This is a genomic window from Massilia oculi (assembly GCF_017582745.1).
Taxonomy (GTDB): Bacteria; Pseudomonadota; Gammaproteobacteria; order Burkholderiales; family Burkholderiaceae_D; genus Telluria; species Telluria oculi_A.
The window spans coordinates 1-52,602 of record NZ_JAFVIM010000032.1; the positions used below are offsets into that span (position 1 = coordinate 1).

The window sequence follows — 52,602 nt, forward strand, 5'->3', positions numbered from 1 at the left end:
CGCCATCCTCAATCGCTTCACGCGCTTGGGCACGCCCACGACCGTAGCGGTGACCATGCCGTAAATCCGTCTGGGGTTTGGGGTACTACGCGCTCAATTGATTTATGCAACAAAGCCATCCTGCACTGGCAGTCTCCTGCGCTCTATCCCTTCCGCCCTCCTTGCTCGTGCACATTTCGCGGCATGCTCGCATACGCCGTGATATTTCCATTCCGCATTCCAACGGCAGGTGAAAAATTATTTCTGTCATTAAATTTTATTGAGTATCTAAATTGCAGATCGCATTCGGTTTCACTCAAAAGAAACTTTAAATTGCTCAGCAATATACCGCGTCACTGAGGCAAAAATCCTTGTAAGAAATAGTTGCCACCTATACTCAGTGATTAGCAATTGTTAAATATTTCCATATTGCACTGTCACAATTCGTTACAAGTAGATTTGCGTAAACATCGTATCCTTCAAAACTTTCCAACCGGAATAAATTCCATTAGGAATTTTTTACAGGATAAATACCATGCAATTCTGCAACACTGCGTCCACCAAACACACTGTCTTCCGCCTGAACGCCGCGCTGCTGATGTCGCTGGCAGCCATCGGCGGCGCCTCGGCCGCCACCCTGTCGGTGGGTCCGGGCAAGACCTACGCGGCGCCCTGCGCTGCCTTCGCCAAGGCCAAGGCCGGCGATATCGTTGAAATCGACGGCAGCAAGACCTATAGCGGCGACGTGTGCGCCATCACCGCCAGCGACCTGACCATCCGCGGCGTCAACGGCCGTCCAAAGATCGATGCTGCCGGCAAGAATGCCCAGGGCAAGGCAATCTGGGTCGTCAAGGGCAACAACATCAAGATCGAGAACGTCGAGATGTACGGCGCCAAGGTGCCGGACAAGAACGGCGCCGCACTGCGCCTGGAAGGCACCAACTTCACCCTGCGCTCGTCCTTCCTGCACGATAACGAGAACGGCATCCTGTCCGGCGCCAACGCCAACAGCAATGTCGTGGTCGAGTACAGCGAATTCGGCTACAACGGCGCCGGCGACGGTTATTCGCACAATCTGTACATCGGCAACGTCGCCAGCCTGGTGTTCCGCTTCAATTACTCGCACGACGCCAACGTCGGCCACAACCTGAAGTCGCGCGCCAAGCTCAACACGATCACCTACAACCGCTTCTCGAGCACGCCAGCCGGCCAGACCGGTTCGACCAAGAGCGGCAAGCCGAGCTACGAGATCGACCTGCCGAACGGCGGCACCAGCTACGTCATCGGCAACGTGATCCACCAGCCGGCCAGCCACAACAACCCTGGCATGCTGTCCTATGCGATGGAAGGCGCGACCAACCCGGGCCAGGACCTGTACGTGGTCAACAATACCTTCCTGAACGACGACAGCTCGCGCGGCACCTTCGTGCAGATCGCCAGCAAGGTGACCACTCCGGCTCTGCTGCAGAACAATATCTTCGGCGGCACCGGCACCGTGACCAACAACACGGCCGCCATCGACAAGAACAACTTCCGTTCGGTCGCTCCGGGCTTCGTCAACCGTGCGGCCTATGACCTGCACCCGACCGCCAACGCCCTGGTGATCAATGCCGGCGCCGCGCCGGGCAAGTCGAAGAGCGGCTTCGACCTGACCCCGACCGCCCAGTACAAGCACACGGCAACGAGCGAGACCCGTCCGGCCAGCGGCGCGCTGGACATCGGCGCCTACGAATCCGGCACCGCGACCCCGACCACGCCTGCGCCGAGCACGCCAGCCCCGGCGCCGTCGGTTCCGGCCCCGACCCCGACCGTCACCTGGACCCAGTGCGCGGCCGAAGGCGGCACCTGCTCGTTCACCGGTACCCGTGAAGTGCGCTATGGCGTGCCCGGCTACTACAACACCAAGACCGTGACCGCCAAGACCGCCTGCACCAACGCGGTGTTCGGCGATCCGAAGAAGAGCACCGCCAAGTTCTGCAGCTACTCGAGCCTGGCCAAGTAAGACCGGAATCGACCGCCGCATGAAAATGGGCCGCGCAAGCGGCCCATTTTTTTATGCATCCAGCGAAATGCTTACCAGATGATCACGCGATCCTTCGGCGCCAGGTACATCTTGTCGCCCGCCTTGACCCCGAACGCCTCGTAGAAGCCCGGCTGGTTCTTCAGGGTGCCGTTGGCGCGGTACTGCGCCGGCGAGTGCGGGTCGGTCTTGATCTGGGCGATCTGCGCCGGCTCGCGCATCTTGGTGCGCCACACCTGGCCCCAGCCCATGTAGAAGCGCTGGTCGCCGGTGAGGCCGTCGATGACGGGCGCCGGTTTGCCCTTCAGCGAGATCTTGTAGGCTTTATAGGCGATCGCCAGGCCCGAGTTGTCGCCGATGTTCTCGCCCAGGGTCAGTTCGCCGTTGACATGGTAACCCTCCAGCGGGCTGAAGGCGGCGTATTGCGCGATCAGCGCCTTGGTCTTCTCGCCGAAACGCTTGCCGTCTTCCTCGGTCCACCAGTTGCGCATATTGCCGTCGCCGTCGTACTGCGAACCCTGGTCGTCGAAGCCGTGGCTGATCTCGTGGCCGATCACGGCGCCGATGCCGCCGTAGTTGACCGCGTCGTCGGCATTGGCGTCGAAGAACGGCGGCTGCAGGATCGCGGCCGGGAACACGATCTCGTTCAGTTCCGGGTTGTAGTAGGCGTTGACGGTCTGCGGCGTCATGCCCCACTCGTCGCGGTCGATCGGCTTGCCGAGTTTGTTCAGCTCGCGGTTGTACTCCACTTCGCGCGAACGCATCACGTTGCCGACCAGGTCATCGCGCTTGACGGTGAGCGCGGTGTATTCCTTCCACTTGTTCGGATAACCGATCTTCGGCGTGAACTTGGCCAGCTTGGCCTGCGCTTCCTTCTTGGTCGCCGGGCTCATCCAGTCCAGGGTGTCGATCGACTCCTTGTAGGCGGCCAGCAGGTTGTTGACCAGGACTTCCATATGCGCCTTGCGCTCGGCCGGGAAGTGCTTCGCCACGTACAGCTTGCCGACCGCGTCGCCCAGGCTCGACTCCAGGGTCGAGACGCCGCGCTTCCAGCGTGGTTCCAGTTGCGGAATGCCGGCCAGGGTGGTGCCGTGGAAGGCGAAGCGCTGGTCGACGAAGGCTTTCGAGAGGTAATTGGCGTAGCCGTTCACGGTCTGGAACTGCAGATAGGCTTTCCAGGTCTCCAGCGGCACGCGGTTCAGCACCTCGGCGAAGCCCTTCAGGTAGGTCGGCTGGCTGACGATCAGGTAGTCGGCCTTGCCCTGCAGGCCAGACGCCTTTAGCCACTGCTGCCAGTCGTAGCCCGGCGCCAGCGTGGCCAGCTTGTCCAGTTCAACCTTGTTGTAGGTCTTGATCGGGTCGCGGTTCTCGACCTTGGTCCACTGCACCTTGGCCAGCTCGGTTTCCAGCTCGACGATGGCTTTCGCATCGGCCTTCGCGTTCTTGCCGCCGGCCAGCGCCAGCATCTTCTCGACGTGCTGCTGGTACTTGGCGCGGGTGTCGGCCAGCTTGGCGTCGTCCAGCTTCAGGTAGTAGTCGCGGTCGGGCATGCCCAGGCCGGCCTGGTACAGGTCGGCCACGTATTTGGTGGAGTCCTTGGCATCCTGGTGGATGAAGAACACGAAGGGCACGTTGACGCCGATGCGGCCCAGGTGGGCGAACATGGCCGGCAGTTCGCCCTTGGCCTTGATCGCGGCGATCTTGCCCAGTTCACCGGCCAGCGGCTTGGCGCCCAGCTGTTCCAGGCGCGCCTCGTCCATGTAGCTGGCGTAGAAGTCGCCGATCTTGCGCGCCTCGGTGCCGTTGGCCGCGCTGCGTTCCATCGCGGCTTTTTCGATGACCGCGCGCAGCTGCGGCAGGGTATCGTCGCGCAGCTGGTGGAAGGCGCCCCAGGTCGACTTGTCGGCCGGGATCTCGACGCTCTTGAGCCACTTGCCGTTCAGGTGTTCGAAGAAATCGTCCTGCGGGCGTACGGCGGCATCGATGTACTGGGTGGCGATGCCGGACGAAGCTGCGCTGGCCTTGGCGGCGGTGGCAGGGGCGGCGGCGCCGGATTCGGCGTGCGCGAACGAAGCTACCAGCACGAGTGCGGCAGCGCTGAACAGATGTCGTTTCATGTTCTCTCTCTCTTTTGTTGTGAGTGCAATGCAAAACGGGCCGGCGCTCGTGACGCCGGCCCGTCATGTGGACCAGATTACCAGATGATGACGCGTTCTTCAGGCGGCAGGTACATCTTGTCGCCCGGCTTCACGTCGAAGGCCTTGTAGAATTCGGCCATATTTTGCACGGTGCCGTTGGCGCGGAACTGGCCCGGCGAGTGCGGATCGGTCTTGACCTGGTTGATCTGCTGCGCTTCGCGCATCTTCGAGCGCCACACCTGGCCCCAGCCCATGAAGAAGCGCTGGTCGCCCGTGAGGCCGTCGATCACCGGCGCCGGCTTGCCGTGCAGCGAGATCTGGTAGGCCTTGTAGCCGATCGCCAGGCCGGCGTTGTCGCCGATGTTCTCGCCCAGGGTCAGCTCGCCGTTGACGTTATAGCCCGGCAGCGGGCTGTAGCCGTTGAACTGGTTGACCAGCTTGTCGGTGCGGGCCTTGAACGCGGCCTTGTCCTCGGCGGTCCACCAGTTGCGCAGGTTGCCGTCGCCGTCCGACTGGCTGCCCTTGTCGTCGAAGCCATGGCCGATCTCGTGGCCGATCACGGCGCCGATCGCGCCGTAGTTGACGGCGTCGTCGGCGCGCATGTCGAAGAACGGCGGCTGCAGGATCGCGGCCGGGAACACGATCTCGTTCATCGTGCTGCGGTAGTACGCGTTCACGGTCTGCGGCGTCATGCCCCATTCGGTGTGGTCGATCGGTTTGCCCAGCTTGCCGATATTGCGCTCGTACTCGAAGGTCGAGGCGCGCATCGCGTTGCCGACCAGGTCGTCGCGCTTGATGTTCAGGCGCGAGTAATCGCGCCACTTGTCCGGATAGCCGATCTTCGGCGTGAACTTGGCCAGCTTGGCGCGCGCTTCCTTCTTGGTCGCGGGGCTCATCCACTCCAGGTTGTCGATCGACTGGCCGTAGGCGATGATCAGGTTCTTCACCAGCTCTTCCATGCGCGCCTTGCGTTCGGCCGGGAAGTGCTCTTTCACGTACAGCTTGCCGAGCGCCTCGCCCAGCGCGCCTTCGACGGTGGCCACACCCTTCTTCCACTCCGGACGCTGCTCGGTCACGCCGGTCAGCGCGGTGCCGTAGAAGGCGAAGTCCGCGTCCACGAAGTCCTTCGACAGGTAGGGCGCGTATTCGCGCAGCAGCTGCCATTCGAAGTAGGACTTGACGGTCGCCAGGTCGGTCTTCGCCAGCAGTTCATTGAAGCCGGTGAAGTAGCTCGGCTGGTTGACGATGATGTAATCCAGCTTGTTGCCCACGCCGGCGGCGCCCAGGGCCGCCTTCCAGTCGTAGCCTGGCGCCAGCTTGGTCAGTTCGGCCACGCTCATCTTGTTGTAGCGCTTGACCGGGTCGCGGTTCTCGACCTTGGTCCACTGCACCTTGGCCAGCTCGGTCTCGAAGTCGACGATGGCCTTGGCCTGGGCCGCCGCGTTCTTCTCGCCGGCAAGCGCCAACGTCTTCTCGACGTGCTGCTGGTACTTGGCGCGGATCTCCGCCAGCTTGGCGTCGTCAAGCTTCAGGTAGTAGTCGCGGTCGGGCATGCCCAGGCCGCTCTGGCTGATGTAGGTGGCGTACTTGGTCGACTCGCGCATGTCCTGGCCGACGTAGATGCCGTAGGGGCTCGAGACGCCGATCTTGGCCAGGTGGGCGGCCAGGGCCGGGATGCCCTTCTTGTCCTTCAGCGCGCGAATGCGCGACAGCTCGCCGGTCAGCGGCTTGTAGCCCAGGGTTTCACGACGCTCGGCGTCCATGAAGCTGGCGTACAGGTCGCCGATTTTTTTGGTTTCGCTACCGGCCTTGGCATTGGTGTCCTTCTGGGCGGCCTCGATGATCGCCAGCAGCTGCGGCGTGGTGTCTTCGCGCAGCTTCATGAAGGTGCCCCAGCTCGAACGGTCGCTCGGGATCTCGGTCTCCTTGAGCCACTTGCCGTTCAGGTGGGTGAAGAAGTCGTCCTGCGGACGCACGCTGGTATCGATGTATTGGGTGTCGATGCCCGAGATGACGCCGGCTGGCGCGGCAGCGGTGGCGGCGGTCGCCGGGGCGGCATCGGCAGCCATGGCCGGCGCGGCGAAAGCAGTCATCAGGGACAGGGTCAGGGTGCTCAGGAGGTGTCGCTTCACGGGATAAATCCTTACTTGCAGTGCGATTGCAGGGGTGAATCGGTTCCGGCCGGATGGTCGGCAAAAAATCATTCTAGCGGTTAGGCAATAAACCTCGCTGGCGAAGCACGGATTTTTACTTTTCGATACACGGCACACATGTGTTTTCGCGTATGTATGTGTTGGGAGATGACAACAGGATGACAAGTGCATCCCGTGTCCGGTGAGGGGGAATGTACAATCTACGCGGAGGCAGCCGACTAGATCGCACCATGTGCGAAAACGGACCGGAAAGAAAAAAGCCCGCGGTGGAGGCCGCGGGCAAAGACCACTTCAAGAGTGGAGAGAGAGAAAAACTGGTTCCAACTATAGGCTGCCTCATCCGCACGCTCTTCTACTCTTACAATTGCTTACCATCGTAAGACCGGGTGCAACAACTTCCCTGCCCGGCTCCCCTGTCGTATTTCCAAGTTAATAGCTTTTGCGCCGCCGCCCGCAGCCGCGCACGAACCGGTTTATACTGGCCTTGCGCTACCTCAGGTATAAGCTCGCGCCTGCCGGTTCCGTGCGCAACGCGTGCCTCAACGGATCAACACCATGGGTTCCACCTTCAAGAATTCCTGCCTCGTCGGCCTGGGCGTGATCGCCGGGGTCGGCCTGACCATGCAATTCTCCGCCCTCGCCTTCAAGCCGCCGGTCGACGCCAGCATGCCGATCGCCGAGCTGCGCCAGCTGGCCGACGTCTACGGCGTCATCAAGTCCACCTATGTCGAGCCGGTCGAAGATAAAGCCCTGCTGTCCGAGGCGATCGCCGGCATGGTCGCCTCGCTCGACCCGCACTCGGCCTACCTCGATCCGCGCGCCTACCGCGAGCTGCGCGAGGGCACAGAGGGCCGTTTCGTCGGCGTCGGCATCGAGATCGCCGTGAGCGAGGACGGCTATATCGAGATCGTCTCCCCGATGGAAGATTCGCCGGCCTACCACGCCGGCATCAAGGAGGGCGACCTGATCACCCGCATCGACGGCCACCCGGTGCAAGGCACGCCGATCGACGACGCCATCAAGCGCATGCGCGGCGAGCCGGGCACGCGCGTCACGCTCACGGTCGCGCGCAAGGACGCGCCCGAGCCACTGAACTTCACCATCGAGCGGCGCGAGATCGTGCAGAAAAGCGTCAAGGCGAAGATGGTGGAGCCGGGCTACGCCTGGCTGCGCATCGCGCAATTCCAGGAACCGACCGTGGACGACATGGCCGCCAGGCTGCAGGCGCTGTACCGCGAAGACCCGGACCTGAAAGGGCTGGTGCTCGACCTGCGCAACGATCCGGGCGGCCTGCTGCAGGGCGCGATCGGCGTCGCCGCCGCCTTCCTGCCGAAGAACGCCGAGATCGTGTCGACCAACGGCCAACTGGCCGATTCGCGCCAGCGCTTCTATGCGCGGCCCGAGTTCTACATGCTGCGCAGCGGCGCCGATCCGCTGGCCACCCTGCCCCCAAGCTTCAAGGACTTGCCGATGGTAGTGCTGGTCAATACCGGCTCGGCCTCGGCCTCCGAGATCGTGGCCGGCGCCCTGCAGGACTACAAGCGCGCCGCCATCCTGGGCAGCCAGACCTTCGGCAAGGGCTCGGTGCAGACCATCCGCCCGATCGGACGCGACGCCGCGGTCAAGCTGACCACGGCGCGCTACTACACCCCGGCCGGGCGCTCGATCCAGGCGCGCGGGATCGTCCCGGACTTACCCGTAGACGAAACCCTGGAAGGCGACGGCCTGAACGCCCTGCGCATGCGCGAAGCCGACCTGCAGCACCACCTGTCGAACGGCGCGGGGCCAGAAGTGGCCACGCGCGAGGACGACATCGAGGAACAGATGCGCCTGCTCGCCGAGGCGCGCACCCGCAAGCCGCTCGACTACGGCAGCGCGGACGACTTCCAGCTGGCCCAGGCCCTGCGCCATCTCAAGGGCCAGGAAGTGGTGCTGTCCAGGCGCGCCGAACCCTCCACCACGCTGGCCCAGCACGGGCACAAGGGCGACTGAACAGTCCCTGCGGCAGCCGATTCCCAGGTATGCGCCAAGCGTGTAGAATCGGCGCATCTTGCGCACAACCGTGCTTATTTCCCCTGAAAGTTTGCTGAATATGAAACCTGTCGTCATCAGCGGCACCGGCCTGTTTACCCCGCCGCACTCCATCTCGAACGACGAGCTGGTGGCAGCCTTCAACGCCTATGTCGAACTGCACAACCAGGAACATGCCGCGCAAATCGCGGCGGGCGAAGTGACGGCGCTGGAACCGTCGAGCAGCGCCTTCATCGAAAAAGCGTCGGGCATCAAGTCGCGCTACGTGATGGAAAAGAGCGGCATCCTGGACCCGAGCCACATGACGGCGCGCATCCCGGAACGGGCCGACGACGAGATCTCGGTGCAGGCCGAGATGTGCGTGGCCGCCGCGCGCGAAGCGTTGACGCGCGCCGGCAAGCAGCCGCAGGACATCGACATGGTGCTGGTCGCCTGCAGCAATATGCAGCGCGCCTATCCGGCGATGGCGGTCGAGGTACAAGAGGCGCTGGGCATCGACGGCTTCGGCTTCGACATGAACGTGGCCTGCTCCTCGGCCACCTTCGGCATCGCCACCGCAGTCGACGCGGTGCGCAACGGCCGCGCACGCGCGGTGCTGGTGCTGAACCCTGAAATCACCAGCGGCCACCTGAACTTCCGCGACCGCGACAGCCACTTCATCTTCGGCGACGCCTGCACCGCGATCGTGATCGAGGCCGCGGAAACGGCAACCGGCGCGCACCAGTGGGAAATCCTCGATAGCCGCCTCAAGACCAGCTTCTCGAATAATATCCGCAACAACTTCGGCTTCATGAACCGCTTCGACGAAGCGGGCATCGGCCAGCCGGACAAGCTGTTCCGCCAGCAGGGCCGCAAGGTGTTCAAGGAAGTCTGCCCGATGGCGGCGGCAACCATCGCCGACACGCTCGCGGCGGCCGGCCTGGAAACCAAGGACGTCGCGCGCTACTGGCTGCACCAGGCCAACCTGAACATGAACCTGCTGATCGTGCGCACCCTGCTGGGCCGCGACGCCGAACCGGGCGAAGCGCCGGTGATCCTGGACAGCTATGCCAACACCTCGTCGGCAGGCTCGATCATCGCCTTCCACCGCTACCAGGACGACCTGCCGGCGGGCGCCAATGGCGTCATCTGCTCGTTCGGCGCGGGCTATTCGATCGGTTGCGTGGTGGTGCGCAAGAAGTAATCCACCTCGAATCCACATCGGCGCGGCTCACAGCCGCGCCGCCAGCTCCGCTCCCTCGCGGATCGCGCGCTTGGCATCGAGCTCCGCCGCCAGCGCCGCGCCGCCGATCTTGTGGAAGCGTGGTCCCCCCGTGGCGCCTTCGGCCGGCATCAGTTCGGCCAGGCTTTCCTGCCCGGCGCAGATCACCACATTGTCCACCTCGAGCAGGCGCGCCTCGCCCCCGACGGTGATGTGCAGGCCGGCGTCGTCGATGCGGTCATACTGCACGCCGGCCAGCATGGTCACGCCATTGCGCCCGAGCGTGGCGCGGTGCACCCAGCCCGAGGTTTTGCCCAGGCCGGCACCGGGCCGCGTGGTCTTGCGCTGCAGGAGCCAGACCTGGCGCGGCGGATGCGGCGGCACGGGCGGCGCCAGTCCGCCGGGCGTCGACACCAATGGGTCGACACCCCACTCCTTCATCCAGTGCGCGGCCGGCACCGGCAACGGAACTTGCGGATCGTGCACCAGGAATTCGCCGGTATCGAAACCGATGCCGCCGGCGCCGATGATCGCCACCCGCGCACCGATCGGGCGGCCATCGCGCAGCACGTCGATATAGCTCGCGACCATCGGATGGTCGATGCCGGGAATCGCCGGCGTGCGCATGCGGATGCCGGTCGCCACGATCACGTCGTCGAAACCCTGCGCCAGCAATTCCTCGCGCTTCACCCGACAATCCAGGCGCAGGTCGACGCCCAGCAATTCGAGGCGGCGGCCGAAATAACGGATCGTCTCCGCGAATTCCTCCTTTCCCGGAATGCGCATCGCGATATTGAACTGGCCGCCGATGCGGTCCTGGGCGTCGAACAGGGTCACCTGGTGCCCGCGCTCGGCCGCCACGGTCGCCGCCGACAGGCCGGCCGGCCCGGCGCCGACCACGGCGATGCGGCGCGCCGTGACGGTCTTGCGGAACACCAGTTCGGTCTCGTAGCAGGCGCGCGGATTGACCAGGCAGGTCGCACGCCGGTTGGAGAAAGTATGGTCCAGGCAAGCCTGGTTGCAGGCGATGCAGGTATTGATCTCGTCGCTGCGGCCGGCGGCGGCCTTGGTGACGAAATCGGCGTCGGCCAGGAAGGGCCGCGCCATCGATACCAGGTCGGCGTCGCCGCGCGCCAGGATGTTTTCTGCCTCACCCGGCATATTGATGCGGTTCGAGGCCACGACGGGAATGCCGACTTCCTTGCGCAGCCGTCCCGCGACCTCGGCGAAGGCGGCGCGCGGCACCGAGGTGACGATGGTCGGGATGCGCGCCTCGTGCCAGCCATAGCCGGTGTTCAGGATCGTCGCGCCGGCACTTTCCAGCGCCTTGGCGGACAGCACGATCTCGTCCCAGGTATTGCCGCCTTCGACCAGGTCGAGCACCGAATGGCGGTACATCAGGATGAAATCCGGCCCGACCGCGGCGCGGATGCGGCGCACCACCTCCACGGCGAGGCCCATGCGGTTCTCGATCGGCCCGCCCCAACGGTCGGTGCGGCGGTTGGCGCGCGCACACAGGAACTGGTTCAGCAAATAACCCTCGCTGCCCATGATCTCGACGCCGTCGTAGCCGGCCGTGCGCGCCAGCGTTGCGCAGCGCACGTAGGCGCGGATGGTCGATTCGATGCCGGCCTCGGTCAGGGCCTTCGGCTTGAAGCGCGAGATCGGCGACTTCACGCTCGAGGCCGACACCACGAAGGGCTGGTAGCCGTAGCGGCCGGCGTGCAGGATCTGCATCAGGATCTTGCCGCCCTCCTCGTGCACCGCGCGCGTGACGCGCCGGTGGTTGGGCACGTCGAAGAGGGAGTTCAGGGTCCCGCCGAAGGGCAGCAGCCAGCCCTGGCGATTGGGCGAGATGCCGCCGGTGACGATCAGGCCCACGCCGCCGCGCGCGCGTTCGCGGTAGAAGGCGGCCAGCTTGCCGTAGTTGTAGAAGCGGTCTTCGAGCCCGGTGTGCATCGAGCCCATGATCACGCGGTTCTTCAGGGTGGTGAAACCCAGGTCGAGCGGCGCCAGCAGATTAGGAAAGGTAGTCATCGCGGCATTACACCGCGATTTTCTGGAGTCGTGCGTCTAAACGACCCGATGGCGCGTCACGCCAGGTGGCTTTCGCGGTCGCGCAGTTCGGCGAAGCTTTCGATGCTGCCGATGCTGACCACCACCGGATTCAGGCTGGCGCCGGGCGACATCGGGCGCCAGGCGAACTGCCATTCCTTTTCGCGCGCCTGGCCCAGGCTCTTGGTGAAGGCCGCGCCCAGCGGCGAACGGTTGCCGTACTCGATGGCGCCGTCGATGCCGGCCCAGTTGGGCAGCAGGCGCTGCACGGCGCGGTGCAGGCGCTCGCCGAATTCCTCGGTATTGTGGATCACCAGGCAGGCGTCGCTCGGCGTGATGATGTCGAACAGGCGCTTGTCCCAGACGGTGGAAAACGACACGTGCAGGAAGCCGCCATTGGGCTCGAGGCGGAACTGGCCGGTCTTGAGCGCGTTTTCGAGTTCGGTGCGCAGGGCGTAGCGGTGCAGGGTCGGAGGGCGTTGGTAGTCGTGCATGGGATTCTTTCTTGCCGCATCAAGGCTGTGAAGGAGGTGGCGGCGGCGATTGCAGCATCATGATGGCCTGGTGCTGCATGCGCATGAACTTCGATGCGATGAAGATCTCGCGCAAAAAATAGACGAAGCTGCTGATCAGGGCGATCATCGCGAACACGAAGCAGGCGGCGATGTACTGGTCGAGCGGAATGCCGGTGGTATCGCCCGCGAACAGCATCGCGATGACCACGCACACCAGCAGGCCGCAGGCGGTGCTGGAGGCGATCGCGAAGTTGATCAGGTGCGAGCGCTGGTAGAGCAGTTCGAGTTCGCTGGAAAACTCGGCATTGGGGCTGACCTTGAGCCGATCCTCGAGCACGCGCGTGCGGTCGATGATGCGCGCCAGCCGGTTGGTCAGCACGGTCAGCTTGGTGGCGACGCCGGTGAGCAGGAAAACCGGCGCGATCGCCAGCTGGATGACGTGGCCGATGTCGCTGATCTGGATATTCATAAGAACACGTTTCGAATTGTTGTGATGTGCCTGGTACCTCTGAAGCGTGGGGTGGACGGATCCCCCGTCCACGCGTTCAGCCCCGCCCGCATAGTGTAACAGCCACCAGCATCGCGAAGCAGCCTCATTCAAACCGGCGCAGCCGCTTGAACTGCTCGGTCGCCGCCACCAGCGCGCGCGCGATCCCCACCTCCAGCGCGCCATGGCCGGCATCGGCGATCATCTCCAGCTTCGATCCCGGCCACGCCGTATGCAGGCGCCAGGCCGACAGCGGCGGGCAGATCACGTCGTAGCGGCCCTGCACGATCACCGCCGGCAGGTGGGCGATGCGCGCCAGGTCGCGCAGCAGCTGGTCTTCTTCCAGGAAGGCGCCGTTGAGCATGTAATGCGATTCGAGCCGGCCCACGCCCAGGTCGAGCGTATCGTTCGCCACTTCCTCGGGCTGCGGCAGCAAAAAGACGCGCCGGCCCTCGAAGCGGCTCCAGGCGCGCGCGGCCGGCCAGTAGACGTCCGGATCGTGGCACAGCAGGCGGCGCGCATAGGCCCCGAGCAGGTCGTGCCGCTCATCCTGCGGAATCGGGGCGACGAATTCCTCGTACAGCTCGGGATAGAACCAGCGCACCTCGTTGATGAACCAGTCCACCTCGGCGCGGGTGCACAGGAAGATCCCGCGCAGCACGAAGCCCAGGCAGCGTTCGGGATGGGCCTGGCCATAGGCCAGCGCCAGGGTCGAGCCCCAGGATCCGCCGAACACCAGCCACTGCTGGATGCCGAACAGCGCGCGCAGGCGCTCGATGTCCTCGATCAGGAGCTGGGTCGTGTTGTTGCGCCACTCGCCCAGCGGCGTCGACTTGCCGGCGCCGCGCTGGTCGAACAGGATCACGCGGTAGGCGCGCGGATCGAAGAAGCGGCGGTGCTGGGGCGACAGGCCGGCGCCGGGACCGCCGTGCAGGAACAGCACCGGGATGCCGTCCGGATTGCCGACTTCTTCCCAGTAGATCGTGTGCATCTCGTCGACCGCCAGCATGCCGTGGCGGATGGGCTGGATCGGCGGGAACAGCGACGGCAGCGTGACGGGCATGGCGGCTCTTGTTGGCAGTGATTCAAGAAGCCGATTGTAGCGTACCGACAGCCGCTTTTAGAAGAAGGTATTGAGCGCGTAGCGCACCGTGTAGGCGTCGTCCACGGCCAGCAGCAGCGGCCACTTGTCGAAGGTGGTGCAGGGGTGGGAAATGCCGCAGCCGACCAGGTCGCCGACCGCGAGGCTGTCGCACAAGGGGTCGCCTTCCGGCAACCTCAGGTAGGCGTGCTGGTCGTTCATCTTGAAGATCGTGCAGCCGGGCGGCAGCGCGGACGGCGCCGCATCGCCGTCGGGCCGCGCCGCGTAGAGCGGGATCGGCAGGTCGGCGTCGTAGGAAGCGTCGCGCTTGCCCATGGTGAGGATGGCCAGGGTCGGCTCGGGGCGCGACTGGACGGTGCTCCAGACTTCGAGCGCGGGCCGCAAGCCTTCCTGCTGGCCGCCTTCGCGTGCGTTCAGCTCCTCGATGTGGCGCCGGTACATGCCGTGGTCGCTCGTCAGGTAGCAGCCGCTGCGCAGGATGGCGCGTACTGGACGCGACAGGCCGGCCACGTCCCGGAAACCGCGCGCCACCAGGTCGAAATAGGACGAGCCGCCGGCCGAGACCAGGATCTCGGGCGCGGCGAACAGGCCTTCGCCATCGGCGCCGCGCACCAGAGCGACCAACGTGGACAGGAAATCGTCGACCTGGCGCAAGTCGGCGGCGCGGTCGTCGCTGACGAGCAGGCCTTCGTAACCCTCGAAGCCGGCCAGCGCCAGGCCATCGGCCGCCGCGATGGCGCGCGCCACTTCGATCGCTTCCTGCGGCGTGCGGCAACCGGCGCGCTTGCCGGCCAGGCCCAGCTCGACCAGCACCGGCAAAGGACGCGCCAGCCTGTGCGCGGCGGCCGCCTGCGCCAGGCGCGCCACGCCGGCGTGCGAATCGGCCAGCACGATGCACGTGAAATCCGGATCGCCATGCAGCAGGGCCAGCACGGCCTCGATGTCGCTGCGCGCCACCAACTGGTTGGCCAGCAGCACGCGGCGCACGCCGAAGCGGTGCGCCACCTGGACCTGGATCGCGGTGGCCAGCGTGATGCCCCAGGCGCCATTGGCCAGTTGCGCGCCGAACAGCTGCGGGCTCATCGTGGTCTTGCCGTGCGGCGCCAGGGTGATGCCGTGGCGCTCGCAAAAGGCGCGCATCCAGGCCAGGTTGTGGCGCAGGCTCGATTCCCTGAGCACGGCAACCGGGTAGCTGGTATCGCCTCGCAACACATTCCACCCCTGCACGCCGATCGCGCCCTGGCGCAGCGGTTCGCGCAGCGGCAAGCCCTTGGTGCCGGGGAGCAGCAACTGTTCGTCGAGGCTGGACAGGGCGAGGCCGCCGTGGGGCAAGGTGTGCATGATCGGCTCCGATAGCAAGATGGTCGTCTATTGTAATCGGCGTAAAAAAAGCACCGCCTCAGCGGTGCTTCGTGTGTCGTCCTGAAGGATCAGGACATGTGTTGCCCACCATTGATGGCGATATTGGCGCCGGTGACGAATGCGGCTTCGTCCGACGACAGATACGCCACCAGGCCCGCGACTTCTTCCGGCTTGCCCAGGCGGCCCATCGGGATCTGCGGGATGATCTTGGTTTCCAGCACTTCGCTCGGGATGTCCATCACCATCTTGGTGCCGATATAGCCCGGCGAGATGGTGTTGACGGTCACGCCCTTGCGCGCCACTTCCAGCGCCAGCGCCTTGGTGAAGCCGTGCATGCCGGCCTTGGCCGCCGAGTAATTGGTCTGGCCGAAGGCGCCCTTCTGGCCGTTCACCGACGAGATATTGATGATGCGGCCCCAGCCGCGTTCGACCATGCCGTCGCAGACCGGCTTGGTCATATTGAACACGGAATCGAGATTGGTCTTGATCACGGCGTCCCAGTTGACCTTGTCCATCTTTTTGAAGGTCATGTCGCGGGTGATGCCGGCGTTATTGACCAGCACGTCGATCGGGCCGACGTCGGCGATCACCTGGCGCACGCATTCCTGGGCGGCGTCGTAATCGGCCACGTCGCAGGCATAGGCCTTGAAGTCATAGCCCTGCTCTTTCATGGCGCCGAGCCAGGAGTCGACCTTGGTATTGCCCGGCGAAAAAGTGGTGACGACCTGATATCCCAATGCAGCCAGTTTGATGCACACCGCTTCGCCCAGGCCGCCCATGCCGCCGGTTACTAATGCTACTCGAGCCATTGTCTTCTCCAGTTTTATTGTGTCACTTCACTTCGCTTGAAACCGACGGCGCCGCCAGGCGGGCCGTCGCTACCGTCATCAGGCTGTCGTCAGTCGCGCTCGACCGCCAGCGCCACACCCATGCCGCCGCCGATGCACAGGCTCGCCAGGCCGCGCTTGGCGTCGCGGCGGATCATTTCGTGCAGCAGGGTGACCAGCACGCGGGCGCCGGAAGCGCCGATCGGGTGGCCCAAGGCAATTGCGCCGCCGTTGACGTTGATCTTGGACGTGTCCCAACCCATCTGCTTGTTGACGGCGATGGCCTGGGCGGCGAAGGCTTCGTTGATTTCCATCAGGTCGACGTCTTCGTGGGTCCAGCCGGCCTTCTTGAGGCACAGCTGCGAGGCCGACACCGGGCCCATGCCCATGATCGACGGGTCGAGGCCAGACGACGAATAAGCCTTGATGCGCGCCAGCGGGGTCAGGCCCAGTTCTTTCGCTTTCGAGGCGCTCATCATGATCACGGCGGCGGCGCCGTCGTTGATGCCCGACGCATTGCCGGCGGTGACCGAACCTTCTTTATTGAACGCCGGACGCAGGCTGGCCAGCGCCTCGAGGGTGCTGCCGTGTTTTGGATATTCATCGGTGTCGAAGACGGTCGTGCCCTTCTTGGTCACGATCTCGACCGGGATGATCTCGTCCTTGAACTTGCCTTCTTTTTGAGCAGTTTCGGCCTTCAGCTGCGATTGCAGCGCGAATTCGTCCTGCTCGGCGCGCGAAATCTCGTATTTCTTGGCGACGTTCTCGGCGGTGACGCCCATGTGGTACTGGTTGTAGACATCCCACAGGCCGTCGACGATCATGGTGTCGGTGAGCTTGGCGTCGCCCATGCGGAAGCCGTCGCGCGAGCCGGCCAGCACGTGCGGCGAGGCACTCATGTTCTCTTGCCCGCCGGCGATGACGATCTGGGCGTCGCCGCAGCGGATCGCCTGGGTCGCCAGGTGGGTGGCCTTGAGGCCGCTGCCGCAGACCTTGTTGATGGTGTAGCCGGGCACCATGTCGGGCAGACCGGCCTTGATGACGGCCTGGCGCGCCGGGTTCTGGCCCACGCCGGCGGTGAGCACCTGGCCCATGATGACTTCGCTGACGGTTTCGGGGGCGATGCCGGTCTTGGCCAGCAGGTGCTTGATCACTTGCGCGCCGAGCTCGGCGGCCGGAATCTTGGCGAGGGTACCGCCGAATTTGCCGACGGCCGTACGACCGGCGGCGACGATGACTACGTCTTCCATGTTCAATCTCCGTTCAGCCGGCCGCGGCCGGCAACATACAGAATTCCCTCGGACTCGGCGCGCCATTCTGCGATGGCGGGCTTTGTGCATGGGATCGATAAAAACCTCAAGTTACGGAATGAGGAGCCCATGCTGCTGTTAAAGCATCAGCAATCTTAGCAGTTTATTCATCAAAAACAACACGCCAATCGTGCGGGTTTGATCTAGCGCATGACTTAATTTTTGGTTGCTGACAAACGTTCAATTTCTGTTAGGAATGATGCGTGCGCTTCTGTCCTTTTCTATAATTTTCACAGTAGAATGCACAAGCGCAACGCCAACCACACCGTTTTATGCCTAAAACCACGCTTCCCATCGAAATCAAGATTTCCACGGTCGTTGCCATTTCCACGATCCTGCACTCGGCCGACCCGGAAGCCATCGACTCCGCCCTGGAGCAGATGACCGGGGGCGTATCGGACTTTTTCGAGGACGAGTTCGCGGTGATCGACGTGGCCGCGATCGCGCCCGAAGCACCGGGACTCGACTGGGCGGCGCTGGTGTCCCTGCTCAAGAAATACCGCCTGAACGCGGTCGCCGTGCGCGGCGCCAGCCCGGCGATGGTGGAAGCGATCCGGGCCCAGGGCCTGGCGCTGGACGACGGCTCGAGCGGCGTGCGCGCCGGCGGCCATGCGGCTGCGCCGCCCGCCCCTGCTGCGCCCGAACTGGCTGCCCCAGCGGCTCCCCCGGCTGCTGCGGCGCCGGCGCCGGCGCCGGAACCGGCCGCCGCCCAGGCGCCGGCCGTCGTGCCGATGATCATCGACACGCCGGTGCGCGCCGGCCAGCGCATCTATGCGCGCGGAACCGATTTGATCGTCACCGCGGTGGTCAACAATGGCGCCGAACTGATCGCCGACGGCAGCATCCACGTGTATGCGCCCCTCAATGGCCGCGCACTGGCGGGCGCCTCCGGCAACGCCGATGCGCGCATCTTCGCGCTGTCGATGCAGCCGGAGCTGGTCTCGATCGCCGGCGTGTACCGCACGTTCGACGAAGGTTTCCCGTCCGACCTGTCACGCCAGCCAACGCAGATCCGGCTGGTCGGCGACCGGATCGATATCCAATCGCTGGCTCCGGCACCCCGCGCCTGATCCCCGAACTGAACAGATACTGTAAAGGACTTTTTTGTGGCAAGAATTATTGTTGTGACGTCCGGCAAGGGCGGTGTGGGCAAAACGACCTCGAGCGCTAGCTTCTCCACCGGGCTGGCCATGCGCGGCCACAAGACGGCAGTGATCGACTTCGACGTCGGCCTGCGCAACCTCGACCTGATCATGGGCTGCGAACGCCGCGTGGTCTACGACCTGATCAACGTCGTCAATGGCGAAGCGACCCTGAACCAGGCGCTGATCAAGGACAAGCACTGCGACAACCTGTTCATCCTGCCGGCCTCGCAGACGCGCGACAAGGACGCGCTGTCCGAAGATGGCGTTGAGCGCGTGCTCAACGACCTGATCAAGATGGACTTCGAGTTCATCATCTGCGATTCGCCGGCCGGCATCGAGCACGGCGCACTGATGGCGCTGACCTTCGCCGACGAAGCGATCGTGGTCACCAATCCGGAAGTCTCGTCGGTGCGCGACTCGGACCGCATCCTGGGCATCCTGCAGGCCAAGTCGCGCCGCGCCCAGAGCGGCACCGAGCCGGTCAAGGAACACCTGCTCATCACCCGTTACTCGCCGAAGCGCGTCGAAGCGGACGAAATGCTCTCCTACCAGGACGTGCAGGAAATCCTGCGCATCCCCCTGATCGGCATCATTCCGGAATCGGAATCGGTGCTGCACGCCTCGAACCAGGGCAACCCGGCGATCCACTTCAAGGGGACCGACGTGGCCGATGCCTATGAGGACGTCGTCGCGCGCTTCCTGGGCGAAGAACGCCCGCTGCGCTTTACCAACTACGAAAAGCCGGGACTGTTCCAGCGCATTTTCGGAGCCAAGTGAGATGGCATTGCTTTCATTCCTCTTCCCCGAAAAAAAGAAGAGCGCGACAGCCGCCAAGGAACGCCTGCAGATCATCATCGCACGCGAACGGACCAACCGCGCCGGTCCGGATTTCCTTCCGGCCCTGCACCAGGAGCTGATCGCCGTGATCTCGAAGTACGTCAAGGTCAATCCCGACGACATCAAGGTCTCGCTCGACCGCCAGGGCAACCTGGAAGTGCTGGACGTGAACGTGGTGCTGCCGGATACCTGACCGGCGCCGCCCTTCGCCCGACGATGCCCGCCCCGTGCGGGCATCGTCTTTTGTAGCGGTCATTTTTTTTGAGTGAGACGATCGGGCAATTATTAGTTGAATCCGAGCATTCAAAGTATCGACGGGCCTGCCTATACTGGGTTCATGGCTGCAACACATCGGACAGCCAGACAAGCAAACCCAACGAACTTTCGACAAGGAGCCTCATCATGACCCGTCTCGCCTCCCACCCCGTCTCGGACGCCACCGGCGCCGCTGCTCAACTGTTCAGCGCCATCCAGGGCGCCGTCGGCAAGGTGCCGAACGCCTACCGCGACATCGGCAGCAACAGCCCGGTGGTCCTGGAATCGGTGCTGGCCCTGGATGCCAGCCTCAAGAAAACCACACTGTCGGCGCGCGATGTCGAAGTCATCAAGCTGGCGGTCAGCGCCGTCAACGGTTGCGACTACTGCGTGGCAGCCCACAGCCTGATGGGCAAGATGGCCGGCTTGCCCGCCGACGCGCTGGCCGCCGTGCGCCAGGGCCAGGCCACCGGCAATGCCCGCGAAGATGCGCTGGCGGACTTCGCGCGCCACCTGGTGACGACCCGCGGCACCGTGGACGCGAGCAGGGTCGAGGCGGTGAAGGCGGCCGGCGTGAGCGATGCCCAGATCGTCGACCTCACCCTGGCGATCACGGCCATCACCCTGACGAACCTGTTCAACCGGATCAACGATACGGTGGTCGATTTTCCGAAGGTTGCTTAAACGTGCGGGAGGCTCGGCCTCCTACATGTTCCGGCAACCTCACATCACCAACACCGGCTCTTTCGCCGGCCCGCTGACCGCCCCGCCATTGACCTGTACAGTGGTGGCGGCGTCATCGTTCTCCTCCACCGGCTGCGGCGCCTCGCCCACGGCCTCGGCGCGCTCCAGCTCCTGCACCACCTTCACGCAGGCTTCCACGTGCTGCGCCCCCATGCGCTTGAACAGCGTGTAGCCGATCGCCGCCGACGCGATCTGGCCGGCCAGCGGCACCATCTTGGCCGTGGTCTTGACCGCCATGCGGCCGGCCACGACCCGGAACAGGCGCGCCACCGCGCCGCGCGTCACCAGTTTGCCGACCAGCATGCCGCCTACCGAGGCCGCCGCCTTGTAGGCGATCACGCGCATGCGCGGGTGCAGGCGCTCGATCTGCTTCTGGGTCAGGCCGAATTCGGCATTGATCTGGTCGACCAGGGCGGCGAAGCCCGTGATGTCGGCCAGCAGGTCGAGGCCGGGCACAGGCACCGCGGCCACAGCCGCCGACATGGCGGCGCGCTTCTTGACCAGGGCCAGGCAGCGGGTGCGGGTGGCGTCGATCTCGGCGCCGCTGACGGGCACCCGATCCTCCGGGACCGCCACGTTTTTACGTGTAAACAACATAATTTACCCCTCTACATTATCTGAATGACATATGAAATTCAGTCTACGCCTGTAGCGAGATTTTCTGCGTGGTCCCTTTAACACAACAGTCTTATAGTACAAATGTCACCTTTTGGTGTCTAAGCGAAGTTTATCAGTAGCATCGTTTTGTGAAAGTCTGATATATTTGGTTTAACTTTGTAGGAATCTTCCTACATAGGCAACCACACAACATTTCGCCCGTCATGAAGATCGCCGTCCTGGAGCAAGACCGTCCCCAAGCTGACCTGATTTGCCAGGTCCTCAGCGCCGCTGGCCACAGCTGCCAATCGTACGACAGCGCCAAGGAATTACTGGGGCAGTTACGCAAGGACAGTGCCGACATGCTGGTGATGGACTGGAATGTCCCGGATATGGAAGGCGGCGAAGTGCTGCGCCGCGCCAAGGAAAAGCTGGCGTCCACCGCGCCGACCATGTTCCTGGTCGGGAATAACGCCGAAGACGACATCATTGCCGGCGTCACCGCCGGCGCCGACGACTACCTGGTCAAGCCGCTGCGCCGCGGCGAGCTGGTGGCGCGCGTCTCGGCCCTGCTGCGCCGCGCCTATCCGTCGCAGAACAGCGCCGAGCAGCTGCAGTTCGGCCCGTACACCTTCGAGACCCGTCCCGGACGGCTGCTCAAGGACGGTTCGGTGATCGACGTGACCCAGAAAGAGTTCTCGCTGGCGCTGCTGTTCTTCAGGAACATCGGCCGCCCGCTGTCGCGCGCCTACATCCACGAATCGGTGTGGGTCCGCGAGAACGACGTGCCGTCGCGCACCATGGACACACACGTTTCGCGCGTACGCAACAAACTCCACCTGCGGCCAGAGAACGGCTTCCGCCTTGTGCCGGTCTACAGCTATGGCTACCGGCTGGAAAAGCTGGGCGCCTAGGCGGCCCCGCCTGAAACCCTGACAGCAAGAGGGTATAATGGCCGCAGTCCATTGACCCTCGCTCTCCCTCCGAAATGCAACTGCTTGCCGTCGGCCTGAACCACACCACAGCACCGGTCTCGCTGCGCGAGCAGCTGGCGCTCGCGCCCGACCAGATCGGCACGGCGGTGCAGTCGGCGCGCGGCTGGTTCGCGCGCCAGGGTTCCACCGGCGGCGAAGAGGCGGCCATCCTCTCGACCTGCAACCGCACCGAGATGTATGCGGCGATCAAGCTGCCCGATCCGCTGGACGCTTCGGCTCAATTTCTGGCGCATTATCATGCGCTCAACTACGCTGAATTACGCCCCCACCTGTACCTGCTGCCGCAGGACGACGCCGTGCGCCACGCCTTCCGCGTCGCCTCGGGCCTCGATTCGATGGTGCTGGGCGAACCGCAGATCCTGGGCCAGATGAAGGATGCGGTGCGCACCGCCGACGCCGCCGGCGGCCTGGGCACCTACTTGCACCAGATGTTCCAGCGCACCTTCGCGGTGGCGAAGGAAGTGCGCACTACCACCGAGATCGGCGCCCACAGCGTGTCGATGGCCGCCGCCGCGGTGCGCCTCGCGCACCGCATCTTCGACCGCATCGCCGACCAGCACGTGCTGTTCATCGGCGCCGGCGAGATGATCGAGCTGTGCGCGGCCCACTTCGCGGCCCAGAACCCGAAATCGGTCACCATCGCCAACCGCACCATGGAGCGCGGCGAGGCGCTGGCCGCCCGCTACAACGGCCGCGCGATCCGGCTGGCCGACCTGCCGGACAACCTGCAGCAATTCGACATCGTCATCTCGTGCACCGCCTCGACCTTGCCGCTGATCGGCAAGGGCCTGGTCGAGCGCGCCGTCAAGGCGCGCCGCCACCGTCCGATGTTCATGGTCGACCTGGCCGTGCCGCGCGATATCGAGCCCGAGGTCGCGCGCCTGGACGACGTGTTCCTGTACACGGTCGACGACCTGGCCCAGGTGGTGCAGACCGGCATGGAAAGCCGCCAGGCCGCCGTGCGCCAGGCAGAAGCCATCATCGAGACCCGGGTCCAGTCCTTCATGCACTGGGTCGGCGACCGCGCCGTGGTGCCGGTGATCCGCGACCTGCACGAATCGGGCGAGGCCTTGCGCCAGGCCGAGCTGGAACGCGCGCGCAAGATGCTGGCGCGCGGCGACGATGCCGAAGCCGTGCTCGAAGCGCTGTCGAAGGGGCTCACCGCCAAGTTCCTGCACGGCCCACAACAGGCCCTGCACCAGGCCCAGGGCGACGACCGCGCGCGCCTGGCCACCCTGCTGCCGCAGCTGTTCCGCGGCCGCCGTTAGCGCCCGATTCTCCCGGCGGCCCCGCCCGCCATGCGCGCCAGCTCGCGCAACCCGGCGCAACCCGGCCCTTCCCTGCGGCCATCCGACCATCTTCATACCGAGACTGCCCATGAAACCTTCCATGCTGTTCAAGCTGGACCAACTCGCCAACCGCCTCGTCGAGCTGGATGAACTCCTGATGAGCGAAGGCGCCACCGCGAACATGGACAGCTATCGCAAGATGACGCGCGAACATGCCGAGCTGTCGCCGCTGGTGGCGGTGTACCGCCAATACCAGGGTGCGCTGGAAGACACCGCCGCCGCCGAGGAACTGCTGCAGGATCCCGAGATGAAGGAGTTCGCCCAGGAAGAAATCGAGGGTGCGAAACAGCGCATGGCGGACCTGGAGCTCGAACTGCAGAAAATGCTGCTGCCGAAGGACGCCAACGACGAGCGCAACATCTTCCTCGAGATCCGCGCCGGCACCGGCGGCGACGAATCGGCCCTGTTCGCCGGCGACCTGCTGCGCATGTACACCCGTTTCGCCGAGCGCAACCGCTGGCAGGTCGAGATGGTGTCCGAGTCGCCGTCCGACCTGGGCGGCTACCGCGAAGTCATCGTGCGCGTGGTCGGCAACGGCGCCTATTCGAAACTGAAATTCGAGTCGGGCGGCCACCGCGTGCAGCGGGTGCCGGCCACCGAAACGCAGGGCCGCATCCACACCTCGGCCTGCACGGTGGCGGTGATGCCCGAGGCGGATGAAGTCGAGGACGTCGACATCAACCCGGCCGACCTGCGCATCGACACCTACCGCGCCTCGGGCGCCGGCGGCCAGCACATCAATAAAACAGATTCTGCAGTTCGTATTACCCACCTGCCAACCGGCCTGGTGGTGGAATGCCAGGACGACCGCAGCCAGCACAAGAACAAGGCCTCGGCCATGAAGGTGCTGGCGGCGCGCCTGAAGGACGCCCAGCTGCGCGAGCAGCAGTCGAAGGAAGCGGCCACCCGCAAGAGCCTGATCGGCTCGGGCGACCGCAGCGAGCGCATCCGCACCTACAACTTCCCGCAGGGCCGCCTGACCGACCACCGCATCAACCTGACCCTGTACAAGCTCGACTTCATCATGGACGGCGACCTGAAGGAGCTGACCGAAGCGCTGGCCCAGGAACACCAGGCCGAATTGCTGGCGGCGCTGGGCGACTGATGACTTAAGTCATTGTTAAGTTGCCAGATTGAAAATGGCGAGGCGTCGTTAGCAACGTTTATGCGAGAATAACGACGATCCTGCCAAAGGTGGGGTGGACGAGGTCATTCAGTCCACCCCACGCGTTTTCAGAAAGCCCCTCATGCCCACCAACCGCCAGGTCCTGTTCGCCATCTCGTCGATCTCGTTCGCGCTGATCGCCGTCGCCCTCTATCTGCAGCACGCCATGGAAATGCGGCCCTGCCCGCTGTGCGTGATCCAGCGCTATATGTTCCTCGCCATCGGCGTGTGCACCCTGGTCGGCGCCATCGGCGGCAAGGTGCGCGCAGCCACGATCCTGGCCCTGCTGGCGGCCTTCGGCGGCCTGGTCACGGTCGGCAAGCACCTGTACGTGATCGCCAATCCCGGCTTCTCGTGCGGCATCGATCCGATGGAGACGATGCTCAACAAGATTCCCACCGCCGAATTCCTGCCGTGGCTGTTCCGCGCCGACGGCCTGTGCGAAGGCGCGACCGACGCCATTCTCGGCCTGGCGATCCCGCAATGGTCGGCGGTCTGGTTCGTGGTGCTGACCGTGCTGCTGGGCTGGGTGCTGCTGCGGCACCTGCGCGCCGGGCGGGCATGATCGAGGCCGGCGCCACCCTCGGGCAGGTGCGGCTGTCGCTGCCGCTCGATCCGCTCGAAAACCGCATCCTGCTGTGCCATGCGCTGCGCCTGCCGCGCGTGGCCCTGATCACGCAATCGGAACGCGTGCTCACGCCTGACGAAGCGGCGCAGTTGGAAGCGCTGGTGCGGCGCCGCCTGGACGGCGAACCGATCGCTTACATCGTCGGCGAGCGCGAATTCTTCGGGCTGCCGTTCAAGGTGACGCCGGCGGTGCTGATCCCGCGTCCGGACACCGAACTGATCGTCGAACTCGCGCTGGAGCGCCTGGTCGCGCGACAGCGCGTGCTCGACATGGGCACCGGCAGCGGCGCGATCGCCGTCGCCATCGCCCACACGCGGCCGGATGCCGACGTCACGGCGCTCGACGTGAGCGAGGAGGCGCTGGACGTCGCGCGCGCCAATGCCGCCGCCAACGAGGCGCGCGTGCGCTTCCTGCGCAGCGACTGGTACGCAGCCCTCGGTGAGGAGCGCTTCGGCCTGATCGTCTCGAACCCGCCCTATATCGTGGCCGGCGACCGCCACCTGATCGAGGGCGACCTGCGTTTCGAGCCGATCGACGCCCTCACCGACCACGCCGACGGCCTGTCCGACCTGCGCACCATCGCCGACGGCGCTACCGCGCACCTGGAACCGGGCGGCTGGCTGCTGCTCGAGCATGGCTACGACCAGGCCGGGGCGGTGCGCGATTTGTTGAAGGCACGCGGCTACGGCGAGGTGCAGAGCTGGCGCGACCTGGCCGGCATCGAGCGGGTCAGCGGAGGCCGCCGCAGTGCCTAGGGCGCGCACCCCTCGGGATGGGCTTGTTAGAATGACCAGTCCTGATTCCGGAGCATGCATGCGCATCCTGTTCGCCTCCCTCGTCCTGCTCGCGCCGCTGCACGGCGGCGCCGCGGTCGTGCCACCTGCTCTGCCCGCGCTGCCCGCGCCGCCTGCCGTCACCCCGGATGCGCCGCTCGAGCAGCCATCAAGGCTGGCCGCCCGGCTCTACGAGCGCGACTGGCAGTGGCAGCTGCGCCATGCGCCAGAGAAGGCCACCGCCCTGGGCGAGCATCGCTACAACGCCTGGCTATCCGACACCTCGCTGGCGGGACGCGCGGCCGCGCTCGAGCACGAGCGCGCCATGCTGGCGGCGGCGCAGAAGATCGACCGCGCGCAACTGAGCGGCGAAGACCAGGTGTCGTACGACCTGTTCGTGGCCGACAAGGCGCGCCTGATCGCCGCCGGCGCCGCGCGTCCTTTCGATCCGCTCCCGATCACCGCCTGGGACGGCCTGCAGGTGCGGCTGCCGCGCCTGGTCGCGGAGATGCCGTTCGCAAACGACGCCGATTACCTGAGCTATCTGGCGCGCCTGCAGGCGCTGCCGGCCCACGTCGACGGCCTGATCGAGCAGCTGCGCGCCGGTAAACAGGCCGGCTGGACGATGCCGAAGGCCGCCATCGCGCCGGTGCCGGATGCGCTGCGCGCGCTGCGCGAGAAGCTGGCCGACGGGGCGCTCGGCGCGCCCTTCCAGCGCATCCCGGCGACCATCGCCCCCGAGGTGCGCGAACAGTTCCGCGCGGCCGGCAAGGCGGCCCTGGAACAGCAGGCGGCGCCCGCCCTGCGCAAGCTCGAGGACTTCCTGCGCCGGGACTACGTGCCGGTCGCGCGCGACAGCATCGGCGCCGCCGCGCTGCCGGGCGGCCCGGAGTGGTACGCCCGGCTGGTGAAGGACAGCACCACCACCGCGATGACGCCTTCCCAGGTGCATGCGCTCGGCCTGCAAGAAGTCGCGCGCATGCGCGCCGAGATCGAGCGCCTGATCCCGCGCACGGGCTTTCGCGGCGGCTTCGCCGAATTCATCGCCTTCGCGCGCAGCGACCGGCGCCTGTTCTTCGTCGACGCGGCGGCCCTGCTCGACCGCTACCGGCGCACGCTGGCGCTGGCCCAGGCGCGGCTGGGCCGCGTGGTCACCGTCGTTCCGAAGGCGGGCATCGTCGTCAAGCCGATGGGCGGCGACAGTGCCGGGCAGCCGGCCGCCTATTACGAGGCCGGCAGCGCGGCGCGCACCGCCGCGCTGGTGGTCGACACGGCGCGCCTGGACGCGCGCCCGATCTGGCAGGTCGACACCGTGGCCCTGCACGAGGCGGTTCCCGGCCACCACCTGCAGGTGGCGCGCGCCCAGGAACTCGAGCTGCCGGCATTCCGGCGCCACGGCTGGTACGACGCCTACGGCGAAGGCTGGGCCACCTATGCCGAGAGCCTGGGCCTTGAACTCGGCCTGTTCCAGGATCCGTTCTCGCTGTTCGGGCACCTCAACGAAGAGATGTTCCGCGCCGCGCGCCTGGTGGTCGACACCGGCATCCATTCGCTCGGCTGGACGCGCCAGCAGGCGATCGACTACCTGAACACGCATACCGCCAACCCACCGGCGGACAACGAGGCCGAGGTCGACCGCTATATCGCGCGCCCGGCCCAGGCGCTGGGCTACAAGATCGGCCAGCTGCGCATCCTGGCGCTGCGCACCCAGGCGCGCGCCGCGCTCGGCAAGCTGTTCGACCCGCGCCGCTTCCACGACGCCCTGCTCGGCGGCGGCGCGCTGCCGCTGGCCGAGCTGGAACGCCGCATCGGCCGCTGGATCGAGGCCGAGAAGGACCCGGCGACGCGCACCAATGCGCCGCCGGCCGCGGCCAGCGCCGACTCAGAATTCAATGGCGCATCCGAACCGGTGTCGACCTGGGAACCCGCCTTCGAATTCGACTTCGTGCTCGACGGCGAGCTGCCGCCGGGCTACGACCCCGGTCCGTCGCCCGATTTCGAGCCGCCGGCCGCCCCGGCGCCGGCGCCGGTCCGCAAATCCTTCAGCGCGCCGCCCTGGCTTGAATGAGAGGGTGCCGAACGCGCAGTCCGTTTTTCGGTTAATCTCTGCACCAACCGAACTGGCAGTATAAGAAAGGAAACACTGTGTCGAACCAATTCAACCGCCGCCTGGCCCTGCTCGACGACGACGACCACCGCGCGCTGCTGGGCCAGGGCTTGCGCGGCATCGAGCGCGAAACCCTGCGGGTCGACGCGGCGGGCCAACTGGCGCGCACCCCGCACTCCCCGGCGCTCGGTTCGGCCCTGACGCACCCGCACATCACGACCGACTACGCCGAGGCGCTGCTGGAATTCATCACGCCGGCCGAGCACGACATCGCGCTGGCGCTGCACCGCCTCGATGCGATCCACCGCTACGCCTACGCCAAGCTGGGCGACGAGATGCTGTGGGGCGTGTCGATGCCGGGCGAACTGCCGCCCGAGGAAGAGATCGAGATCGCCTGGTACGGCAAGTCGAATATCGGCATGCTCAAGCACGTGTACCGGCGCGGCCTGGCGCTGCGCTATGGCAAGGCGATGCAATGCATCGCCGGCATCCACTACAACTATTCGCTGCCGGAGCAACTGTGGCAGCTGTTCGCGCAAGAAGAAGGGATCACCGAGGAACGCCGCCACGCGCTGCGCGACTTCCAGTCGGAAAGCTATATCGCGATGATCCGCAACTTCCGCCGCTATTCCTGGCTGCTGATGTACCTGTTCGGCGCGACGCCTGCGCTCACCACCAGCTTCCTGCGCGGCCGTGAACACCAGCTCGAGACGTTATCAAGCGACACCCTGTACCTGCCGTACGCGACCAGCCTGCGCATGAGCGACCTGGGTTACCAGAACGACGCCCAGTCGGGCCTCCGTCCGCACGAGAACAGCCTGGAAAGCTATGTCACGAGCCTGATGGATGCGGTCAATCGTCCCTACGAGCCCTACGCCAAGCTGGGCACGAAGAAGGACGGCGAGTGGATCCAGCTGTCGACCAATGTGCTGCAGATCGAGAACGAATACTACTCGACCATCCGTCCCAAGCGCGTGATCCGCACCGGCGAGCGTCCGGTGCAGGCCCTGTGCAACCGCGGCGTGCAATACATCGAGGTGCGCTGCCTCGACGTCGATCCGTTCGAGCCGGTGGGCATCGCCCTCGACACCGGCCGCTTCCTGGACGCCTTCTTGCTGTTCTGCGCGCTCGAAGAAAGCCCCCTGATCAGCGCCCACGACAGCCAGCTGCACGCGCGTAACTTCGCGCGCACGGTCAAGGAAGGCCGCCGCCCCGACCTGACCCTGACCCGCGACGGTCTTGAGGTGCCACTGAAGGAATGGGCGCTGGAACTGATCGAGCGCATCCGTCCGGTGGCCCAGCTGCTGGACGACGGGCACAACGAGGGCGACGTGCACCAGGCCTCGCTGGCCAAGCAGAAGGCGAAGATCGAGTATCCATCGCTCACCCCGTCGGCGCGGGTGCTGGAAGAAGTGCGCGCGCTCGGCTCGGCCGCGGCCTTCGGCCTGCAGCAGAGCCGCCTGCATGCGGCCACCTTCCGCGACAGCCCCCTGATGCCGGCCGAGGAAGCGCTGTTCGACGAGATGGCGGCCAGCTCGCATGCCGAGCAGGCGAGCATCGAAGCGATGGACACCGGCAGCTTCGACGACTTTGTTGCGGCGTATAACAGCAGTAAGCTATGCTCCAATAATTGAGGTAGCCGTTAATCGCGGCGCCCGATCGATCCGCAGCCGCGAGGACCACTTGCTCACGTTTTACAACGAACACCATGCCCAGCATGCCGGCCGCGTCGAGCTCGATCGCGGCCAGCTGGCGCCTTGTTCTGAAAAACCCGAGCGCGCCGCCATCGTCCTGAAGGAATGCGAGCGGCGCGGCCTGGGCGCCATCGTCACGCCGCACGGCGTGCCGCTCATGACGCTCGAGCGGGTGCACAGCCCGCGCTACCTGCACTTCCTGCGCAATGCCTGGAGCGAATGGATCGGTCTCGATCCGCGCAATGCCGGCAAGGATGCCTTGCCGAGCGCATGGCCGGTGCGCACCCTGCGCTTCGATATCGAGCCGGACGATTTCGGCGCGCGCCTCGGCCTGTATTCGATGGACGCCGGCACCCCGCTCACGGGCGGTACCTGGATCGCGGCCAAGACCGGCGCCGACTGCGCCGTCAACGCGGCCCATGCCCTGCAGCGCGGCGAGCGCGGCACCTTCGCGCTCACGCGCCCGCCCGGCCACCATGCCGGCAGCGATTTCTTCGGCGGCGCCTGCTTCTTGAACAATGCCGCGCTGGCGGCCCAGCACCTGCTGGACGACGGCCTTGAGCGCGTGGCCATCCTCGACCTCGACTACCACCACGGCAACGGCACCCAGGGCATTTTTTATCATCGCAACGACGTCCTGTTCGTCTCGATCCACGCCGACCCGCGCGTCGCATATCCGTTCTACCTGGGCCATGCCGACGAGACCGGCAGCGGCGCCGGCGCCGGCTACACGATGAACATCCCGCTGGCGCCCGGCTGCGGCAGCGGCGCCTGGTTCGCGGCGCTGGAAACCGCCTGCCTCAAGATCGCCATGGCCCGGCCGCAGGCGCTGGTGGTGTCGCTCGGCGCCGACACGGCCGCGCAAGGGCAGGATCCGCGCTTCGGGCTGCAGGGCGGCGACTTCCTGCGCATCGGCGAACGCATCGCCCACCTCGGGCTGCCGACGGCCTTCGTGTTCGAGGGCGGCAATGCCGGCCCCGAGCTGGGCATCCATACGGTCAACGTGCTGGAAGGTTTCGAAACCGCCGCCGAATGACCGCCGTTCCACATTCCACCACCATCGCTTCGCATCCATGACCACCCCTAGCCTGATCGACTGGCAATTCTCGCGCTTCGCCGACCTCTCCCCGTTCGACCTCTATGAAGTGCTGGCCCAGCGCCAGAACGTCTTCATCCTCGAGCAGACCTGCCTGTATCCCGACATCGACGGCCACGACCTCGACGCCCACCACCTGCTGGGCTGGCGCAGCGTCGACGGCAAGCGCAGCCTGGCCGCCTACCTGCGCGTGCTGGCCCCGGGCGCCAAGTACGACGAGATGTCGATCGGCCGCGTGATCACCACATCGGCCGCGCGCGGCACCGGCGCCGGCCGCGCCCTGATCGGCGAGGGCATCCGCCAGGCCGAGGCGCTGTATCCGGGCCACCGCATCCGCATCGGCGCCCAGCAATACCTGGAGCGCTTCTACGGCAGCTTCGGTTTCGAGACCGTCTCGGAACCGTATGACGAAGACGGCATCATGCACATCGATATGCTGCGCTAAGAACTTATTCAGTCAGTCGCAGCGGCGCGGGCGCAGGCCTGCTTCCCGTTCTTTCTTGGCCTCGCGGTCGCACTCGATCTTGCGCACCATCTCGAGGCTGTCCTTGCTGTTCTGGGTCGAGATGCGCTGGCGCTCGAGCGCATTGAGCTTCTCGTTGTCGCGCCGGGTCTGCTGCAGCAGCATGCACTCCGTGTATTCGCGCGAACCCTGGCGCGCGCCGAAATCGGCGCAGGTGCCGGTGTCCTCGGCGAGATGCATGGCGCGCCGCTGCTCGGGCGACTGGCATGCCGCCAGGCCCGCGGCCAGCACGGCGACGAGGCCCAGCGTCGCGAGGGGACGGCGACCCGCGCCGCAATATGTTCGATTCATGTTGTTCTCCTGTCTGACATTCGGTGGCCGGCCGGTGTGGCCGGAGGCGACGGCGTCGCCATGCACGACAGTAGAACAGCGCGGGATTGCGGGATCATGGAGTGCGCGGCGAAACCGGCCGGATCGGCGACAGGACGACACGCGCAATCGTGCCGCCGCCGGGCGCGCCGAGGATGGCCACGTGGCCGCCGTGGCGCTCGACCACCTGCTGCACCAGGTGCAGGCCAAGGCCGCTGCCGGCCGAGCGCGGCCGCAGGCGGTGGAACGGTTCGAACACGCGTTCGCGCTCTTCCGGCGGGATGCCCGGACCGTCGTCCTCGACCTCGAACGCCGGGCCCTGCACGCGCACGACCACGTGGCGCCCGCCATGCTCGATCGCGTTCTGCACCAGGTTCGTCGCCACCCGCTCGATCGCCCCGGCGTCACCCCGCACCAGCTGCGCCGCGTCGACCTCGACCGCGATCGAGCGGTCGGCGGCGATCAGGAGCGGCGCCAGGTCGGCGGCCACGCGCCGCACCAGCGCAGCCAGGTCGATCTCTTCGTCGCGCCGCTCCGCATCCAGGCGCTGCAGGTCGAGCATCTGCTCGGCCAGGTTGGCGAGCCGCTCGACGTCGCTCCCGAGCCGGCGCGTGTCGGGGTCCGTGGAGGCGTCGACCTTGACCCGCAGGATCGCGATCGGCGTGCGCAATTCGTGGGCGGCGGAGGCGATGAAGCGCCGCTGCCGCTCGTATCCCTCGTCGAGACGGCCGAGCGCATCGTTCACCGCCCGCACCAGCGGCGCGATCTCGCTTGGCACCTGTGCTTCGCTGAGCCGCACGCCACGCCGGTCGACGTCGATGCTTTCCGCCTCGGCGGCGATCCTGGCGACGCCGGCCAGCGAACGCTTGACGATCCAGGGGATGGCGACCAGCGACATCAGGACCATCAGCAAGAAGATCGGGAGCGCGGCGACGTTTGACGCCGCCAGGACGGTGAAGCCCACCTGCGTCAGCTTGCCATGTCCAAGGATCGTCACCGGGCCGGCGGGCGAGTCTTCGCGGCGGATCACGGCGCTCAGCGCATGGGGCGCGTAGCGGTCGCGCACGTGGCCGTAGGAGAGATTGCGCAGCAGGCTGGTGGCCGCTGCATACTGCGCCGGCACCTGCCCGAAACTGAGGCGGCTGCCATGGTCGTCCTCGGCCACGAACCACAGGTTCGGCGTCTCGGCGCGCAGCGCGGCCAGCTGCTCCGTCATCCGCAGCGCCAGGGCGCCGTCGTCCGCGCGCACGATGGCGGCGGCGATGACGGACGTGATCCGCTCGTCGGTATACGGCCCGCCGCTGTCGGCGCGCAGCGCCAGCGCGACGAGGAGCGGAAAGCAGATGAACAGGATGGCGAACTGGAACAGCAGCGGCTGGACGATCAGCGGCCGCTTGAGCGAGGGCGGCCTGCGGCTCACGGCCGCGCCTGCAGCAGGTAGCCGACGCCCTTGATGGCGTGGATTTCGATGCCGGCATCGACGGCGGTCAGTTTGCGGCGCAGGCGCGAGATATGGGAGTCGAGCGTGTTCGACTGGATCGCGTCGTCGAAGCCATACACGGCCTGTTCGAGCGATTCGCGCAGGACGGTGCGCCCGCGGCGCTTGACGAGCGTCGCCAGCACGCGCAGTTCGCGCCGCGCCAGGTCCAGCCGCACGCCGGCCACGCTCGCCTCGTCGTTGGCGACATCGAACACGAGCGCGCCTACGTGGATCTCCTCGGGACCGAGTTCGGCGGGACGGCGCCGCACGGCGCGGATGCGCGCGAACAGTTCTTCGAGCGCGAACGGCTTGACGAGGTAATCGTCCGCGCCCTCGTCGAGGCCGGCGACGCGGTCGGTGACTTCGCCGCGCGCGGTCAGCATGATGACGGGCAGGCCGGGATTGGCGGCGCGCAGCAGCGGCAGCAGGGACAGGCCATCGCCATCGGGTAAAGTTCGGTCGAGCAGGACCAGGTCGTACGAATGCAGGCGGCTGGCTTCGCGCGCCAGCGCCAGCCGGTCGGCATGGTCGATGACGTATTTTTCGCGCTCCAGCGCGCCGCGCACCGTGTCGGCGAATTCGGTTTCGTCCTCTACCAGCAGAATTCTCATCGGGGCATCTTCCATGGACAGGTGGCTTGGCGGCATGCTGCGCGCTCGGGTGAGCATATCTGCCGCGCATTGCGGCAACATGGCGTGCGCCTTCCTGTTCAGGTCCGGATGCCTGCGCTTGCTCCCTTCCAAAGATACACCACAGCCTGCCTGTCGCCGCCGGCAGCGCGGATGCGCCCGTTCACATGACCGAAGACATGACCGAAGATCAGCAGCCGCACAGCGGCGGATCGAGCCGCACGTACAGGCAATCCTCTTGATGACAGGCCTGCGCCAGGATCTGGCGCGCATCGTTGATGTCGGTCGCGCTGACCAGGACCCAGCCCGCGGGCATTGCGGCCAGGTCGTTCAGGTCGCGCATGACGCCTTTTTCGTACAGGAAGGCGTGCGACGCCGGCCCCTCGGGCGTGATCGCGGTCGAGGAACCCACCACCGAGGCGGCGTTGTTGAGGCCCCAGGCAATGCCGTAGTTGCCGCCCAGCGAGCCGAGGCTGGTCATGACGCCGCCCGTGTACAGGAAGGGCAGCTCCATGAAGTAGCTGCCGTCGACGACGATGCCGGTATCGGCGACGCCCACCACTTCGCCCGCATCGTTGATGTCGAAGGCGCTGCTGTTCTTGCCGCCCAGCGTGCCCAGGCTGCGCATGACCTGGTCGCGATACACATAGGCGAGGTAGTGCGGCACCGGGATCGCGTCGCCCGTGACCGAGGCGGTGCCGGTCACGGCGCCGTGCCGGTTGATCGCGGCGGAGCCGCCCCAGGTGCCGCCGAACGTGGGAATGATGCGCGTGATGCCGTTGGCGACGACGAAGCCGCGGCCACGCTCGCCGACCCCGAAGGCGGCATTGCCGGACACGGCGCCGCTGTCGTTCAATCCGCTCGCCGAGTTGAAGCCCACCAGCACCCCGCGCCCGGCATTGCGCAGGCCGGCCGGCGAGAACACGTGGGCGGCGTCGACGTAGACGCCGGCCAGGTGGCCATGGCCGTTGATCGCGGCGGCGCTCGAACCCGGCGCCAGCGCGGCGTAGTCGCGCACGGTGGCGCCATCCCACACGGCGGCCGCGCCGTTGCTGCCGGCCACATGGCCCTTGCCGTTGATGGCCCTGGCATTGAGCTCGGCCGGAATGAAGGTGACCCGGAACAGGCCTGGCACGCCCTGCGCCGCGTCGACCGGAGGCGCGGCCGCCGCCAGCGGCGCCGTCAGCGAACCCATCAGGAGCGCCGGCGCCATCCAGCGCACACGCCGGCGCGCATGCCAGCCCAGCAGCGCCAGCCCCGTCCCCAGCATCGCCCAGCTGCCCGGCTCGGGCACCGCCGTGACCAGGTCGAGCCGCACCGCACGGCAGTCGCCCAGAGCGTTGCACGCCTGGGCCAGGATCTGGCCGGCATCGTTGACGTCGAGCGCATTCACCAGCTGCCAGTCGCCGCGCTCGCCCACCAGCGCATTGAGGTCGAGCATGCCGCCAGACCCATAAATGAAGGCGTGGTAGTCGAAGCCGCCCACGCTGCCGATGCCGGACAGGCCCACCACCACGCCGGCGTTGTTGAGTGCATTGGCGCGCCCGGACACGCCGCCCAATGTGCCGAGATCGATCATGCGGTTCTCTTCGGGAGAGAACAGGAAGGGCCGCTCGCTGAAGTTGTCTTCGAGCCCGGACCAGCCGGCGACGAAGCCGGCGTCGTTGATGTCGTTCGCTTCGCTGAACCAGCCGCCGAGCGAGCCGAGGTCGTGCTGGACGCCGTCGCGGTAGACCGAGGCGGTGCGCCGCGGATCGCCCCAGTCGTCGCCATCGCCGGCGCGGCTGGCGAAGCCCGCGATATGGCCGCTGGCATTGATCGCGTTGGCCACGCTGATCGTGCCGCCGAAGCTGCCCAGCTGGGTCACGACGCCCGACTGGTACAGGAAGGCGTAGGTCTCGGAAAATCCGACGGCGCCGAAGCCCGCCACCTGGCCGGCGTCGTTGATGGCGGTGGCCCAGGTGCCGTAGGCCGGCGGCACGTTGAAGATCGAGAAGGCGCCGCCGGCATACACGAAGGCATCGCTGCCGACGCGGCCGACGATGGAACCGCCGTTACTGATCGCCAGGCCTTCGCTGCCGGGCAGGAGCGAAGCCAGGTAGGTGGTGCCGCCCGTCGACCACACCGCCGCCCCGCCCTGCGCGGTGCCGACCACCCGCCCGGCGCCATCGAGGCCGGCGGCGGTGAAATCCTGCGGCAGCCAGGTCATGCGGTAGAGCGGCTCTGCCATGGCCAGGCTTGGACATACCAAGATGGCCAACAACAATTTATTAAAGAAACGTTTGCGCAGGGACATAATCGATCCTTCCGGTGACCGGGGAATCTCAACGATGTCGCAAACAAGGCAGGGCGGTTCTGCGCCAGCGCAGGCGCGCGCGGGTCACGAGGCGGCCAGGCGGCCGGCCCCGAGCAGCAGCACCGCGGCCGCCAGCAGCAGCCAGGCGGGCGGGTCGGCGGCGAGAAAGGGATCGACGACGACGCAGGCGGGAACGGTCGTCGCCGGCGCGGGTGCGGCGGACGCGACGCCGGACCAGGCCGGCATGAAGCAGACGACGGGGAGGAAAGATGCACGCATGATCGGCCCGGCACGAAAAGCCCCGAGCATCGCCCGCCACCGCCCTGCGGGTCGTGCGCCAGGTCAGCCGTGCGCGCAAAAAAAAACCGGGGCGATGCCCCGGTCCGGTACGTCATTGCAAGCCTGCCGGCTTACTCGACCTTGGTCAGGATGATTTCATACACCAGGCCCGAGTTCGGCGGGACCGGGCCATTGCCGTTAGCGCCGTAGGCCTGGTTGGCCGGGATCAGGACGGTGCGCTTGCCGCCGACCTTCATGCCGATCACGCCCTGGTCGTAGCCGGGGATAACGGCGCCGCTGCCGACGACGTAGGGACGCAGATTGCCCGATTCCAGACGCGAGCCCTTGAAATCGGCGACCTTGTCGTTGTACAGCCACAGCGTGTACTGGGTGGTCACCGTCTTGCCGGTCACCGCTTCGGCGCCGGTGCCCACCGTGTTGTCGGTCTTGGTCAGCGCCGCGGGGCTGCTCACCACAGGCTTGTTGTCGTCGCTGCCGCCGCCGCAGGCGGTCAGGGCGAGCATGGCGGCAAACGCCGCGATCAGGGGAAACTTCAGCTTCATGGGGTGTCCTCGACTGGGAAAGGCAAACAAGGTTTGTGTAACGAAACCTCGTACCTTATCGAATCAGTCCCATGAAACTGTCCCTAATTTGTCTGATAATTGTAGTTTAGCAATGTGGGGACAAGGCGGGAGTGACGTATTTGCACAACAAACCTCGCTTCCCGCCTCAGATCTCGATCTGCGTGCCCAGCTCGATCACCCGGTTGCTGCGGATCTGGTAGTAGTCGGCCGCGCTGCGTGCATTGCGCGACAGCGCCACGTACAGGTGCTCGCGCCATGGCGCCATGCCGCCGCCCGGGCCCGAGATCACGGTCTGGCGCGCGATGAAGAACGAGGTTTCCATCATCTCGAACGACAGGCCGAGCGCGCCGCAGCGGTCGAGGATGTCCGGGATGTCGGCCTCGTCCTTGAAGCCATAGTGGATGTTGAGCTGGTAGCAGTTGTGGCCCAGGTCGACGATGTCGATCTGTTCCTCCACTGGCACCCACGGCTCCTCGCGCATGTGCACGGTCAGGAACACCACCCGTTCGTGCAGCACCTTGTTGTGCGACAGGTTGTGCAACATCGCGTGCGGCACGCCGTCGCTCTCGCCGCGCAGGAAGATGGCGGTGCCCGGCACCCGCGTCGGCGGCGCCACGAACAGCGATTCCATGAAGGCCTCCAGCGGGATCGCATGCTTCTGCAGGTTCTCGAACACCAGTCCGCGGCCGCGCTTCCAGGTCAGCATCAGGGTCAACAGCACGCCGCCCATCAGCAGCGGGAACCAGCCGCCGTGGAAGATCTTGGTGGTGGTGGCCGAGAACAGCAGCACGTCGATTGTCAGGAAGAAGCCGGTCGCGGCCACGCAGACCCACAGCGGCAGGCGCCAGCGGTAGCGGGTCACGAAGAAGGTGAGCACGGTGGTCATCATCATGGTGGCCGTGACCGCGATGCCGTAGGCGCCGGCCAGCTCGTCCGACGAGCCGAATCCGACCACGGCGATCAGCACCACCGCCAGCTGCAGCCAGTTGACGGCCGGGATATAGATCTGGCCGATCTCGCTTTCCGAGGTGTGCAGGATGCGCATACGCGGCAGCAGGCCGAGCGCGATCGCCTGCTTGGTCATCGAATACGTGCCGCTGATCGTGGCCTGCGAGGCGATCACCGCCGCCATGGTCGACAGGATTACCAGCGGGATCACGCTCCAAGTGCCGAGCTGGTGGTAGAACGGGTTTTCCACCGCGCCGGGATCGGCGATCAAGAGGCCGCCCTGGCCCAGGTAGTTCAGGGTCAGCGCCGGATAGGCGATCAGGAACCAGGCCATGCGGATCGGCTTGGCGCCGAAGTGGCCCATGTCGGCATACAGCGCCTCGGCGCCGGTGATCGCCAGCACCACCGCGCCCAGCGCGATAAAGGCCAACAATTTATTGTCCAGCATGAAGTGGGCCGCGTGCCAGGGATTGAGCGCGTTCAGGACCTCGGGCGACTGGACGATGTTGACGATGCCCATCGCGGCCAGCGCCAGGAACCACACCAGCATCACGGGGCCGAAGAAGCGGCCGATTCCGGCCGTGCCATGGCGCTGCACGCTGTACAGGGCCACCAGCACCACCACCGCCAGCGGCACCACGTAGTGCGACATGCCGGGCGCGGCGACCTCGAGGCCCTCGATCGCGCCGAGCACCGAGATCGCCGGTGTGATCACGCTGTCGCCATAGAACATGGTGGCGCCGATGACGCCGATGGCCAGCAGCGGGAAGCTCCAGCGCGAATTGCGCGCCACCGAGTTGGTCGCCAGCGCCATCAGGGCCATGATGCCGCCCTCGCCGCGGTTGTGCGCCCGCAGCACCAGGGTCACGTACTTGAGCGAGACGATGACCGTCAGCGCCCAGAAGATCAGGGAGATGACGCCGAGGATGTTGGGAGTATTCAGTGGCAGGCCGTGGGTGTCGTCGAACACCGCGCGCAGCGTATAGAGGGGGCTGGTGCCGATGTCGCCGTAGACGATGCCGACCGCGGCCAGGGTAAGTGCCGCCAGGCTGCTCTTCTTGCTATCTGATGTCAAGATTACACCATCGCTTTTGTATTGGTGCGGCGCACCATAAAATAGTGGCTGAAAAAAAGCAAGAATATTTCGTGGTGCATCATACACCCGTGCCAAAAGAGGCACGCGCCAGCAGCCGTGTACGTATTCAGGGATAATGTCATCCCTGCAATCCAGCCCTCATTCCCATGCGTTCCGGCATCATTTACGCGGCCCTGGCCTTCCTCTGCTGGGGCCTGTTCCCCATTTATTTCCACGCGCTGGGTGACGTGCCCCCCATGCAGATCCTGGCGCACCGCATGCTGTGGTCGCTCGGTTTCCTGCTCATCGTGCTGGTGCTGCGGCGCCAGTGGAAATGGCTGAACGTGGTGCGCCAGCCGCGGGTATTCTTCAGCTTCGTGCTGTCGGCCGTGCTGCTCAGCGCCAACTGGCTGGTCTATATCTGGTCGGTCACCAACCACCACGTGATCGAAGCCAGCCTCGGCTATTTCATCAATCCGCTGGTCAATATCATGCTGGGCTACCTGATCCTGAAGGAGCGCCTGCGCACCATTCAGTGGGTGGCGATCGCGATCGCCGCGCTGGGCGTGGCCTGGCTGACCTGGCAGACCGGCACGGTGCCCTGGATCGCCCTGTTCCTGGCCTTCTCCTTCGGCAGCTACGGCCTGCTGCGCAAGACGGCGGCGCTCGGCGCGCTCGAGGGCTTGTCGTTCGAGACCGTCGTGCTGTTCCCGCTGGCAGCCGCCTACGTCATCTGGCTGACCGTGAACGGCCAGAACGTGTTCATCAATACCGACTCCGACACCACCCGCGTGCTGCTGGTGATGGCCGGTCCGCTCACCGCGATCCCGCTGCTGCTGTTCGCCAGCGGCGCGCGCCGCATCCCGCTGTCGATCCTGGGGCTGCTGCAATACCTGTCGCCGACCCTGCAATTCCTGCTCGGCGTGTGGCTGTTCAAGGAAGCGTTTACGGCCGACCGCCTGGTCGGCTTCGCGCTGATCTGGAGCGCGCTGATCCTGTTCGCCGGCGAAGGCCTGCTGCGCCGGCCGCCGGCGCCAGTCAAGGACTGATTCTCCGCAGCTCATGTAAATAAGCCGCAGGATTTCACCGGCATCGGCCAAGAAATCCTGTGTCGGGCACGGGGTTCTGTCGTATCCTGTGCTCCTTGAACAACACCAGAGTCAAAGCATGGCCCTTATGGGTACTAAGGCACTGTCAACAAACCATAACGCATTGATTTTATTGGGTTTTCTCTTAGAATGTCGATAAAAAAGTCAACTTCTACCACCATGTGTGAGCGACTTGTTTACACATTGACTGCAAGTCGCCGTTGGGATTGTCCTCAAAAAGAGTTTAGGGAGATCCGTTAACCGTTGTAAAAGCATACACGCAATGTAAAAAAATTTTCTACGTCAAGAACTAGGCATATACCAGCCAAATTAGAACCGCTACGATATCGCAGTTGTAAGACGCTTAAGCTCCAGTAACATCGAGTCGAAGACGCCATCGATATTGGCATGCCTCTCAGAAAACTCTATCTGAGCTTCTAAATCAAAATCACCATTTGGCAATACAGGAAGTTTAATCACTACGTCTCCTACCATAGACGGATAAACCTTCGTGAACTCGTTCCCTCCGTCTTCGTCGATACGCCCTTTAGCGAGCCCACGTAGGATCGGTTCAAGTAAAATCTTCACATAATCAATGTCGACATTTGGAACCGACGGAACTAAGATGCCTCTATCGCCGTTACATGAAAATTTACCTTCCAAAATCATCATATATCCCGCAAACCCGTTTGTTGCCCACGTTAGATATCTCCCATCATAATCGTAAGACAAAATATGGGTAAGTGCTGCAACATTTGACGCTGAATAAACTGGAAATTGCCCCTTATGAGCTTCGCCAAAGCTGCGCGTGTATTTAGCACTTCCTTTACAAATTTCAAATATTGAGTCAACTCTAACTTCGACATATTTATCAAAGTTGGGCGTTAGTACTACGCTGAGATCGCTAATCGCCTTTGAGTATTCCGACACTTTCTCCTTAAGGTCATCAACTGTATTATGGACTTCGGTCAGATACTTCTGAGCGTCAGTGTCGAAGTCTCCCGATTCAGTTACTGGAATAAGGATCTCAACTTTCGAGACTTTTTCTTTTCCGGCCTTATCGCTCCACGAAAAACTAGCTAGAAGAACGCGCTCTATGGCCTGCCGCGCATAATCTAGATTTACCTTTCCAATATACTCTGACTTTAAGGTCATAGGGCGATGATCGTCCGTTGTGGTGAATTTTCCTTTATGCCAAAACACGTATCCAGTAGAACCGTTCCTATTCCATGCGAGACAGTTCTCAAAGTACTTTAAACCAGGAAAACCGTCTTCCACATAGCCGATTGGCTCTTCGAGTTGAGCGCTTCCATACACAGGAATAGTACCCTGATGCTTTTGTACGAATGACTTACTAACCCCTTTAATAGCAGGAAAATCGAAAAGTTCGCCAACGCAGACGTTAACAAAATTTAAATCAGGCTTTTTTTTTTGAGTCAGCTCAACGAGCAACGCTTTGAAACTGAGAATATTCTCCGCTACGTCTTCAATCAGATAAGGCAAGTCTTCATGACTAACAATCTTCTCTTCTTCCTGAATCTTCAGGGCAATTTTTTCAGACGTTGACCACCACCGATCAACAGTCCAGTTCGTCTCTGGCTTGAACTGATGAATATCAACTATTTTGCATCGCAGATCTTTATTTATTGAAGCAAATGCCTCCTTATTTGCCTTGAAGAACCGATACAGAGTTGCAGCTTCATCTAAATCGTTCTGCTCGACATCGAACCGATAAACATCACGTGTTTCACCTATTTCGCTGACCAAATAAGTAAAGACTGGATCTTGCTGAACATCTGCGTTATTTTGCTTTCTAGTAATACAAAGGATATAAGTCTTCTTGTTTGTTGTGAAGAAAGTGTTCAAAGGCAAAGAAATAATCCCATCGATATAACACTCTTTCAATAAGAATGCGCGGAGATTTTTATCGTTCTGGCGATTAAAGATTCCGTCAGGCACAACAATGTAAGCTCTTCCTCCTGGTTTGAGCGCACGAACGATCCACTCCATAAACAAACCTTCGACGCCAATCGCACTAACCTTGTAGTAATTGCGCAGTTCAAGATCTTTTTGGATCTCATCTTTAAGATTACTACTTCCACTCGTAACGTACGGAGGATTGGTCAGGATAAGATCATATTCTTTCTCAACCGGGTCACGTAATGTCCCTAAAATAGAATTTGTCTTAAGCGAAAAACTGTCGTTAAAAATCTTCCCAAATTCTTTAGTGTGATTCGGATAATCTTTAATAATCTCACTGAAATAAATGAGCATATTAGCTTTTGCTAGAATGATAGTTTTCTGCTCATCTTTATCAAAACCTTTATCGAACCCCCGAATCGTAATTTTGGGGGTAACAGCATTACCCTTTACCTTATAAAACTGGTCAAGACGGCTCTTAATTGGTTCTAACAGAAACTTTCCTACCCCACAAGCAGGATCACAAATTACTGCGCCTTCCTTGATCTCATCCTTAGCCATCTTCTCGATCGCACGGATCACCTTCATTGGCGTGAAGAACTGCCCCCAGTTCTTCTTACTTATACTTTCCTTAAGAAAACTTTCGAAAAGCTTACTTTTGAAGTCGTAGTCAATATGATCGAGTCGTCCATAATCGAAGAACTTCATCAAGACTTTCTTGAACACCGTGCTATATCCGGCTACAGCTTTTTGATCTTTACTTACAAAAATAGTGCCGTTGATAATAGTTGTATTGTCAAGCGGATTATATGGGAACAGTTCTTTGATTTTTTTTCGAACATTTGTGGCGTAATATTCTAGAACTTCATCAACAGTATTTCCCGAGTCGTACATACTCACAAGAAAATCGAAACTATTGGTCGACTTAAGAATGCCTAAATCACTAAGGTATTTAAAAATGAACAGTTCAACAAATGTGTAGAGGCAGTTTTCCGGTGTCGCGCCACTAACACTCCAAACGTCTTGCCAAATCGATCTGGCGAGATCAGTCGGATTTACCAGCTTCTTTGGAAGGATTTGGTTATTTTTCTCGCTAATTGAGTAGTTTATTTTTTCGATCAATGAAGGCAGACCTTCATCAGAAACATCAAACGGATAGACTATTTCATTACCATCTTCATTCAGAATACGTTCCCCAGTAGCGGCGTTAACCCAAACTGTGTCGATAGTATCTGTCGCAACGATAATCTTACAGTCAAGCCTTCGTGCAACTTCAAGCTCCTGCTTAATAGCTTTCTCTTTTTGAGCTGCCGTCTTAAATTCTTTCGGCACTTTGTATTCGACGATAGCGATGACATCTTTCCTGTTCAATAGGATCGCGTCTACTTTTTTATTTTCAACATCACCATAATTAACATCGCGAATTAGATGAGCCGCCCTAAGCGCGCTAACACTCGTAGCCCCCAGATGATAAAAATCCCATTTTCCAATCTTGGCACTTGGAATTGTCTTACTCAACCCAGTCTGCAATAACTGCTCGCTCATTTTCCGCTTCCTATTTATGCCGATCTCTAAATCGAGACTTTACTTTACTTTAACAACCTAAACTTGCCAGCCCATCAACATCAACATCAACATCAACATCAACATCAACATCAACATCAACATCAACATCAACATCAACATCAACATCAACATCAACATCAACGCCCTGCGAGGAAATAAAAACTTGATAGGCCAAAATACTTATTGTAACATGGATTTTAGAACCCTCAACAGCTACATGCTGTAAATGAGTTACTAAAGTGGCACAGATTTAGAGCGCGCCAAAGGGCGGCGAGCGACGGAAAGTGTACTGGAAGAGCAGAGACTACATCAGGCTCGCGCCTCGTCGAGCAACGGAAGCTGGTTGTTTAAACACGGTCGTTTGCTAGTAGCTATTTACGATGGTAGATTCTCTCGGTATTTGACACAGAAAATTGTTCTCAGGCATCCGAATATAGAATACGCGCAAGGGGCGCATTTTTGGTTCCTGTTCTCTAGAAGCAACTATTTGCAGCTTTTACCATGCAATAGTTAATAGAAATTATTCTGCCTAATACGGTTTATACTTGAACGAAAGGAGACCATGTTAGATCAATCAGCACTTGCAAATCAAACGCCCAACATAGTGGAGCCGCTAGTTCTATTTTTAGATACAGGATACACTGACCCGCTTAATATTGATCTAATCAGCCTTGGGATAATTTCGGAGGACGGAAGATACGAATTTTACGCTGAGCGTGATGATTACTCTACTTTAGACTGCAATGCATTTGTACGCGCGCGGTGCTACCTCTGTTAGACAAGGCATGTGAACGTAAATTCGCAAGAAGAGAATTTGGAGAAAAACTGACTGAGTGGTTCACGACATTACCGGATAGTGTTGTTATAGCATGCGATGATCGGACCGACTACGAGCTATTGATAAATGCGTGGGATGGAGTAGTCCATCCCAATTTAACAGGGCAGCTCGACCTTCGCCCGATGATACAAAGCCGTCCCTTTGCCGAGGCAGTTTCCAGATACCATTCCTTCCCTAATTGTGAGTGGCATCAGGCCTTAAATGATGCCCGTGCATATAGGTATGGCTGGCAAGAGCGACATAAATCAGAAGAGTCGCCTACCTAGTAGCTACTGAATTCAGTAGTCTCGCTGACTACTTTAACGTTTCGGTGCTGCGCTTACCTGTACCATTACATGGAACGCATATCTTTAAATGTTGCAGGTAAGGCCAAGCGCCCGTACCGCCGCACAAAAAACACTCAAGTCCAGCACTTTCAAGCAGGCGTGCTCTGGCTACCCTGACTGCCCATTCCTTACGCAACTCGACATTAGCAAACACCTAAACCTCCTGTTGTGATCTAAAACCAATATCACCACTGTCACTTTGCGTACGCTCTGTAGAACAATGTGGAAGAAGCAAGCTTTAGCAGCACACAGCCTCACCTCCAAACTTATACCATTTTGGGATATTTTTGTGAAGATGTTCCCATCCGGGGATGAAATCAATTCATGATCCTCGATACTTCCTGCTCATCGAACTTTTGAAGTCTTCACGTGACAGGGTCCGAGTCACTCAAGTCGAGTTAGCTCAGAGACTTGAAAAACCCCAGTCTTACGTTGCTAAGGTTGAAAACCTGGAGCGACGTCTAGACGTTGTTGAGCTCGTAGACTGGCTTCGTGCTATCGGCGAGAAGCCGGAGAATTTTTTCAAACTTGTGACTTGGTGGTCAGAGTGATCACTTTTCTATTCTTCCAATCAGTCAGACTACGGGTTGAGTGTGAGCGCAAACTCGTATTCAGAGTAGAAGTCACGTAAAGGTGTGAAAATTCGGCGATTCCGTTGTAGTTCTTTAACAAAACAGTTTGCGTCACTTACTCGCTCGAGTAGTAACAACAGTTGAAAAACGGAAAGGCTCCACGACCTTTCGAACGGGAATGGGGTCCCAAAAATTGGCTCCTTAGCACGCTCAGCGGCAGTTTTTAGTTTTCGGAACCAATCATGCAAAGCTTTAAATTCGCCTTGCCGCTGTGGGTCAATTGTTATGAATTCGGTACCACAACCGGTCCGAAGAAATAACTGCAAAAATGGGCGGTCATGTATACTGCCGAGATCACCACGCGTGATCGACAATCTTAAGACTTCACGTGCTCCCAACTTGATCGTAGAGCTCGAAACATCATTGTACAATGTTAGCGAGTCGTTTTCTAAAAGCACCGCATTTCGCTCCATTGCCTGTGCTTGTGGGCGTACTAGAGCTTGCGCCAGATCCACTAACGCAACAATGTCATCGCCAGCCCGCCCTTCTCGTCGAAGCATTTTACTTTTCAGTTCGAAAACGACGACCGCTAACTCTGCGTCCACAATAGCGTCGCATTCGCTTTTAGATTTGGGGACCTTATAGCTACCATGAATTGTCGCTACACCCTGCTTGATGAGTTTGTGTCGAATAAATTCCTCAAATAGCGGACCGATCGCTTTATCGTCGAAGTTACCTTTAGTCCAATTCATCCGGCACCACTGTAGCGCCGCATTCACCGTAGCACGGGCAGCCATTGGCGCGGGCTGCAAAATAAAGCTCCCATTAGACCAAAGAAGCGGACGAAACGCTGCGTCAATAGCATTATCTGCTGGTGGAAACGTCAACGATTGATTTGCCCCTTCAGTATGCGTAAACACTTCTCGCAGCAAAGTAGCGGCATGCTCGAAGTCTAAATTTGTTGCATACGCAATGTTATTTACCGAAGCGCGCATAAAATCACCCGGCTTAGCCTTTTCAGACGACCGTATCAATATGGCAGCCGCAGCCAGGACCTGCGCTGCGGTACGACCCTGCTTGTCTGAAAGACCTAGTAGCGGCGCCCGTGACATCATCCACTCTAGATATTCAAGTGCGTGGGCTGTCTTTGCTTGAGTGAGGAGAAAGACCGAGTCGTACATTAAAGACTTTTGTAGAAGGCGAATGGTGTCCGTTTCTCTTGCAAACATCAACTCAAACGACTCGACCGACAAATCAAGGAGCGCTGTCGCCCACGTAGTTAAATTAACAATCTCACCTAAGACCACTTCTGGAAATGGAGCCGACGGAGAATACTCAAAGTAGCGGAGCCCAAGCTGATACAGATATGCCAAAGGTCGGGGAGGCTTCGCATCAATCTGAACAGTTTGTCCGCCGCGACCTATGTTGAACCGCCCTGTCAGAGAACTATAAGAACCTGCCATTGCACCGCCAATGCTAAACGCCAATGCGCTTCCAAGAGAAGATGCCTTCGATTCGATATCCCGAGAAAGACGGTTAGTCTCAGATTCTGCCAGGACGAAGCCGCCCCGATCCGGTAATTCGATTGCGTAACCTATTTTACGTAATTCGCTAATGGCTGTAGACAAGCAATTGACGCGGACATTCGACCTCCACGCTTGTTCAGAAGGCAAGCTATAAGAATTGGCAGCATAAGTCACAGCAAGCTCAACGGCACGCCGCCAATCGCTAGTTGACTGACTAGAAGTACCTCGATCTCGAAGTGATTGACGTATTGCTGAGGCCACCTCGAGATATGGCTCTACCTCAATTTGGTCACACATATAACGTATGCCCATATCGTCGATAAGACGGCCGATATCGTACTTGGCTTGGTCACTTTCTGACTGCGTGAAACACTGCCGTATTTTTTCCAGAACGTCATTAGAATTTTGTTCTTCCTGTATTTGAGAAGAACGCACCGCGTCTACAATACTTTTGAATGTGCCAAGATCCACTCTATATCCCTAGATAAAATTTTTCTGACGAACCAATTTCGCCTTAAGGCACGGCGACGTATTCTGTGCAATAAACAGTAAAACACTTTTTACAGAGGTTTTTTTGCTTCCAAGCATTTCGCTCTCTGAACTTACTACTTACATCAGAAAACTGATGCAGATATCTATATCACTGATAACCAGTTACGAAGAATTCTTCCTGATGAGTAATTCGACTATGGCGAACAGCCGATGGTATAGATAGTCCACGTGTTGTGAATCAACTACTGGTGTCTGGCTGGTTTCGTGACGGCGCAGTAGGTGACTGTTACCTATTTCGGTCAGTTCTCGAGCGTCCTTCTCCAAGACTGCTCTAAATGCCGACTCAGGCGCCGCCCTGTCTAGAATGATCTTTATCGACTTAGCCTTGTTCGTATCCGCCAGCGATTTTATTCGTTCCCAACAATCGAATAGACGTTCAAGTGCTTCACGACGAACAAGTGGATCCGGGTCAGAAAATTTGGTGCGGCTCTCCTCCAGCATCACGTCGAGGGTTCTGTCGCCTGTGTGGAAACATGTGCGTGTAAGAGCTTCCCCAAGGACAGCAGGTAGAACGCGACGAACCTGGCCGTCTGTCCCGAGTTCGTAAGCCAAGCCATTGCGCGTAAAGATGCGGTTGACATCCGTACAGAAGGCTTCGCGACCAGCGTCCACGTCAAACGTGAGATGGTGGTGCTGAAAGAAATCATGATGTTTGCCCACAATAGGTTTAGCAATTTTTCGCCAAACAAATTCGATGCAATCGAGCGCGTCCATAGCGGGCGGCGCCCACGGCACGCATCTAAGCATGAAATTATTTTCGACGACATCCTGTTGTGTCTGCAGTGGCCAAGAGAGGCCATGGAGTTGGGCCTCGAGCGCTCGCTTGAGACTTTGGACATCGTTGCCGCAAGTAGCCTGACCGTCAGGGCACTTTTCTGGAAAGCTGGTCCCAAAAGATCCACTGTTCGCAAGCGACTCCACCAGCGTTACGATGCCTGCCCACGCCGCTGGGGTAAGTTCTTGCTCTGTGCGCGGTCGCGGGCCGAGTTCTCTGTCGCTGAAGTAGTCGCTCATATAGCTCTTGCACGGTTATAGTTAAAGGTCGTTTCATGCCAGCCCCGTGAGTCAACAAGGCCGGACCTTTAGGGAAGGAACCTTTGCCGTCGACAGCCGAGTCTAGTCTCGGTCTGAATCGGCCTGAATCGCCCCGGCTTTCGTGGAGGCCGGTTAGGGTGAATCAGGCCGGGATAGTCTGACTGCTCAACTGCTTGTAATAGTTTGCCTCAGCTTCGGCCGGCGGTATATAGCCGAGTGGCTCCAGCAGACGATGGTGGTTAAACCAGGACACCCATTCCAGCGTGGCCAGTTCCACGGCTTCACGCGTCTTCCAAGGAGCGCGGCGGTGGATCAGCTCAGCCTTGTAGAGCCCGTTAATAGTCTCGGCCAGGGCATTATCATAGCTGTCGCCTTTGCTGCCCACAGACGGCTGTACACCGGCCTCTGCAAGACGCTCACTGTACCGGATAGAGACATATTGAGAGCCGCGGTCGCTGTGGTGGACCAGAGCGTCGCTGCGCTCGGGCTGACGGTCGTACAGTGCCTGCTCCAAGGCGTCGAGCACGAAGTCCGTCCGCATCGAGCTGCTCACGCGCCAGCCCACGATCCGCCGAGCGAAGACGTCGATGACGAAGGCGACGTACACGAAGCCCTGCCATGTGGAGACGTAGGTGAAATCACTCACCCACAGCTGGTTCGGCCGTTGTGCCTTGAATTGACGGTTGACCCGGTCGAGCGGGCATGGGGCTTTCGCGTCTGGGACCGTGGTGCGCACGACCTTGCCGCGCATGACGCCACGCAGCCCGGCGCGCCGCATCAGCCGCTTCACCATGCAGCGCGCCACGTCGGTTCCCTCACGGCGCAGCTGTCGCCACACCTTGTCGACGCCGTAGACCTGCAAGTTCGCATGCCAGACACGCTCGATTTCAACACTGAGCACCTCATCTCGCTGCACCCTTGCGCACTGCAGCGCCGGGTTGCGCTGGAGCGCTGCATGACGCCAGTAACCCGACGGCGCGACCTGCATGACGCGGCAGATCGGCTCGACGCCGTAGACATGGCGGTGCTTGTCGATGAACGCTCTTATGATTTGAAGCGGCGGTCGAGCTCCGCCTGGGCGAAAAACGCGCTCGCCAGGCGTAGGATCTCGTTGGCCTTGCGCAGCTCGCGGTTCTCCCGCTCCAGCGCCTTCATGCGCTCCTGCTCGGCACTGCTCAGGCCCGGACGCCGGCCCGTATCGGTTTCGCTGGCGCACCCAACGGCGCAGCGTCTCAGGCGTACAGCCGATCTTGGCAGCGATCGACGTGATTGCCGCCCACTGCGACGGATACTCGCTGCCGGCTTCTCCGACCATGCGCACGGCGCGCTCGATGACTTCAGGGGAATACTTGGGTTGCTTCTTCATAGCTCCATTCTCTCAAACAATGGAGCCTCATCAAAATCCGGGGCGATTCACGCCCTGCGCAATGTCTTGAAGGCGCACAGTTCCGTCGAAGAAAAGGACAAGGAAGAGCGACAAGCGCGCGCGGCTCACGGGACCCTGAGAGCCCATTTCAAGGATCTCGCCGGCAAGTGCGACAAGTGCTTTGACACGATTCTGCTCGCCCTTGGGGCTGGCGACCTGAATCCGTAAGCGGGGAGCAATAAGTTCCTACTGTATGTTTTTCGGAGCTTGGTGCTGATCATCCACTGGTTTAAGCTTGCGTTTTCAAGGCGCGATGTGCGCCAAAACCTCCCGAGGACCCATGGAAAAATACTCTCACCCTATACAGCCGTTAATATTGCTCGATGATCAAAGCCCGCTTATGACAGGTGCTGTCTCACGGAAAGGCGAGGTAACAATTTCCACGGATTTGCAGAGGTACATTCTTTCGTGTGCAATGGGGCTTGGTGTACTCACATCCGCATTGGACAAGGCAGCCCTTTCTATTGAATTTCTTTCCCAATCTGTAAAGCCTATAAGAGGCTCTAGATATACGCACGCTGAACAAATTCAGTTTGCTATTGAAAATTATTTCATCCGTAGCGCTACGATCTATGATCGAGCGCTCATTTTTGCCAATCATCTTCTCGATTTAGGTGTGGCAGATGAATCTACGTCGCATCTACAAATGGTCACCAATAAGCATGTTAAGCGCTACCAACTGGCCACGCATTTGAAAGATTTGGGAAAAGTCTGTCGCGAAAAGAACGTTGAGCGAAATGCCATAATTCATCATCGTAGCTATTCCAAGGATGAGTTCAACCAATTTTCGATCATCATTTCCGCAAATGAGATTAGCAAACAGGCTGGTAGGAAAGCACCATTTCCGCGCAAGGTGGTGAAGGACCTTACCGATGCAGTGTTGAGTGACCACACGGCGGACTTCGAAGAGCACCTAGAAAAGGTCAGGCGGTCGCTGAATGATTTTCTCGACACAGCAGCAGCAGTGTACAAGATTCGGAAGGCGAGTTATTCCAACAAGGCTGATGGAGAAGCCATGACATAGACGCTCCGGTAGGCGAGGGCGCGCGAGCTGTCCCGGGGCGACAGGTTTAGCATCCAGGAGAATGCGGATTTCTAAGTTTGCACCCTAGGCGTGGCGACAGTTGAGTTTGTGAATGTGCGCAATGGGTCGAACCCGGCCGTTCGCTTCAGCGTAGCAGGTTGCCGAGCTGGAAAAATAACAGACTGTCGCGACAGGCAGCTGTCACCCCAAAGCTGCGTTCAATGAAGGCGAGGCTCATCGTGATGGCGCACAGCGGAGATTATGTAAAAGGCGGCCGAGTAAGCCGCCGCTTAATCTCTATTTTGGCTCCACTAGCTTGCTGGCGAGGGTCCATCCATGGAGAGCAGGAAGGCCAAGACAAGCGAGTGCCAGCTTTTCATACCCAAAGATGGCGAAGCTCAAAGCCCCGACTAGGCACAACACCGATATCAGGACGAGCGTTACCAGCGCACGGGCGTGCATGATGACAACAGGGGAATTTGAGGAATTCAGTTTGCGCCGGACGGCGTGAGAGGAACTACGAGATGCTGAAGGAGAACGTTTCGCAGAAATAACAGGGGTGTGGCGTCGGGGCCCGTCGCTGTCGCCATCGCCGCCGCCACCATCGTCATCGCTACTTGCACCATCGCCACCGCCGGCATTTGACCCCTTACCTTCCAAAGCGCTACTGCTTGCGTCTATCACAATCGGGGCTTTTGCACGAGGGCCGGAAGTCCCGACATGAGGCGGGATCGTGTGACGATCAATAATTTCCTTATAGCGCTGTAGTACATGCAAGACACCTGGGCCACCGATAAGCTCAATTTGACGCTGCACGGCCTGTTCTTGTCGTGCCTTCTTTATTACGTCGGGGGTTATGCCAGCACGACGCACATCTTCCAATACCTTAATAGTTACTTGATCTACGAAACCCATAACAAAATCTCCATGTAGAGTTGGACTGCCAGCCAATTGTACTCGAGCTTTGTCATGTAGAGAGACACTGCGTCACCGACGAGAGCTCTATGTCTTTCGGAAATAGATGCGACGAAAGTTACCGCGTCACCGGGCTGCCCCCACCAGATTTTGCTAATAGCTGCGACGATTTTCGAAGAATAGCTGCGATGGACCGGCACCAATATTGAAATAACTGCAACCCACTTCATCCGTGACCTGACAGCCGTCGTAATGCCACCAGCCGGGACCGGGACCGGCTGCTTCCGACCCAAAGCAGACGTCGCCGCCGTTAGCTTGTCAGCATCGATCTTCGTAGCGTAGTCGGAGGACTTTGCACGGAGAATGAGCAGACAATGTTTCTTTATTTTCAGATTTGTTAAATTGTCACCACTGTTTCAGGCACAGCAGCAGTCGCCGACGATAGCAAGCAAAGAGGGTCTGAAAATTAAAACCGAGGCGGCAGAGATTAAGGTAGCCCAGGGTGTCCCTGCCCCGGATGAAGGCCCCATCATCCGAAGAGTCCGAATACCGCTGGGCCTCTCTGATGCCCCCCGACTTGCCTTATAATAAAGAGCTAATAGGTCGGAGCGGACACAATGAGCAAGAAGTCGAGGAGAATTCTGGCAGCGACTGTGCCAGAAAGTGTAGCAGCACTCGAGACTGTGTATGGGAAGTATTTCGATATCGTAATTGTCACGCGCTTAGCAGATGCAGTCGCTCAACTCGACAATGGTGCAGACCTCATTCTCTGCAATATCCATTTTGATGAAGGTGCGCTTTATGACCTGTTACGCATCGTAAAGGCTCACAAGACGGCGCGTTCACTACCATTCTTTGCTATTGACGCATCACTATCGCCGTCCTCACCTGCCATACGGCAGAGCATTGACATTGCCAGCAAGGCGTTAGGTGCTGACGAAGTCATTCACATGGCGAAGTGGAGGGACGAGCTCGGAGAGATCGAAGCAATACAAAAGGTGTTTAAAGTGGACCCATCGGTCAAGACAGTTTTTCAGCGAGTTTAAGCTGCGTCGTTTTCTGTCATCGCAGCTGGTCGGCGCTGCCCCGTGATACCCCCTCCTTGCCGCTGGAGAGCCTTACCCTC

Annotated in this window: 44 protein-coding genes and 1 other annotated feature; of the genes, 21 read left to right on the forward strand and 23 right to left on the reverse strand. The window is 61.6% G+C overall.

What is annotated here, in order from left to right; genetic code table 11:
* On the forward strand, positions 1-339 hold a 339-nt coding region (locus tag J3U95_RS25310), incomplete at its 5' end, for a hypothetical protein (RefSeq protein ID WP_208281345.1).
* Between the two features lie 175 nt (positions 340-514).
* Positions 515-1,981 carry a right-handed parallel beta-helix repeat-containing protein gene (locus J3U95_RS25315; protein WP_208281346.1) on the forward strand — a complete coding sequence of 489 codons (1,467 nt, stop codon included), beginning with the start codon at positions 515-517 and terminating at the stop codon, positions 1,979-1,981.
* A 71-nt stretch (positions 1,982-2,052) separates the two neighbouring features.
* On the opposite strand, the gene J3U95_RS25320 is transcribed toward J3U95_RS25315, so the two are convergent.
* The gene (locus tag J3U95_RS25320) at positions 2,053-4,116 is read right to left on the reverse strand and encodes a M13 family metallopeptidase (RefSeq protein ID WP_229520093.1); all 2,064 of its coding nucleotides are present in this window, start codon (positions 4,114-4,116) and stop codon (positions 2,053-2,055) included.
* A 77-nt stretch (positions 4,117-4,193) separates the two neighbouring features.
* A complete protein-coding gene (locus tag J3U95_RS25325) occupies positions 4,194-6,269 on the reverse strand; it encodes a M13 family metallopeptidase (RefSeq protein ID WP_208281347.1) in 2,076 nt (691 codons plus the stop codon).
* A 576-nt stretch (positions 6,270-6,845) separates the two neighbouring features.
* Between J3U95_RS25325 and J3U95_RS25330 the strand changes: the two genes are divergently transcribed.
* Together J3U95_RS25330 and J3U95_RS25335 are read left to right on the forward strand one after the other, a co-directional pair.
* On the forward strand, positions 6,846-8,282 hold the full coding sequence (locus J3U95_RS25330) for a S41 family peptidase (protein ID WP_208281348.1): 1,437 nt from the start codon (positions 6,846-6,848) through the stop codon (positions 8,280-8,282).
* Positions 8,283-8,382: 100 nt separating this feature from the next.
* A complete protein-coding gene (locus J3U95_RS25335; RefSeq protein WP_208281349.1) occupies positions 8,383-9,504 on the forward strand; it encodes a beta-ketoacyl-ACP synthase III in 1,122 nt (373 codons plus the stop codon).
* A 27-nt stretch (positions 9,505-9,531) separates the two neighbouring features.
* Here J3U95_RS25335 and J3U95_RS25340 read toward each other — a convergent pair whose 3' ends face one another.
* The 7 genes from J3U95_RS25340 to J3U95_RS25370 all read right to left on the reverse strand — a co-directional run bounded on the left by J3U95_RS25340 (position 9,532) and on the right by J3U95_RS25370 (position 17,120).
* On the reverse strand, positions 9,532-11,559 hold the full coding sequence (locus J3U95_RS25340; protein WP_208281350.1) for an NADPH-dependent 2,4-dienoyl-CoA reductase: 2,028 nt from the start codon (positions 11,557-11,559) through the stop codon (positions 9,532-9,534).
* A gap of 56 nt (positions 11,560-11,615) precedes the next feature.
* The gene (locus J3U95_RS25345) at positions 11,616-12,071 is read right to left on the reverse strand and encodes a hypothetical protein (RefSeq protein ID WP_109345636.1); all 456 of its coding nucleotides are present in this window, start codon (positions 12,069-12,071) and stop codon (positions 11,616-11,618) included.
* A gap of 19 nt (positions 12,072-12,090) precedes the next feature.
* Complete coding sequence (locus tag J3U95_RS25350; RefSeq protein WP_208281351.1) at positions 12,091-12,561, reverse strand: DUF2721 domain-containing protein; 471 nt, start codon at positions 12,559-12,561, stop codon at positions 12,091-12,093.
* Positions 12,562-12,685: 124 nt separating this feature from the next.
* Positions 12,686-13,642, reverse strand: coding sequence for a prolyl aminopeptidase (gene pip, locus J3U95_RS25355; RefSeq protein ID WP_208281352.1), 957 nt, complete (start codon positions 13,640-13,642; stop codon positions 12,686-12,688).
* A gap of 57 nt (positions 13,643-13,699) precedes the next feature.
* Positions 13,700-15,022 carry an alanine racemase gene (locus tag J3U95_RS25360; RefSeq protein ID WP_208281353.1) on the reverse strand — a complete coding sequence of 441 codons (1,323 nt, stop codon included), beginning with the start codon at positions 15,020-15,022 and terminating at the stop codon, positions 13,700-13,702.
* Between the two features lie 89 nt (positions 15,023-15,111).
* Positions 15,112-15,852, reverse strand: a complete 741-nt coding sequence (phbB, locus tag J3U95_RS25365) for an acetoacetyl-CoA reductase (protein ID WP_123070082.1) — start codon at positions 15,850-15,852, stop codon at positions 15,112-15,114.
* An 89-nt stretch (positions 15,853-15,941) separates the two neighbouring features.
* Positions 15,942-17,120 carry an acetyl-CoA C-acetyltransferase gene (locus J3U95_RS25370; RefSeq protein WP_109345641.1) on the reverse strand — a complete coding sequence of 393 codons (1,179 nt, stop codon included), beginning with the start codon at positions 17,118-17,120 and terminating at the stop codon, positions 15,942-15,944.
* A gap of 332 nt (positions 17,121-17,452) precedes the next feature.
* On the opposite strand from J3U95_RS25370, the gene minC reads away from it, so the two are divergent.
* From minC to J3U95_RS25390, 4 genes are all read left to right on the forward strand, one after another.
* Positions 17,453-18,250 (forward strand): septum site-determining protein MinC, encoded by a 798-nt coding sequence (gene minC, locus J3U95_RS25375; protein WP_208281354.1) that lies wholly within the window; start codon positions 17,453-17,455, stop codon positions 18,248-18,250.
* Between the two features lie 36 nt (positions 18,251-18,286).
* Positions 18,287-19,102: a septum site-determining protein MinD gene (gene minD / locus J3U95_RS25380; protein WP_208281355.1), complete on the forward strand. Its 816-nt coding sequence runs from the start codon at positions 18,287-18,289 to the stop codon at positions 19,100-19,102.
* 1 nt (position 19,103) lies between these two features.
* Positions 19,104-19,355 (forward strand): cell division topological specificity factor MinE, encoded by a 252-nt coding sequence (minE, locus tag J3U95_RS25385; protein WP_005663943.1) that lies wholly within the window; start codon positions 19,104-19,106, stop codon positions 19,353-19,355.
* A 209-nt stretch (positions 19,356-19,564) separates the two neighbouring features.
* Entirely contained in the window at positions 19,565-20,101 is a 537-nt protein-coding gene (locus J3U95_RS25390; protein WP_208281356.1) for a carboxymuconolactone decarboxylase family protein, read from the forward strand.
* A gap of 39 nt (positions 20,102-20,140) precedes the next feature.
* Here the strand turns inward: J3U95_RS25390 and J3U95_RS25395 are convergent, their stop codons facing one another.
* On the reverse strand, positions 20,141-20,758 hold the full coding sequence (locus J3U95_RS25395) for a hypothetical protein (protein WP_208281357.1): 618 nt from the start codon (positions 20,756-20,758) through the stop codon (positions 20,141-20,143).
* A gap of 224 nt (positions 20,759-20,982) precedes the next feature.
* Between J3U95_RS25395 and J3U95_RS25400 the strand changes: the two genes are divergently transcribed.
* The 9 genes from J3U95_RS25400 (at position 20,983) to J3U95_RS25440 (ending at position 31,010) form a co-directional block, all read left to right on the forward strand.
* Positions 20,983-21,672, forward strand: a complete 690-nt coding sequence (locus tag J3U95_RS25400) for a response regulator transcription factor (protein WP_109345646.1) — start codon at positions 20,983-20,985, stop codon at positions 21,670-21,672.
* 74 nt (positions 21,673-21,746) lie between these two features.
* Positions 21,747-23,021, forward strand: coding sequence for a glutamyl-tRNA reductase (hemA, locus tag J3U95_RS25405; protein WP_208281358.1), 1,275 nt, complete (start codon positions 21,747-21,749; stop codon positions 23,019-23,021).
* Positions 23,022-23,130: 109 nt separating this feature from the next.
* The gene (prfA, locus tag J3U95_RS25410) at positions 23,131-24,207 is read left to right on the forward strand and encodes a peptide chain release factor 1 (RefSeq protein ID WP_208281359.1); all 1,077 of its coding nucleotides are present in this window, start codon (positions 23,131-23,133) and stop codon (positions 24,205-24,207) included.
* A 142-nt stretch (positions 24,208-24,349) separates the two neighbouring features.
* Positions 24,350-24,832, forward strand: coding sequence for a disulfide bond formation protein B (locus J3U95_RS25415; protein ID WP_208281360.1), 483 nt, complete (start codon positions 24,350-24,352; stop codon positions 24,830-24,832).
* On the forward strand, positions 24,829-25,650 hold the full coding sequence (prmC, locus tag J3U95_RS25420) for a peptide chain release factor N(5)-glutamine methyltransferase (protein ID WP_208281361.1): 822 nt from the start codon (positions 24,829-24,831) through the stop codon (positions 25,648-25,650). The genes J3U95_RS25415 and prmC overlap by 4 nt, the downstream gene beginning before the upstream one ends.
* 58 nt (positions 25,651-25,708) lie before the next feature.
* The gene (locus tag J3U95_RS25425; protein ID WP_208281362.1) at positions 25,709-27,736 is read left to right on the forward strand and encodes a DUF885 domain-containing protein; all 2,028 of its coding nucleotides are present in this window, start codon (positions 25,709-25,711) and stop codon (positions 27,734-27,736) included.
* Between the two features lie 77 nt (positions 27,737-27,813).
* The gene (gene gshA, locus J3U95_RS25430; RefSeq protein WP_208281363.1) at positions 27,814-29,409 is read left to right on the forward strand and encodes a glutamate--cysteine ligase; all 1,596 of its coding nucleotides are present in this window, start codon (positions 27,814-27,816) and stop codon (positions 29,407-29,409) included.
* A gap of 49 nt (positions 29,410-29,458) precedes the next feature.
* Positions 29,459-30,505: a histone deacetylase family protein gene (locus tag J3U95_RS25435; protein ID WP_208281364.1), complete on the forward strand. Its 1,047-nt coding sequence runs from the start codon at positions 29,459-29,461 to the stop codon at positions 30,503-30,505.
* Positions 30,506-30,542: 37 nt separating this feature from the next.
* The gene (locus J3U95_RS25440; protein WP_229520094.1) at positions 30,543-31,010 is read left to right on the forward strand and encodes a GNAT family N-acetyltransferase; all 468 of its coding nucleotides are present in this window, start codon (positions 30,543-30,545) and stop codon (positions 31,008-31,010) included.
* Between the two features lie 12 nt (positions 31,011-31,022).
* On the opposite strand, the gene J3U95_RS25445 is transcribed toward J3U95_RS25440, so the two are convergent.
* The 7 genes from J3U95_RS25445 to J3U95_RS25475 form a co-directional block, all read right to left on the reverse strand.
* Positions 31,023-31,379, reverse strand: coding sequence for a hypothetical protein (locus J3U95_RS25445; protein WP_208281365.1), 357 nt, complete (start codon positions 31,377-31,379; stop codon positions 31,023-31,025).
* Between the two features lie 94 nt (positions 31,380-31,473).
* Positions 31,474-32,817, reverse strand: coding sequence for a sensor histidine kinase (locus J3U95_RS28475; RefSeq protein WP_208281366.1), 1,344 nt, complete (start codon positions 32,815-32,817; stop codon positions 31,474-31,476).
* Positions 32,814-33,488: a response regulator transcription factor gene (locus J3U95_RS25455; RefSeq protein WP_208281367.1), complete on the reverse strand. Its 675-nt coding sequence runs from the start codon at positions 33,486-33,488 to the stop codon at positions 32,814-32,816. Before J3U95_RS25455 ends, J3U95_RS28475 begins: the two co-directional genes overlap by 4 nt.
* Positions 33,489-33,696: 208 nt before the next feature.
* Positions 33,697-35,736 (reverse strand): PEP-CTERM sorting domain-containing protein, encoded by a 2,040-nt coding sequence (locus J3U95_RS25460; protein WP_229520095.1) that lies wholly within the window; start codon positions 35,734-35,736, stop codon positions 33,697-33,699.
* A 150-nt stretch (positions 35,737-35,886) separates the two neighbouring features.
* Entirely contained in the window at positions 35,887-36,081 is a 195-nt protein-coding gene (locus J3U95_RS25465) for a hypothetical protein (protein WP_208281369.1), read from the reverse strand.
* 131 nt (positions 36,082-36,212) lie between these two features.
* Positions 36,213-36,644 (reverse strand): FKBP-type peptidyl-prolyl cis-trans isomerase, encoded by a 432-nt coding sequence (locus tag J3U95_RS25470; protein ID WP_208281370.1) that lies wholly within the window; start codon positions 36,642-36,644, stop codon positions 36,213-36,215.
* 166 nt (positions 36,645-36,810) lie between these two features.
* Positions 36,811-38,688 (reverse strand): potassium transporter Kup, encoded by a 1,878-nt coding sequence (locus J3U95_RS25475; RefSeq protein WP_208281371.1) that lies wholly within the window; start codon positions 38,686-38,688, stop codon positions 36,811-36,813.
* Positions 38,689-38,855: 167 nt separating this feature from the next.
* On the opposite strand from J3U95_RS25475, the gene rarD reads away from it, so the two are divergent.
* Positions 38,856-39,737: an EamA family transporter RarD gene (rarD, locus tag J3U95_RS25480; protein ID WP_208281372.1), complete on the forward strand. Its 882-nt coding sequence runs from the start codon at positions 38,856-38,858 to the stop codon at positions 39,735-39,737.
* A 378-nt stretch (positions 39,738-40,115) separates the two neighbouring features.
* Here rarD and J3U95_RS25485 read toward each other — a convergent pair whose 3' ends face one another.
* On the reverse strand, positions 40,116-43,241 hold the full coding sequence (locus tag J3U95_RS25485) for an N-6 DNA methylase (protein ID WP_208281373.1): 3,126 nt from the start codon (positions 43,239-43,241) through the stop codon (positions 40,116-40,118).
* Between the two features lie 49 nt (positions 43,242-43,290).
* Positions 43,291-43,437 (reverse strand): hypothetical protein, encoded by a 147-nt coding sequence (locus J3U95_RS25490; protein ID WP_208281374.1) that lies wholly within the window; start codon positions 43,435-43,437, stop codon positions 43,291-43,293.
* Between the two features lie 1,300 nt (positions 43,438-44,737).
* Here J3U95_RS25490 and J3U95_RS28840 point away from each other — a divergent pair.
* A complete protein-coding gene (locus J3U95_RS28840) occupies positions 44,738-44,977 on the forward strand; it encodes a helix-turn-helix domain-containing protein (RefSeq protein WP_208281375.1) in 240 nt (79 codons plus the stop codon).
* Between the two features lie 29 nt (positions 44,978-45,006).
* On the opposite strand, the gene J3U95_RS25500 is transcribed toward J3U95_RS28840, so the two are convergent.
* The 3 genes from J3U95_RS25500 to J3U95_RS25510 form a co-directional block, all read right to left on the reverse strand.
* Positions 45,007-46,995 carry a hypothetical protein gene (locus J3U95_RS25500; protein WP_208281376.1) on the reverse strand — a complete coding sequence of 663 codons (1,989 nt, stop codon included), beginning with the start codon at positions 46,993-46,995 and terminating at the stop codon, positions 45,007-45,009.
* 183 nt (positions 46,996-47,178) lie between these two features.
* The gene (locus tag J3U95_RS25505; protein WP_208281377.1) at positions 47,179-48,090 is read right to left on the reverse strand and encodes an AbiJ-NTD4 domain-containing protein; all 912 of its coding nucleotides are present in this window, start codon (positions 48,088-48,090) and stop codon (positions 47,179-47,181) included.
* Positions 48,091-48,253: 163 nt separating this feature from the next.
* A complete protein-coding gene (locus tag J3U95_RS25510; RefSeq protein WP_229520096.1) occupies positions 48,254-49,477 on the reverse strand; it encodes an IS3 family transposase in 1,224 nt (407 codons plus the stop codon).
* Positions 49,085-49,201 (reverse strand) — a sequence feature (AL1L pseudoknot). Its footprint overlaps the gene before it by 117 nt.
* Positions 49,478-49,817: 340 nt before the next feature.
* Between J3U95_RS25510 and J3U95_RS25515 the strand changes: the two genes are divergently transcribed.
* On the forward strand, positions 49,818-50,561 hold the full coding sequence (locus J3U95_RS25515; protein ID WP_208281378.1) for a Cthe_2314 family HEPN domain-containing protein: 744 nt from the start codon (positions 49,818-49,820) through the stop codon (positions 50,559-50,561).
* Between the two features lie 297 nt (positions 50,562-50,858).
* Here J3U95_RS25515 and J3U95_RS25520 read toward each other — a convergent pair whose 3' ends face one another.
* Positions 50,859-51,476 carry a hypothetical protein gene (locus J3U95_RS25520; protein ID WP_208281379.1) on the reverse strand — a complete coding sequence of 206 codons (618 nt, stop codon included), beginning with the start codon at positions 51,474-51,476 and terminating at the stop codon, positions 50,859-50,861.
* A 617-nt stretch (positions 51,477-52,093) separates the two neighbouring features.
* On the opposite strand from J3U95_RS25520, the gene J3U95_RS25525 reads away from it, so the two are divergent.
* Positions 52,094-52,522, forward strand: a complete 429-nt coding sequence (locus J3U95_RS25525) for a hypothetical protein (protein WP_208281380.1) — start codon at positions 52,094-52,096, stop codon at positions 52,520-52,522.
* Positions 52,523-52,602 lie beyond the last annotated feature (80 nt).

Excerpts from the sequence above, each read along its gene's own strand:
- J3U95_RS25335 (WP_208281349.1), top strand. The coding sequence starts at position 8,383 with ATGAAACCTGTCGTCATCAGCGGCACCGGCCTGTTTACCCCGCCGCAC.
- J3U95_RS25515 (WP_208281378.1), top strand. The coding sequence starts at position 49,818 with ATGGAAAAATACTCTCACCCTATACAGCCGTTAATATTGCTCGATGAT.
- J3U95_RS25485 (WP_208281373.1), bottom strand. The coding sequence starts at position 43,241 with ATGAGCGAGCAGTTATTGCAGACTGGGTTGAGTAAGACAATTCCAAGT.
- J3U95_RS25330 (WP_208281348.1), top strand. The coding sequence starts at position 6,846 with ATGGGTTCCACCTTCAAGAATTCCTGCCTCGTCGGCCTGGGCGTGATC.
- J3U95_RS25525 (WP_208281380.1), top strand. The coding sequence starts at position 52,094 with ATGAGCAAGAAGTCGAGGAGAATTCTGGCAGCGACTGTGCCAGAAAGT.
- J3U95_RS28840 (WP_208281375.1), top strand. The coding sequence starts at position 44,738 with ATGAAATCAATTCATGATCCTCGATACTTCCTGCTCATCGAACTTTTG.
- J3U95_RS25510 (WP_229520096.1), bottom strand. The coding sequence starts at position 49,477 with ATGAAGAAGCAACCCAAGTATTCCCCTGAAGTCATCGAGCGCGCCGTG.
- hemA (WP_208281358.1), top strand. The coding sequence starts at position 21,747 with ATGCAACTGCTTGCCGTCGGCCTGAACCACACCACAGCACCGGTCTCG.
- minC (WP_208281354.1), top strand. The coding sequence starts at position 17,453 with ATGCCTAAAACCACGCTTCCCATCGAAATCAAGATTTCCACGGTCGTT.
- J3U95_RS25390 (WP_208281356.1), top strand. The coding sequence starts at position 19,565 with ATGACCCGTCTCGCCTCCCACCCCGTCTCGGACGCCACCGGCGCCGCT.
- J3U95_RS25400 (WP_109345646.1), top strand. The coding sequence starts at position 20,983 with ATGAAGATCGCCGTCCTGGAGCAAGACCGTCCCCAAGCTGACCTGATT.
- J3U95_RS25465 (WP_208281369.1), bottom strand. The coding sequence starts at position 36,081 with ATGCGTGCATCTTTCCTCCCCGTCGTCTGCTTCATGCCGGCCTGGTCC.
- J3U95_RS25345 (WP_109345636.1), bottom strand. The coding sequence starts at position 12,071 with ATGCACGACTACCAACGCCCTCCGACCCTGCACCGCTACGCCCTGCGC.
- J3U95_RS25445 (WP_208281365.1), bottom strand. The coding sequence starts at position 31,379 with ATGAATCGAACATATTGCGGCGCGGGTCGCCGTCCCCTCGCGACGCTG.
- phbB (WP_123070082.1), bottom strand. The coding sequence starts at position 15,852 with ATGGCTCGAGTAGCATTAGTAACCGGCGGCATGGGCGGCCTGGGCGAA.
- J3U95_RS25395 (WP_208281357.1), bottom strand. The coding sequence starts at position 20,758 with ATGTTGTTTACACGTAAAAACGTGGCGGTCCCGGAGGATCGGGTGCCC.
- J3U95_RS25370 (WP_109345641.1), bottom strand. The coding sequence starts at position 17,120 with ATGGAAGACGTAGTCATCGTCGCCGCCGGTCGTACGGCCGTCGGCAAA.
- J3U95_RS25460 (WP_229520095.1), bottom strand. The coding sequence starts at position 35,736 with ATGGCAGAGCCGCTCTACCGCATGACCTGGCTGCCGCAGGATTTCACC.
- prmC (WP_208281361.1), top strand. The coding sequence starts at position 24,829 with ATGATCGAGGCCGGCGCCACCCTCGGGCAGGTGCGGCTGTCGCTGCCG.
- pip (WP_208281352.1), bottom strand. The coding sequence starts at position 13,642 with ATGCCCGTCACGCTGCCGTCGCTGTTCCCGCCGATCCAGCCCATCCGC.
- J3U95_RS25440 (WP_229520094.1), top strand. The coding sequence starts at position 30,543 with ATGACCACCCCTAGCCTGATCGACTGGCAATTCTCGCGCTTCGCCGAC.
- J3U95_RS25425 (WP_208281362.1), top strand. The coding sequence starts at position 25,709 with ATGCGCATCCTGTTCGCCTCCCTCGTCCTGCTCGCGCCGCTGCACGGC.
- J3U95_RS25415 (WP_208281360.1), top strand. The coding sequence starts at position 24,350 with ATGCCCACCAACCGCCAGGTCCTGTTCGCCATCTCGTCGATCTCGTTC.
- J3U95_RS25350 (WP_208281351.1), bottom strand. The coding sequence starts at position 12,561 with ATGAATATCCAGATCAGCGACATCGGCCACGTCATCCAGCTGGCGATC.
- J3U95_RS25315 (WP_208281346.1), top strand. The coding sequence starts at position 515 with ATGCAATTCTGCAACACTGCGTCCACCAAACACACTGTCTTCCGCCTG.
- J3U95_RS25470 (WP_208281370.1), bottom strand. The coding sequence starts at position 36,644 with ATGAAGCTGAAGTTTCCCCTGATCGCGGCGTTTGCCGCCATGCTCGCC.
- J3U95_RS25505 (WP_208281377.1), bottom strand. The coding sequence starts at position 48,090 with ATGAGCGACTACTTCAGCGACAGAGAACTCGGCCCGCGACCGCGCACA.
- J3U95_RS25520 (WP_208281379.1), bottom strand. The coding sequence starts at position 51,476 with ATGGGTTTCGTAGATCAAGTAACTATTAAGGTATTGGAAGATGTGCGT.
- J3U95_RS25455 (WP_208281367.1), bottom strand. The coding sequence starts at position 33,488 with ATGAGAATTCTGCTGGTAGAGGACGAAACCGAATTCGCCGACACGGTG.
- J3U95_RS25320 (WP_229520093.1), bottom strand. The coding sequence starts at position 4,116 with ATGAAACGACATCTGTTCAGCGCTGCCGCACTCGTGCTGGTAGCTTCG.
- prfA (WP_208281359.1), top strand. The coding sequence starts at position 23,131 with ATGAAACCTTCCATGCTGTTCAAGCTGGACCAACTCGCCAACCGCCTC.
- rarD (WP_208281372.1), top strand. The coding sequence starts at position 38,856 with ATGCGTTCCGGCATCATTTACGCGGCCCTGGCCTTCCTCTGCTGGGGC.
- J3U95_RS25340 (WP_208281350.1), bottom strand. The coding sequence starts at position 11,559 with ATGACTACCTTTCCTAATCTGCTGGCGCCGCTCGACCTGGGTTTCACC.
- minE (WP_005663943.1), top strand. The coding sequence starts at position 19,104 with ATGGCATTGCTTTCATTCCTCTTCCCCGAAAAAAAGAAGAGCGCGACA.
- J3U95_RS25360 (WP_208281353.1), bottom strand. The coding sequence starts at position 15,022 with ATGCACACCTTGCCCCACGGCGGCCTCGCCCTGTCCAGCCTCGACGAA.